The organism is Pandoraea anhela, from assembly GCF_902459655.1.
In the GTDB taxonomy this organism is placed as follows: domain Bacteria; phylum Pseudomonadota; class Gammaproteobacteria; order Burkholderiales; family Burkholderiaceae; genus Pandoraea; species Pandoraea anhela.
In genome coordinates, this window is the sequence record NZ_CABPSB010000011.1 from 57,513 (window position 1) to 115,183 (window position 57,671).

52 protein-coding genes (2 of these 52 cut by a window edge) are annotated in these 57,671 nt (G+C 62.1%); 25 read left to right on the forward strand and 27 right to left on the reverse strand.

The features are described from left to right. The 9 genes from PAN31108_RS15710 to PAN31108_RS15750 all read left to right on the forward strand — a co-directional run. A protein-coding gene (locus tag PAN31108_RS15710) for an SDR family NAD(P)-dependent oxidoreductase (protein ID WP_150669752.1) crosses the window boundary here: on the forward strand, window positions 1–652 show its 3' portion. Its footprint begins 107 nt before the window's first position; 652 of the gene's 759 nt are visible here — the last part of the coding sequence; its start codon lies beyond the left edge, outside the window; its stop codon occupies window positions 650–652. 66 nt (window positions 653–718) lie between these two features. After that, a complete protein-coding gene (locus PAN31108_RS15715) occupies window positions 719–1,495 on the forward strand; it encodes an HpcH/HpaI aldolase family protein (RefSeq protein WP_150669753.1) in 777 nt (258 codons plus the stop codon). 13 nt (window positions 1,496–1,508) lie between these two features. Continuing rightward, the gene (locus tag PAN31108_RS15720; RefSeq protein ID WP_150669754.1) at window positions 1,509–2,669 is read left to right on the forward strand and encodes an alginate lyase family protein; all 1,161 of its coding nucleotides are present in this window, start codon (window positions 1,509–1,511) and stop codon (window positions 2,667–2,669) included. Window positions 2,670–2,764: 95 nt separating this feature from the next. Beyond that, on the forward strand, window positions 2,765–4,033 hold the full coding sequence (locus PAN31108_RS15725; RefSeq protein WP_150669755.1) for a porin: 1,269 nt from the start codon (window positions 2,765–2,767) through the stop codon (window positions 4,031–4,033). Window positions 4,034–4,312: 279 nt separating this feature from the next. Next, the gene (locus PAN31108_RS26620; protein WP_217426316.1) at window positions 4,313–6,697 is read left to right on the forward strand and encodes an autotransporter domain-containing protein; all 2,385 of its coding nucleotides are present in this window, start codon (window positions 4,313–4,315) and stop codon (window positions 6,695–6,697) included. A 61-nt stretch (window positions 6,698–6,758) separates the two neighbouring features. Further along, window positions 6,759–8,030 carry an alginate lyase family protein gene (locus PAN31108_RS15735; protein WP_150669757.1) on the forward strand — a complete coding sequence of 424 codons (1,272 nt, stop codon included), beginning with the start codon at window positions 6,759–6,761 and terminating at the stop codon, window positions 8,028–8,030. Window positions 8,031–8,036: 6 nt separating this feature from the next. Continuing rightward, the gene (locus PAN31108_RS15740; protein ID WP_246183989.1) at window positions 8,037–9,299 is read left to right on the forward strand and encodes an autotransporter strand-loop-strand O-heptosyltransferase; all 1,263 of its coding nucleotides are present in this window, start codon (window positions 8,037–8,039) and stop codon (window positions 9,297–9,299) included. Window positions 9,300–9,315: 16 nt separating this feature from the next. Next, a complete protein-coding gene (locus tag PAN31108_RS15745) occupies window positions 9,316–10,611 on the forward strand; it encodes an MFS transporter (protein WP_150669759.1) in 1,296 nt (431 codons plus the stop codon). 94 nt (window positions 10,612–10,705) lie between these two features. Beyond that, a complete protein-coding gene (locus tag PAN31108_RS15750; protein WP_150669760.1) occupies window positions 10,706–11,047 on the forward strand; it encodes a MerR family transcriptional regulator in 342 nt (113 codons plus the stop codon). A gap of 242 nt (window positions 11,048–11,289) precedes the next feature. Here the strand turns inward: PAN31108_RS15750 and PAN31108_RS15755 are convergent, their stop codons facing one another. The 5 genes from PAN31108_RS15755 to PAN31108_RS15775 all read right to left on the reverse strand — a co-directional run bounded on the left by PAN31108_RS15755 (window position 11,290) and on the right by PAN31108_RS15775 (window position 16,958). Then, window positions 11,290–12,594, reverse strand: a complete 1,305-nt coding sequence (locus PAN31108_RS15755) for a ComEC/Rec2 family competence protein (RefSeq protein WP_150669761.1) — start codon at window positions 12,592–12,594, stop codon at window positions 11,290–11,292. Window positions 12,595–12,868: 274 nt separating this feature from the next. Beyond that, entirely contained in the window at window positions 12,869–13,975 is a 1,107-nt protein-coding gene (locus PAN31108_RS15760) for an alginate lyase family protein (protein ID WP_150669762.1), read from the reverse strand. An 83-nt stretch (window positions 13,976–14,058) separates the two neighbouring features. After that, a complete protein-coding gene (locus PAN31108_RS15765; RefSeq protein ID WP_150669866.1) occupies window positions 14,059–14,475 on the reverse strand; it encodes an ACT domain-containing protein in 417 nt (138 codons plus the stop codon). A 110-nt stretch (window positions 14,476–14,585) separates the two neighbouring features. Further along, window positions 14,586–15,662 carry a mannuronate-specific alginate lyase gene (locus tag PAN31108_RS15770; protein ID WP_246183990.1) on the reverse strand — a complete coding sequence of 359 codons (1,077 nt, stop codon included), beginning with the start codon at window positions 15,660–15,662 and terminating at the stop codon, window positions 14,586–14,588. 303 nt (window positions 15,663–15,965) lie between these two features. Next, complete coding sequence (locus tag PAN31108_RS15775) at window positions 15,966–16,958, reverse strand: LacI family DNA-binding transcriptional regulator (RefSeq protein ID WP_150669763.1); 993 nt, start codon at window positions 16,956–16,958, stop codon at window positions 15,966–15,968. A 463-nt stretch (window positions 16,959–17,421) separates the two neighbouring features. Here PAN31108_RS15775 and PAN31108_RS15780 point away from each other — a divergent pair, with 463 nt between their 5' ends. Continuing rightward, window positions 17,422–18,708 (forward strand): porin, encoded by a 1,287-nt coding sequence (locus PAN31108_RS15780; RefSeq protein WP_150669764.1) that lies wholly within the window; start codon window positions 17,422–17,424, stop codon window positions 18,706–18,708. A gap of 33 nt (window positions 18,709–18,741) precedes the next feature. Here the strand turns inward: PAN31108_RS15780 and PAN31108_RS15785 are convergent, their stop codons facing one another. Then, window positions 18,742–19,659 (reverse strand): LysR family transcriptional regulator, encoded by a 918-nt coding sequence (locus PAN31108_RS15785; protein ID WP_150669765.1) that lies wholly within the window; start codon window positions 19,657–19,659, stop codon window positions 18,742–18,744. 147 nt (window positions 19,660–19,806) lie between these two features. Between PAN31108_RS15785 and PAN31108_RS15790 the strand changes: the two genes are divergently transcribed. From PAN31108_RS15790 to PAN31108_RS15800, 3 genes are read left to right on the forward strand one after another with little or no spacing between them, the layout of a single operon-like run. Then, complete coding sequence (locus PAN31108_RS15790; RefSeq protein WP_150669766.1) at window positions 19,807–20,853, forward strand: threonine aldolase family protein; 1,047 nt, start codon at window positions 19,807–19,809, stop codon at window positions 20,851–20,853. Between the two features lie 51 nt (window positions 20,854–20,904). Further along, window positions 20,905–21,825, forward strand: a complete 921-nt coding sequence (locus PAN31108_RS15795) for an amino acid ABC transporter substrate-binding protein (protein ID WP_150669767.1) — start codon at window positions 20,905–20,907, stop codon at window positions 21,823–21,825. A gap of 43 nt (window positions 21,826–21,868) precedes the next feature. Next, the gene (locus PAN31108_RS15800) at window positions 21,869–22,444 is read left to right on the forward strand and encodes a hydrolase (protein WP_150669768.1); all 576 of its coding nucleotides are present in this window, start codon (window positions 21,869–21,871) and stop codon (window positions 22,442–22,444) included. A gap of 163 nt (window positions 22,445–22,607) precedes the next feature. On the opposite strand, the gene PAN31108_RS15805 is transcribed toward PAN31108_RS15800, so the two are convergent. From PAN31108_RS15805 to PAN31108_RS15835, 7 genes are all read right to left on the reverse strand, one after another. Further along, complete coding sequence (locus tag PAN31108_RS15805) at window positions 22,608–23,495, reverse strand: urea carboxylase-associated family protein (RefSeq protein ID WP_150669769.1); 888 nt, start codon at window positions 23,493–23,495, stop codon at window positions 22,608–22,610. Window positions 23,496–23,576: 81 nt separating this feature from the next. Then, window positions 23,577–24,269, reverse strand: a complete 693-nt coding sequence (locus PAN31108_RS15810) for a GntR family transcriptional regulator (RefSeq protein WP_246183991.1) — start codon at window positions 24,267–24,269, stop codon at window positions 23,577–23,579. Further along, window positions 24,253–25,776, reverse strand: coding sequence for an amino acid ABC transporter permease/ATP-binding protein (locus PAN31108_RS27025; protein WP_150669770.1), 1,524 nt, complete (start codon window positions 25,774–25,776; stop codon window positions 24,253–24,255). Before PAN31108_RS27025 ends, PAN31108_RS15810 begins: the two co-directional genes overlap by 17 nt. Window positions 25,777–25,840: 64 nt before the next feature. Then, window positions 25,841–26,689, reverse strand: a complete 849-nt coding sequence (locus tag PAN31108_RS15820) for an ABC transporter substrate-binding protein (protein WP_150669771.1) — start codon at window positions 26,687–26,689, stop codon at window positions 25,841–25,843. Window positions 26,690–26,966: 277 nt separating this feature from the next. Further along, window positions 26,967–27,761 carry an aldolase gene (locus tag PAN31108_RS15825; RefSeq protein WP_150669772.1) on the reverse strand — a complete coding sequence of 265 codons (795 nt, stop codon included), beginning with the start codon at window positions 27,759–27,761 and terminating at the stop codon, window positions 26,967–26,969. A 37-nt stretch (window positions 27,762–27,798) separates the two neighbouring features. Continuing rightward, complete coding sequence (locus tag PAN31108_RS15830) at window positions 27,799–28,701, reverse strand: transporter substrate-binding domain-containing protein (RefSeq protein WP_150669773.1); 903 nt, start codon at window positions 28,699–28,701, stop codon at window positions 27,799–27,801. 157 nt (window positions 28,702–28,858) lie between these two features. Further along, a complete protein-coding gene (locus tag PAN31108_RS15835) occupies window positions 28,859–29,728 on the reverse strand; it encodes a LysR family transcriptional regulator (protein ID WP_150669774.1) in 870 nt (289 codons plus the stop codon). Between the two features lie 206 nt (window positions 29,729–29,934). On the opposite strand from PAN31108_RS15835, the gene PAN31108_RS15840 reads away from it, so the two are divergent. Next, window positions 29,935–30,561 carry a helix-turn-helix transcriptional regulator gene (locus PAN31108_RS15840; protein WP_150669775.1) on the forward strand — a complete coding sequence of 209 codons (627 nt, stop codon included), beginning with the start codon at window positions 29,935–29,937 and terminating at the stop codon, window positions 30,559–30,561. A 208-nt stretch (window positions 30,562–30,769) separates the two neighbouring features. Here the strand turns inward: PAN31108_RS15840 and PAN31108_RS15845 are convergent, their stop codons facing one another. Together PAN31108_RS15845 and PAN31108_RS15850 are read right to left on the reverse strand one after the other, a co-directional pair. Continuing rightward, window positions 30,770–32,380: a methyl-accepting chemotaxis protein gene (locus PAN31108_RS15845; RefSeq protein ID WP_150669776.1), complete on the reverse strand. Its 1,611-nt coding sequence runs from the start codon at window positions 32,378–32,380 to the stop codon at window positions 30,770–30,772. Between the two features lie 268 nt (window positions 32,381–32,648). Beyond that, window positions 32,649–33,539, reverse strand: a complete 891-nt coding sequence (locus PAN31108_RS15850) for a LysR substrate-binding domain-containing protein (protein WP_150669777.1) — start codon at window positions 33,537–33,539, stop codon at window positions 32,649–32,651. Window positions 33,540–33,793: 254 nt separating this feature from the next. Here PAN31108_RS15850 and PAN31108_RS15855 point away from each other — a divergent pair, with 254 nt between their 5' ends. The 7 genes from PAN31108_RS15855 to PAN31108_RS15885 all read left to right on the forward strand — a co-directional run bounded on the left by PAN31108_RS15855 (window position 33,794) and on the right by PAN31108_RS15885 (window position 41,185). After that, window positions 33,794–35,116, forward strand: coding sequence for an aspartate aminotransferase family protein (locus PAN31108_RS15855; protein ID WP_150669778.1), 1,323 nt, complete (start codon window positions 33,794–33,796; stop codon window positions 35,114–35,116). Window positions 35,117–35,322: 206 nt separating this feature from the next. Beyond that, window positions 35,323–36,636 carry a histidinol dehydrogenase gene (gene hisD / locus PAN31108_RS15860; RefSeq protein WP_150669869.1) on the forward strand — a complete coding sequence of 438 codons (1,314 nt, stop codon included), beginning with the start codon at window positions 35,323–35,325 and terminating at the stop codon, window positions 36,634–36,636. 217 nt (window positions 36,637–36,853) lie between these two features. After that, window positions 36,854–37,618: an SDR family NAD(P)-dependent oxidoreductase gene (locus PAN31108_RS15865; RefSeq protein ID WP_150669870.1), complete on the forward strand. Its 765-nt coding sequence runs from the start codon at window positions 36,854–36,856 to the stop codon at window positions 37,616–37,618. A 360-nt stretch (window positions 37,619–37,978) separates the two neighbouring features. Next, window positions 37,979–38,884 (forward strand): amino acid ABC transporter substrate-binding protein, encoded by a 906-nt coding sequence (locus PAN31108_RS15870; RefSeq protein WP_150669779.1) that lies wholly within the window; start codon window positions 37,979–37,981, stop codon window positions 38,882–38,884. 36 nt (window positions 38,885–38,920) lie between these two features. Continuing rightward, window positions 38,921–39,649 (forward strand): amino acid ABC transporter permease, encoded by a 729-nt coding sequence (locus PAN31108_RS15875; protein WP_150669780.1) that lies wholly within the window; start codon window positions 38,921–38,923, stop codon window positions 39,647–39,649. A 4-nt stretch (window positions 39,650–39,653) separates the two neighbouring features. Beyond that, entirely contained in the window at window positions 39,654–40,394 is a 741-nt protein-coding gene (locus PAN31108_RS15880) for an amino acid ABC transporter permease (RefSeq protein WP_150669781.1), read from the forward strand. Between the two features lie 20 nt (window positions 40,395–40,414). After that, complete coding sequence (locus PAN31108_RS15885; protein ID WP_150669782.1) at window positions 40,415–41,185, forward strand: amino acid ABC transporter ATP-binding protein; 771 nt, start codon at window positions 40,415–40,417, stop codon at window positions 41,183–41,185. Window positions 41,186–41,270: 85 nt separating this feature from the next. Here the strand turns inward: PAN31108_RS15885 and PAN31108_RS15890 are convergent, their stop codons facing one another. Then, window positions 41,271–41,957: a class I SAM-dependent methyltransferase gene (locus PAN31108_RS15890; protein WP_246184003.1), complete on the reverse strand. Its 687-nt coding sequence runs from the start codon at window positions 41,955–41,957 to the stop codon at window positions 41,271–41,273. A gap of 625 nt (window positions 41,958–42,582) precedes the next feature. Between PAN31108_RS15890 and PAN31108_RS15895 the strand changes: the two genes are divergently transcribed. The 4 genes from PAN31108_RS15895 (at window position 42,583) to PAN31108_RS15910 (ending at window position 45,981) form a co-directional block, all read left to right on the forward strand. Then, window positions 42,583–43,572 (forward strand): helix-turn-helix transcriptional regulator, encoded by a 990-nt coding sequence (locus PAN31108_RS15895; protein ID WP_217426317.1) that lies wholly within the window; start codon window positions 42,583–42,585, stop codon window positions 43,570–43,572. Window positions 43,573–43,708: 136 nt separating this feature from the next. Further along, window positions 43,709–44,044: an ArsR/SmtB family transcription factor gene (locus tag PAN31108_RS15900; RefSeq protein WP_150669784.1), complete on the forward strand. Its 336-nt coding sequence runs from the start codon at window positions 43,709–43,711 to the stop codon at window positions 44,042–44,044. A gap of 135 nt (window positions 44,045–44,179) precedes the next feature. Next, window positions 44,180–44,692 carry an arsenate reductase ArsC gene (locus tag PAN31108_RS15905; RefSeq protein ID WP_150669785.1) on the forward strand — a complete coding sequence of 171 codons (513 nt, stop codon included), beginning with the start codon at window positions 44,180–44,182 and terminating at the stop codon, window positions 44,690–44,692. A gap of 44 nt (window positions 44,693–44,736) precedes the next feature. Continuing rightward, a complete protein-coding gene (locus PAN31108_RS15910) occupies window positions 44,737–45,981 on the forward strand; it encodes an MFS transporter (RefSeq protein ID WP_150669786.1) in 1,245 nt (414 codons plus the stop codon). Window positions 45,982–46,103: 122 nt separating this feature from the next. Here PAN31108_RS15910 and groL read toward each other — a convergent pair whose 3' ends face one another. From groL to PAN31108_RS15965, 11 genes are all read right to left on the reverse strand, one after another. Further along, a complete protein-coding gene (gene groL, locus PAN31108_RS15915) occupies window positions 46,104–47,744 on the reverse strand; it encodes a chaperonin GroEL (protein ID WP_150669787.1) in 1,641 nt (546 codons plus the stop codon). A 54-nt stretch (window positions 47,745–47,798) separates the two neighbouring features. Then, entirely contained in the window at window positions 47,799–48,086 is a 288-nt protein-coding gene (locus tag PAN31108_RS15920) for a co-chaperone GroES (protein WP_150669788.1), read from the reverse strand. 278 nt (window positions 48,087–48,364) lie between these two features. Beyond that, window positions 48,365–50,044: an amidohydrolase gene (locus PAN31108_RS15925; protein ID WP_174995013.1), complete on the reverse strand. Its 1,680-nt coding sequence runs from the start codon at window positions 50,042–50,044 to the stop codon at window positions 48,365–48,367. Further along, entirely contained in the window at window positions 50,041–51,006 is a 966-nt protein-coding gene (locus tag PAN31108_RS15930; RefSeq protein ID WP_246183992.1) for an ABC transporter permease, read from the reverse strand. The genes PAN31108_RS15925 and PAN31108_RS15930 overlap by 4 nt, the downstream gene beginning before the upstream one ends. Further along, entirely contained in the window at window positions 51,003–51,803 is an 801-nt protein-coding gene (locus PAN31108_RS15935; protein WP_246183993.1) for an ABC transporter ATP-binding protein, read from the reverse strand. Before PAN31108_RS15935 ends, PAN31108_RS15930 begins: the two co-directional genes overlap by 4 nt. Then, a complete protein-coding gene (locus tag PAN31108_RS26835) occupies window positions 51,800–52,786 on the reverse strand; it encodes an ABC transporter substrate-binding protein (protein WP_246183994.1) in 987 nt (328 codons plus the stop codon). Before PAN31108_RS26835 ends, PAN31108_RS15935 begins: the two co-directional genes overlap by 4 nt. 140 nt (window positions 52,787–52,926) lie before the next feature. Next, a complete protein-coding gene (locus tag PAN31108_RS15945; RefSeq protein WP_150669791.1) occupies window positions 52,927–54,126 on the reverse strand; it encodes an acyl-CoA dehydrogenase family protein in 1,200 nt (399 codons plus the stop codon). Window positions 54,127–54,272: 146 nt separating this feature from the next. Beyond that, a complete protein-coding gene (locus PAN31108_RS15950) occupies window positions 54,273–55,526 on the reverse strand; it encodes an aminotransferase class V-fold PLP-dependent enzyme (protein WP_150669792.1) in 1,254 nt (417 codons plus the stop codon). Between the two features lie 4 nt (window positions 55,527–55,530). Then, window positions 55,531–55,986 carry a RidA family protein gene (locus tag PAN31108_RS15955; protein ID WP_150669793.1) on the reverse strand — a complete coding sequence of 152 codons (456 nt, stop codon included), beginning with the start codon at window positions 55,984–55,986 and terminating at the stop codon, window positions 55,531–55,533. Next, window positions 55,983–56,927: a dihydrodipicolinate synthase family protein gene (locus PAN31108_RS15960; RefSeq protein WP_150669794.1), complete on the reverse strand. Its 945-nt coding sequence runs from the start codon at window positions 56,925–56,927 to the stop codon at window positions 55,983–55,985. Before PAN31108_RS15960 ends, PAN31108_RS15955 begins: the two co-directional genes overlap by 4 nt. Before the next feature lie 168 nt (window positions 56,928–57,095). After that, a protein-coding gene (locus tag PAN31108_RS15965; RefSeq protein WP_150669795.1) for a LysR family transcriptional regulator crosses the window boundary here: on the reverse strand, window positions 57,096–57,671 show its 3' portion. The gene runs 390 nt beyond the window's last position; the window shows 576 of its 966 coding nt (coding positions 391–966); its start codon lies off the right edge, out of view; its stop codon occupies window positions 57,096–57,098.

Consider the following 57,671-nt stretch of genomic DNA (forward strand, 5'->3'; position numbering starts at 1 on the left):
GATCGTCACAGGACGTAATGCACGGCGTCTGGAGGCGCTGGTGAGCGAGCTGGGCCCGACGCGCTGTCAGGCAGTGCCCGGCGATCTGGCCGACCCGGCGCACCGGGCGGAGATCACGGCAGTCGCCGCTGCCCATGGCGGCGCGACCATCCTCGTGAACAATGCGGGCGTGACCAAGAGTCGCAAGCCGACGGCGGAGACCACGCTCGCCGATTTCGATGACATCGTCGGCGTCAATTTGCGCGCCGTGTATGACCTGAGTCTCGCGATCGTGCGCGAATGGTTGGCGCAAGAGCGCCCGGGCGTCATCGTCAACGTGTCGTCGCCCGGTGCCCAGCGTGCGCACCGGAACAACGCGCTTTACGACATCAGCAAAGGCGGGATCGATGCTTTGACGCGTTGTCTGGCCGTCGACTTCGGAAGCCGTGGCGTGCGGGTCAATGCCGTGGCGCCGGCGCAAATTCCGCATTCCCATACGGAGTCGGTCGACCCGAGCGCAGCCTACGGGCTTCCCATGAGGCGTCATGCGACGCCGCGGGAAGCGGCGTTGCCTATCCTTTTCCTTAGCTCGGACTGCGCGTCGTTCATCACGGGGCAAGTGCTGCCGGTCGATGGCGGACTCATGGCGCAACTGCGTACGCCCATCGGCTGACGCGACCTTGGTTTCGCAACACTCATATAAATTACGCGCGGTTCACCGGGCGATGGAGGAGGCAGGATGCAACCCAATCGATTCAAGGCGGCTTTGCAGGCCGGCCGGCAGCAGATCGGTATCTGGAGCATGTTGGCGGACAGTAACGTAGTCGAAGTGCTGACCCAGTCCGACTTTGACTGGATTCTGATCGACACCGAGCATTCCCCGAACGAGTTGCCGATGGTGCAGGCGCAACTGCGCACCGCTGCCCAGAAGGGCGTGCCGGCGTTGGTTCGCGTGTCGTCCAACGATGCCGTCGTGCTCAAGCGCACATTGGATATCGGGGCGCAGACGGTGCTGGTGCCGATGATCGAAGACGCTGCGGCGGCCGCGCGGGCGGTGGCGGCGGTGCGTTATCCGCCCCACGGTATGCGCGGCGTTTCGCTCGCCACGCGTGCAAACCGTTACGGCACCGATATCGACTATCTGGCGCGCGCCAATGACGAGGTCTGCCTGCTGCTTCAGATCGAGACCGCAACGGCGCTGCGAAACCTGGACGCGATTGCGGCGGTCCCCGGTGTGGACGGCCTGTTCATCGGCCCGTCGGATCTGGCCGCATCCATGGGCTATCTCGGCAATTTCGCGCACGGCGCCGTGCAGGCCGCTATTCAGCATGCGCAGGACCGTTGTCACGCCGTCGGCATGCCGGTCGGCACGCTCATGACGGATCAGGCGCTCGCAGCAAGATATCTCCAGCTGGGTTTCGACTATGTAGCGGTGGCGACCGATATCGGCATTCTGCGCAGCGGCGCCGAGCAGCGTCTGGCGCAAGCGAAGGATTCGCTCTGCGAAGCGTCGTAATTCGGGAGGCGCAATGCGAGACACCCTGAATCCTCTCATCGACAGCGGGCTCAATGCCCGCCGTCGACGCCTTGTCGGGACCTGTGCGGCATGGGCGTTGACAGCGCCTTTCGGGGCGGTGCGTGCGGCCAGCCCGACGGAGCGTTCGTCGTCGGCCGACAGACCCCCGTTTGCCCTGACTTCGGATGTCGATGCACAGGCATTGCCAACCCGTGTGCCGGTCGAAATTGCGAAGGCCGTCGTCAGGTATGCGGGGCTCACGGTCTCGAGGGACACGCATGTCATGCCGGTGGTTCACACGGAAGGCACTTTGCCGCATCAGGCCAACCGCGACCAGAGCGTTCTCGCGCAGGGAGATTGGCGCGAGACGGCGTTGCAGGCGATGGCCTGGCGACTTTGCGCGCCCGGCGAGGGCGAGCCTCACCTCGCGCGTGCGACCGCGTATGTGACGCAATGGCTGGGCGCCTACCGTCCGTCATTCAATCCCATCGACGAGACCGAACTGGCGACATGGATCATCGGCTTCGATCTCATCCAGTCGCAATTGAGTTCGCAGACGATTGCCGCCATGCGCGCCTTTGGTGGCGAACTTGCGGACGGATACAGCCAAATACCTCACAAAGTGGGCGATCCGTCCACGGGGTTGAACAATTGGCACAGCCATCGCGTGAAGCTTGCGGTGGCGGGGGCGTTCGTGTCGGGAGATGCGTCGCGCATTGCGACCGCGCGCGAGCGCTTCTTTTCCCATGCGCAACAGAACATTCACGACGACGGCAGCACATACGATTTTCACCAGCGCGACGCGATGCACTACGTCGTCTACACGCTGGAGCCGATGCTCACGGCCGCCACGATGGCGGCGGCGCACGGCGAAGATTGGTATGGCGCTTCTCGCCTGAAAGGCCGGTTGGCCCACGCCCTCGCGTGGTTGTTGCCTTACGCCACGGGCGAGAAGGTGCACGAAGAGTTCGTTCACAGTTCCGTGCCGTTCGACGCGCGACGGGCTGCGGCGGGCGTGCCGGGTTACGCGGGAATGTGGAACCCTGCTGCCTCGGCAACGGTGTACACGATCGCGGCTCAACTCGATGACCGATTCCGGCCTGTGGCTGAGAAGCGGGCGGCACCTGCATTGGTACGCGCGATCTACTCGCGCAGCTTTGCTCGTTTGACTTGATGGCAAGAGACGTTCTGAACGTGCAGCACTGAAAACGATGGCGACCCGAAGAGGCCGCCACGCCACGCCAAGACGCGTGGGAATAAGGAGACAACATGGGATGGAGCATTTGGGCGATGGCCGGCCTGGCCGGCGCAGGGGTATTGTTTTCAGCAATGGCGAACGCACAGGAGAGCGGGGCTGCACCATCGTTTGCAGACGCCGAGATGTCGGATTTCAATCCGATGATCGGGTCCGTGCCCGGTGATGGATTCCGGGTGCCCGGCGGTGCGCTTCAGATTTATGGGTTGCTGAACCCGGGGATCTCGTACATCTCGGCCAGCGGTGCGCGCAAGGGGCCGAACGAACCGGCGTCGGCGGTCTTTGCGAGCAACGGCTCGTACTGGGGGCTGCGCGGGGGCGAGGATCTCGGCGCAGGCTGGCAAGTGATGTTTCAACTGGAGAACACGATCAACGTCGGGACGGGGACCAATACGAACAGCAGTGGGCAGTTCGCGGGGCGCAGCACCTTTATCGGGGTTCAGAGCGACGCGCTGGGTGTCCTGAAGTTCGGATATCTCACGTCGCCGTTGTACAACACCGTCGGGATCTACAAGTTCATCGGCGATCAGTTGCCGATCGCCAGCCCGACGACGTTGATGACGACCATCAATGGCACGTCGCTCCAGTTCAACAATCGCGTTGCCAATGCCGTTGCGTATTCGACATCGAAGGATTCGTCCGGCCTCGTCGGCCACTTTCTCTACTCGAACAGTCAGAGCGGCGACGTCAATCAGGGCAATCGGGACAACGTCTATTCGTTGTCGGCCAGCTATGGAGATGGGCCGATCTACTTGCAGTATGTCTACGAGGCGCGCAGTAACCAAGGGCGTCTGGCATCGGGCGAGAGCAACGACTGGTCGAATCGTGTGGTGGGGCGCTACGCCTTTAGCGATACCTTGAAGCTGGCCTTCGGCCTCGACTATTCGGGCTCGGACGGCACCTACGGGAAGAAGGCTGCCGCCGGGCGCGGCCGGGTGGCGCGTCAGGCGGCGACGGTCAGTCTGGCCAAAGCCGTCGGACGCCACGAGTTCATCGGCACCTACGCGTTCGCGCGCGGCATTCAGTGCTCGGGGGCGGCGATGACGGCGCAGGCGAATTGCGCGCCGGGGGTGTCCGGGAGCACCGGGGCTCAGCAGTTGTCGTTCGTCTACGAATACATCTTCAGCAAGCGAACGCTCGTGTCGGCGTTCGTGAGTCGAATCTGGAACCGTAGCAACGGGCTGTACGACTTCGATGCGGTGCCGGTGGTGCAGAGCGCGAGCGCACGCTCGGCAGGCGTCAATCCGACCGGCTACGGTTTCGCCATCATGCACATTTTTTGAAGGCAGGGTTGGGCTGGGTGAGAGAGGGGCGTCGCGCGTGAGTGCGGCGCTGGCGGAGACAGCCGTGCGGCAAAGTACCGAGCGGCCAGAAAACAAAGATCCATGCAAAAAATCAACATGGTTTGCCCATCTGGGGGCACAGGCGGCGCATTGGTGCTCAATGCGCTTTCGACGTGCGTGGCGCTGGCGCTTCCGGCTCTCGGAACCCCCGCGTTCGCGCAATGTAACAACCAGGTGCTAACGCGAAACGCGGGCTGCGCCGCCGACGTGTCCTCGGGCATGGTAGTCAACAACACCACGGTGAATGCGAATGGCGTGCAAACGGTACGGGCCGGGGGCGTGACGAACGCATCCATCATCAACTCGCGTGGTACCCAGAATGTCCTCTCCGGCGGTGTCGACAATTTGTCGGTGATCAATCGGGGCGGCGTTCAATCCGTCGCGTCCGGCGGCACCGCAAACAATACGACGATCAACAGCGGTGGCACGCAGAACGTTGCCGGCATTGCGGCGTGGACGAACATCAACCTGGGCGGCAGGCAAATTGTGTCGTCCGGCGGCATGACCAACAACGTCACCGTCAACTCGGGCGGCACCCAGACGATTCTCTCCGGCGCATCGGACAACCTGGCGGTGATCATGGGTGGTGCGACACAACAGGTCGCGGGTGTCGCCACGAACGCGACCCTGAACGGGGGGCGGCAGGTGGTGACCTCCGGGGGCACGGCGATCGGCACGCTCATCAACTCGGGAGGCGTCCAGTCGGTTTCCTCCGGGGGCAGCGCTGTGGGCGCGCTCGTCAACTCCGGAGGGACACAGACGGTATCCGGCGGTGGCGTTGCCACCAACGCCGTGGTCAACGGCGGGGGCGTGCAGGTCGTGGCCGGCGGGCAGGCTGTCGGCACTGTCGTCAATTCGGGCGGGAGTGCGTCGGTGACGAGCGGCGGCACCGCCACCGGGACGGTCGTCAATCCGTTCGGGCGCCAGAGCGTCGCCAACGGTGTCGCCATCGGCACGATCCTGGTCGGGAGCACGTCGTCGGGGGGAGCGCAGGCTGTTTCGTCGGGCGGCACCGCCATCGGCACTGTGATCGGACAAAAGGCGCGTCAGACCATTTCCCAGGGCGGCATGGCCGTTGCCGCACAAGTGATGTCCGGCGGCACGCAAACCGTATCGAGCGGCGGTGTGGCCAGCGGCGCTGTGGTGAACAACGGCGGATCGCAGCAAATCCTGGGCGGCGGCGTCGCCACCGGCACCGTGGTGAACAGCGGGGGCACCGCCACCTTGTTTGTCGGCGGCACGACATCGTCCGGAAGCCAGAGCGCACCGGTCTTCACGTCGGGGAGCGTGTCGGGCGTTCTTCAGATCGCCAACAACTCGTCGAGCGCCGTTACCGGTAACGCCAACGCCATCGCCAACGCGCTGGTGCTCAACGGCGGCACCGTCATGTTCACGCCGATGGACGCGGCAGGCTACAAGACGTTGACCATCAACGGACTGAGCGGCTCGGGCGTCTTCAACATGAACAGCAACATTGCGGCGGGGCAGTCGGACAAGCTCGTGATCAACGGCGCGACGGGGAACTACCTTCTGGCGTTGCAAGACAGCAGCAAGACGCCGGTGCCCGACGGCACGCGCGTGCTGCTCGTCGATGCATCGGCCAATGCCCCGGCAAACGCCGCCAAGTTCTCGTTACCGAACGATGCGGTGGACGTCGGCGCCAAAAAGTTCGCGCTTCAGAGCGACGGCGGGCAGATATTCCTGTTCGACACGGGCCGGTTGGGGGACGCCGCCTCGGTGGCGCAAGCGTTGCCGTCCATCGCCAACCTGCTGTGGAACGAGCAGGTCGATCAGACCTATGCGCACATGGCCGAGCTGCAAGGGGGTGTCAGTCAGCCTGGCGTCTGGGTCCGTGCGTTCGGTGAGCGGTTCACCACCGAGTCGGCAGGGGTGACGTCCACGGCGCAGGCGGGCGGCGTCCAGTTCGGGCGGGAAATGAGGGTCGGTGGCGGATTCGTGGGTATTTTCGGCGCTGTCGCCCAGGTCAAGACCAACGTCGGCACGAACGGCACCGCCAATAGCTATCCCTGGAGTGCGGGTCTTTACGGCGGACTGCCGGTGACTGGCCCATGGTACGCGCAAGGGACGTTGCGTTTTCTCAGCGCGTCGCACGACTTCTCGACGACCGGCGGCGCCAACACCGGGTCGTACCACAACGGCGGTTTTCTGGCGTCGGTCGGTGGCGGACGCCGTTTCTCGCTGCCCGGCGACTGGACGATCGAGCCGCGCCTCACGCTCACCTACCTGCATGCGAATTCGCTCAGCTACGCCTATGACGCGGGAATGCCCGTGCAACTCGGCGGGCAGGACATGACGCTCACAAGCGCCAGCATCACGGTGAGCAAGCCGCTGCTGCTGTGGGGAACGACGCTACGCCCCTATGTGAGCATCGGCGGCGTGAAAGCATTCGCAAACCGCCAGACGGTCACCGTGGCCGGCACGGATATCTCCGCCACCACCCCGGATTTCCTGATGTCGATCGCCGCCGGCACATTCTTGATTTTGGAGCGCGGGGTGCGGATATCGGCCGACATCTCTTACGCAAGAGGGCCCGCCTATTCGAAGCCGCTTGCGGTCAATGTCGGTCTTTCATATCAACGTTAGTCAGGGGGCGGCCAATCTCGGCCGCATGGTAAGCAGCAAGTGAGGCAAGTGAAGGGAAATCATGACGATTCGATTTGCAGGTTGGGCGAGTGCGGCATTCTGTGCGCTGCAATTGTCGATGGCGGCGCCGGTGCGGGCGCAGTCGCTACCCCAGGTTTATACGCTGGACCCCCAGGCGCTCGCCGCCGCGAAACAGGCGGTCGAGCATAAGGCGCCCACGGTAGTGCCGGCGTACCGCAAGCTGATGGCCGATGCGGACAAGGCGCTGTCTGTGGGACCGATGTCGGTGGTCGACAAGGGCCTCACGCCACCGAGCGGCGACAAGCACGATTACCTGAGCATGGGACCGTACTGGTGGCCGGATCCGAGCAAGCCCGACGGCAAACCTTACATTCGTCGAGACGGCCGCATCAATCCGTCGGCCAAGAATAACGACACCGATTCCCGTCGTATCGAAACGTTCTCCGATACGGTCGGTACGCTGGGTTTCGCCTATTACTTCTCCGGCGACAAGCGATATGCCGATCACGCAGCGTTGCTGCTGCGCACGTGGTTCCTCGCCCCCGCCACGCGAATGAATCCCAACCTGAATTACGCGCAAGCCGTCTTGGGCGTGAACAATGGTCGAGGCACCGGGATCATCGATACCCGACACTTCTGGGAGGTTATCGACACGATCGGACTGATTTCGCCGTCCGGCGCGTTGTCGGCCGACGAGCAGAGCGGCCTCAAGCGCTGGTTCGCCGAGTACACGAAGTGGATGATGACCAGCGCCAACGGGCACGACGAGGCAGACGCCACCAACAATCACGGCACATATTTCGACGAGCAGGTGGCCAATCAGGCCCGTTATGTCGGCGACGACGATCTGGCCCGCCAGATCGCGAACGAGGCGATGAAAAAGCGCATTGAAGTGCAGATTGCCGCGGATGGCCGTCAGCCGATGGAACTCGAACGCACCCGAGCCTTCCATTACAGCGTTTTCAACCTTCAGGCATTCATGCGGCTGGCGCACCATGCATCGGCAGTCGGTGTCGATCTGTGGCGATATCCGAACGCCGGCAGCCCGGCGCTCGGTCGGGCGGTGGGATATCTTTCGCCTTTCGTTCTGGCCCCCGCTTCGTGGCCGTACAAGGACATTCAGGGCATCGCCTACGCGGACTATTTGCCGGTCTACCTTCAGGCTCGCCTGATTTACGGCCCTTCATCGCAGGACGCCGACATCATCAACACGCTTCTCGAGAAGTTGCCGCGTGCGCGTGAGTGGTTGTACTGGCCTGTCGGAACCGCAGGCGCCGACGGCGCCGCGCCGGCCGCACGTGTTGCCGAGTAAATGTCCATGTCCGGCATGACTGATGCGGCGGCGCTCGCCGCGCCGCTCGACGCAAAGCAGGCGAGTTCAGGCGCCGGCGTCATGCCGTTCGTCGACCCGCCCGGTCCGCTGCTCGAAGGCCCTCCGGGCATTCGCTACGATTTCAACTACGGCGCACGCGTCAAGGTCGAGGGAGAGGGCTGGCGCGTGCGTCTGCTCGATCGCGACGCCGATGTCGTGTTGTTCGACGAGGCTGTCGATAACGCCACGGTCACGAGCACGCGGAAGTATTACGTGAACTTTCGCATCGAAATCGATCGGCACGGCGAGCGGGTCTTCGAACACGACTTCGACGCTCGCGGCAAGCGTGTGTATGCTCGCCTGCCGGTGGGAACGCTGGGCGACATCATCGCTTGGTTTCCCTATGTCGATGCGTTCCGGCAGCAGCACGGCTGCGAGATCGCGGTGTCGATGGGCGAACCGATATGGACGCTGTTTCGCGACGCCTATCCGGAACTGCACTACGTGCGCCCCGAGGACGAAGCGGCGCAACATGCGCAGTGTTATGCGAGCTATTACCTCGGGATCTTCTTTCCGTGCGATGACAGGACGCATCAGCCCACCGATTTTCGCGTCAGCGGGCTGCAACGCACGATTGCCTACTTGCTGGGGTTGCCCCCGGTGGAGCGTCGGCCCCGAATCGTCGTGGCCGATACAACGCGAAGGATTGCCGAGCCTTATGTGTGCATCGCCTCGCAGTCCTCGTCACAGTGCAAGTACTGGAACCATCCGACCGGGTGGATTGAAACGGTATCGTTCCTGAAAGAGGCGGGGTATCGCGTTTTGTGTATCGACCGGGAGATGGTCAACGGCCACGGCATCCATTGGAATCAGATTCCCTATGGGGCGGAGGATTTTACGGGCGATCTCCCGCTCCAGGAGCGAGCCGGCTTGTTGATGCATGCCGAGTTTTTCGTGGGGTTGTCGAGCGGACTCTCGTGGCTGGCATGGGCATTGCATGTCCCGGTCGTGATGATCAGTGGCTTCACGCATCCGCAAAACGAGTTCGAGACGCCATTTCGTGTGATCAACTTTCATGCCTGCAACAGTTGCTGGAACGACACGCATGTGGAGTTCGACCACAAGGACTTCCTGTGGTGTCCCCGGCATGCCGGCACGCCACGTCAATTTGAGTGTTCCCGACTGATCACCCCGCGACATGTGCAGCAGGTGATCCGTCGGTTGATGCAAGACCGTGCAAACGGTCGCCTGGCGCCCAAAGCGTCGTAGAGAGTGAATCAATATCATGGCAATTCGAGTCAAAGGGCTTCGCTGGTGGATCATGGGGCTGCTCACGATCGGCACCATCACCAACTACCTGGCACGTAGCTCGCTCGGCATCGCAGCGCCGACGGTGCTGTCGCAACTGGGCATCAGCACGCACGAATATGGATGGATTACGGGCGCGTTTCTCGTCATGTATCCCATCGGTGCACCGCTCACCGGCTACTTGATGGATCGCGTCGGCTTGCGTGTCGGCTTCCTGATCTGCGGCATCGCATGGTCGCTCATTTGCATGCTGCACGGGTTCGTGACCGGTTGGGTCGGCCTGTTCCTGCTCAGAGGCATGCTCGGACTCGCGGAAGCCGCGTTTATCCCGGCCGGAATGCGTGCTGTCGCGTATTGGTTTCCCTCGCACGAGCGAGGCATTGCCACAGGCGTCTTCAACCTGGGCACGTCGTTCGGCGCCATCCTCGCGCCGCCGCTCATTGGGTGGTCGATCCTGCATTACGACTGGCGAATCGCCTTCCTGATCGCCGGCGCATTGGGGTTGGGGTGGGCGGCGCTGTGGTGTGCCTTCTACCGACATCCGACCGAACACAAGGCGTTGTCTTCCGACGAGGCCGCCTACATCTGTAGCAGCCCCGAAGTGGGCCGGGGGAGCCATGCCGGCAACAAACCCTCGTTTCGCCAGATTCTGGCAACGCGCAATTTCTGGGGTATCGCGTTGCCGCGATTCTTCGCCGACCCCGTGTGGGGGACGCTGGTCTATTGGGTGCCGCTTTATCTCTATCAGGCGCGCGGTTTCGACCTGAAAACCATCGCCCTCACGGCCTGGCTGCCGTTTGTCGCCGCCGATTTCGGCAGTCTGTCCGGCGGCGCGCTGTCGATGTTCCTGCACAAGCGCTTCGGCACGCCTGTCATCGACGGCAAGCGGGCGGCCTTCACGATCGGCGCGCTGATGATGATCGGCATGGCCGGCGTCGGGTTGGTGCGCGATCCGGTCGTGGCGGTGCTGCTGCTTTGTCTGGGCGGCTTCGCCCATCAGATGCTGTCGGTGACGGTGATTTCCATGTCCGCAGACCTGTTTCCCCGTCAGGAAGTCGCGACCGTGACGGGGTCGGTGGGGCTTGTCGCCGGGATTGGAAATCTGGCGTTCACGCTCGCTATCGGATGGCTGGTGAATCGTGTCGGGTTCACGCCTTTTTTCGTCGTGCTCGGGTTCCTGGATCTGATCGGAGCGGCGATTCTGTGGACCGTGGTGCGCCCTCCGTGTACGAAGCCCGCCAACGTGGTGCCGGACGCCGTGGGCACGCCCTGAGCGCAGAGCGCGTCGCCGTTGCTATTGAGATTCCCGGGCTCGCAAGCCCGAGAATCGTCGTCGTTTGAGGTCCTTTGATTTGGCAGGAAGCGTCATGAACATTGGGCAGGCCGCGAAAGCATCCGGAGTGTCGACGAAGATGATTCGCTATTACGAGGCGTGTGGACTGCTGCGCGCGCCTAAGCGCACCCAGTCGAATTACCGCGTGTACAGCGACGATGACGTTGCCGTGCTTTGCTTTATTCGAAGCGCTCGATTGCTTGATTTTTCGACCAAGCAGATTACATCGTTGATCTCGCTGTGGGAAAGCCAGGACCGGGCCAGCAGCGAAGTGAGAGGTCTGGTCGTCGCGCACATTGGCGAGCTGGACAAGCGCATCGAAGATCTCGCAAAAGCCAGGGATATGCTGGCGCACCTCGTTGGCGTGGGCGACTGAAAACACATGGCCTGCGTCGCGTCACCCTTAGTTGTCGTCGGGCGCGATCGCGATCTTGCCCGACGCGGTTGAGTATCCGGAGCCGCGCTAATGGAGTCGTTACCGCCGGTCGGGCAGATATCGGGTGTCGACAGTCAAGCCGGTGATCCTGACGACTGGAGACGACACACGAGCCGGGTGCAAGGCCTTGACGATGCGATCCGCAAGCTCGAGAGGCTTGCGGATGCATGGCCTGCGCGACGCTATACCGATGGCAGTAGCGTGGCCAGTCGAATATCCCGGCACGACGGGTAGACGATGCTCTGATAGCCGGCTTCGGCGTGTGCTGCGAGGCTGCGCATCGAGGCGGCGATGCTTCCCTTGTGGCAGCCGGTGGAGAAGAACGCCTGAGGCGTGCCGCACGCGCTGGACGGCGGCACCGCAAAGGCGCTTGCGCCACTCCCATGGTCGGGGACGATGACGGCGTCGAAGGTCAGCCCGGAAAAGAACGTGCCCAGATCGCAATCGTTCTGAAGTCGCCCGTACGAGTAGTCCCCGGACACCAGCGCCACTTGATGCCGAACGCGGCAAAGCGTCACCAGGCACTCGCCGTTTTTGTCGCCTTTGCACTGCGGGTTGCTTCTCAGGGCGACAAGCCAGTCTTCGGCATCGCCGGCCTGACTCAGGCGAAACCGCACGGTGCCGGATACCGCATGCACGTTGGGCGTGAAGTTTCGGCTCTTGAACGGCAGATAGTCGACGCCCTCCGGGACAAAGATGTCCGAGATCCGCGAGACGAGGTCCGGGTCCCAGTCAAGTAGGCGCCAATGGTCGGAGTCCATGTGCGAGAGCACCAGCGAGACATGTGAAAGGCCCTGCAATTTTGGCGTCAGATCGTTTGCGATGGTGCCCCGGTGATAGTCCGGGCGTTTGATCGGTGTGCCGACCCCTGCATCGATCAGGATGCCGGTCGACCGATCGTGGAGCAGGGCGCACATGCCCTGGCCCACATGGAAGGCGCACAATTGCGAAGCGCCATGCGCGGGAATGCGGATGTCGTAGTTCGGCATCGACGCCGTTGCGTATTCCAGGGAGCGGCCGAGAATGATCTTTGCGGCCTTGAGCTCGATGAACTGTGGGGTGTCCGTCGTGAACGTCTGGTAGTAGTACCCATCGGACCGTGTGGATTGCGTCGCATACTCGAACTCGATGCGCAGCCATGCCTGACGCGGGAAGTCGATCTCTGCGCGCATGGCGTTGTCCGCCGTGTTCTGCCGGGCCGAGGAGGTCGCAGTTGCCGCTTCGAAGGCGTTGTGCCATTGCCGAGCGCACGGGGTCACGGTCGTCAGTACCCGTTTGAGCGCCGAGGCTTCGACGTCCACCGTGAAAACGCGACATTGGGTCTGGATTTGCTCGAAGTCGCGTGCATGGAAGGTTCGCGTGTCCACGCCGAACATCCGGATGCAGGGCTTGAGCGGCGGATAATCGCGGAATGCGGTCAGCGTATCGATCTTGCAGATCAGCGTCTTGCGAAGGACCTTGGCGCTTTGCCGGGGCCACAACATCATGTCTTGCCATCCTACTGTGCGGCGTCAACCGGCGGTGCGGTCGGACCTTCAAGGCAATCGGCGCTGCGCCCGGCAGCGCCGATGCACCGACAAATGCGGGCGCAAAGTCTGGGTGGACTTACGGGAGTCCGTTCCACCGCGACCAGCGCGAATCGGCAGGGGGGCAACGCCGTGGCGGCGTGCCGGATTCGGTTACGTGGCGGGGTGACGGCCGGGAAACGAGTTCGCCACCCCGGAGACCGCCACCCCGCCACGACTCAAGCAAGCGGTGGTGTCACCGAGCGGCCGCTTGAGCGCCGGCAGGACTGCTACCCGGCGCGATGCCGCGTTGCGCCATCATCGTCAGATTGCCGCCCATCCAGGTATCGATGTACGGGCCGCCGTTGTGCATGGCATCGAATGCTGCCGGATTCGTCGAGTGCTGCCGATAGAACTCCACCCATCCGCTGAACGTCGTCGGGGTCTTGTCCGTTTGCGGCGTTCCGGCGGCTGCGTCGAACCAACTGGAGTCGCGGTATCCGCTTGCGATGAGTTGCGTCAGACTCTCGAGCGAGCCCACATGATACGAGTACCAGTCGTAGCCCCACTCGTGCGCCATCTCAGCCATGAGCACCAGCGGCGCGGCGGCGAACGACGTGTAGTGCAGCGCCAGCCGGCCGCGCCTCAACTCGAACGGCAGCGAGCCATTCGACTGAATGTCGTCGATCCCCTCGCGGTAGATCGCTTGCGCCGCTGCCAGCAGATTGGCGTCGTTCGTCGCCAATGCCGTCGCCATCACGCCAACCCCAGTCCAATAAAAGTGGTTGTTGCGTTCGTTGTTCGGGTCTTGCCAGTACTGAAGCGTGTCGGCCGACAGCGTCTTGAGCCATCCCTCGATACGCTGGCGCTGGTCGGCGGTCGCGAGAGGGCGGGTCTTGAGATAGGCGATGGCGGCCGTGCCGTGTGTCCACTGCCGCATGAAGTCCGCCTGATGGTTGTTGATGTGCACCATCTTGCCGAGCATGGCGCCGTTCGATGCCCAATTGTCCAGCCACGACAGAATGCTATTGGCGTCCGCAGTATCTGCGGGATTGTTCAGATAGTGGTCAGACATTCTTGCCAGACAGTCCGTAAAAGTCGTGAGCGGCGCAATGTCTTCCTTGTTCTCTTCATACAGCACCGGGTCGATGATCGACTGCTGCGGATCGGTGTAGTACCCCACCGCCGTCACGTCCGGGTTGGCCGGCGGTATTGCCGCGCAGGTGGTGTCGTCGGCGAATGCGGGAGCGCTGGCGGTCGTCGCCGCAAGCGTGATACACGCGATGGTCATGGTCGTTTTTCCACGACTGGCGAGCGATTGGATCAGTTTGTCGATCTTCGGAGAAAGTGGCGAGTTGTTCATGTTGGTTTTTTCGATGCAACGAGAAGTCAGAGGTTGAGTCAGACGTTGAAAGGTGAAATTCGTCAAAGGAAGCGATCTCTCGATCAGGCCTCGCTGCCGCGCACGGCTTGTGACTGGATGGCTTGCAGCACGCGCATCGCTTGCGGGCCCTGATCCACGGGAACGAAAATATGATCGTGGTAGACACCCGCGATAACGTTGCAACTGACGCCTGCCGCCGCTAGGGCGTGCGCAAACGTCGCCGTCAGACCGACGGCCTCGAGGTCGGAATTCACCGTCAGCGTGATCCAGGCGCACAGGAAGACGATCTCCAGAGACGCGTTGCGGGCACTGGCCGCATCAATCACGAGCGTCGTGCCTTCGCGCTCCCGAAAGGTCGCCAACGGCGTGAGGTGCGCGAAATCAAAGGCGTGCGGCACCACAACGTAGGCATACTCGCCGTCGTTGAGTTCGGGTTCGAGAGATTTGAGAATGTCGTTCAGGTCGGAAACAGGCGTCATGTCGGTCAATCCCATCGATAGAGTGAGTTGGCAAGCGTTGACCGCCCCATGTCGTACCGGGGTCGGCGCCCCAGCCTGAGCCAGGGTATCGGGGCACCGGAGCGGGTATCTCAGCGCGCGGGGACGATGCCGTCCTTTGCCATGAGCGTCAGATTGCCCCCCATTCGCGGATCGATAAACGGCCCGGCCCGATGCATCGCTTCGAATAGTGCCGGATGCGGGGAGCGCAGTCGATAGAACTCCACCCATCCGCTCGATCCGTGCGGTTCGGCTTTCTCCTGTTTCGCACCGGCTTGCTCGTTGAACCAGGACGGATTCTCGTAGCCGGCGGCTACGCGGGCCGCCAGGCGCTCGATGGCCCAATCCCGGTACGAGTACCAGTCGCTACCGTCAAGACGAGCGAGTTCCGCCATCAGGACCAGCGGCGCCGTCGCATAGTCGTGGTAATGCAGCGCCCGTCGCTTGCGCGCCATCTCCATCGGCAGGCTGCCGTCCGGCTGAATATCGTCGATGCCCTTGCGATAGATGCTGCGTGCCGTGTCGAGCAGCGTCCGGTCGTGCGTGGCGACGGCGGTCGCCATGATGCCGACGCCCGTCCAGTAATAGTGGTTGTTTCGCTTATGCCTGGGATCGTCCCAGTACGCGAGATTCGCCGCCGACAACTTCTTCAGCCAGGATTCGATGGCATGGCGCTGACTCTCGCTGGCGAACGATTTGGTCTTCAGGTAAGCCAGCGCGGCGGCGCCATGCGTCCACTGGCGCATGTAGTCGGACTGATCGTTGTTCACGTGAACCATCTGGCCGAGCATGGCATCGCTGCGCGCCCAGTCGTCGAGCCACGACAATGCACAGTCGGCCGATGCTCTGTTGTGGTCGCGGATGAGCGCATCCGTCATGTCCGCCAGCTTCGTGGCAAAAGTATCGAGCGGTTTGACGGCCGCTTCGTTCTGCGCCTTTAGTTGGGGATCGATCTTGGAGTGTGCGGCATCCGTGTAATAGCCGTTGGCCCGAATGTCCGGCGTGCCCGGCGGCGGTGCGGGACAGTCGAGCGTGCTGGCGAATGATGTGGCGCTTAGCGCCATTGCGCAGGAGAACACTGCGAGCGCGGCGGCGCGCGGCGTGCGTGGCGCCGACTGACGGGGCGGGCGCTGAAGACGCGAAAGCAATGGGGTGATACGGGTCAGCATGAAATGGGCTCCGGCAAATGCCTGGACGAAATACGAAGGACCATGCGCCATGGACGCAAGGTCGGGCATACGGTGTCAGGTGAGGCGATGAAATCACTAGGGTGGGGCAGCAACCTTGTTTCGGGCCCGCTTTTGCAGGTCTCATCGGGCAACTGCGATTCCAACGTCGGACTCTCCTTCAGTAAGGCACATCGCAGCGGGCGTTTCCCCGTGAAAAGCCCGGTTGCGCTGAGCCATGAACATCTATGCAACACGTGATCGGGATGCAATCGGCCAGGATCGACGAAGATTCCGGCGTGTCACTCAATTTCTTCGCATCGTCGACGCTCGCAAAACCAGTTCCGGTTGAAGCATCGCAAACCCTTTGTCGGTGTGCCCGGCCAGACAGTCGAGCATCTTGAACATCGCGACTTCCCCCATGCGCTCGCTTTGCATGTCGACCGTTGTGAGCGCCGGATGCACATACTCGCCAAAGGGGATGTTATCCATGCCCACGACGGAAATATCCTTGGGAAGCTGGAATCCCAGCGCCTGCGCTTCCTTCATGAATCCGATGGCGATGAGGTCGTTGTAGCAAATGACGGCATCGGGGCGTTCGGCCACGAGCATGATGCGCGAGCAGGCGCGCTCGCCGCCATGCGCCGACGGCTGCTCCACGTCGAACACGGACAGCGATTTGCCATGGGAGGCGAGACAATCGTGAATGCCCCGGATGCGCTCGGCGTTCCAGCGCGCCCCCGGAAAACCGAGGAAAGCGATGCGCTTGTGCGCGAGCCCGACCAAATGCTGGGCGATGAGGTATGCGGCGCGATAGCCTTCTGCGCCGACGCTCGGCACGCTCGTGTCGGGTAATTTGCCGAAACAGACCGACGGTTTTGGTGATTGCCGCATCCATTCCAGTGCGTCATCCGGCATTCGAGAACTGACGATCAGGCCATCGACACGACGCGAGAGCATTTCGAGCAACTGTCGCTCGTTCTTCTGGCTCTCGCCGGTGGCGACGAACAGCAGCGAGTAATCGTGCTGAAGCGCGACCCGATTCGCGCCTTTGACGATGCCGGTGAAGTGGGGGTTGTGAATGTCGAGGATCGCCACGCCGATCGTCCTCGTTTTACCCGTCGCCACCGAGCGCGCGACCACATTCGGTCGGTAGCCCAGTCGATCGATGGTCTCCCGCAACCGGTTTTCCACTTCCGAGCTGAAGCGCTGCGTGCCGTTGACGAACTTCGACACAGTGCCAGGCGAAACATTGGCTTCGACAGCGACATCGCGAATGGTGGAAGGGTACTTTTTCATTACCAAAGGAAAACGTTTTCCAAAATCCTAGGTAATCGCGATGGAAAAGTAAACCCCCAGATGGGATTGTGTTGCACAGAGACGATCACCAAATCTTTCAGAACTCTGCCATTCGCCTTCGCGTTTTGGCGAACGTCATTCGGTATTTTTTGGCATTTCTCCGTTGAAATTCCTCATTTTTGTGCACCGCTGAGTGTCAATCCGGTTCTCGCTACGTTGGCGTGGCATGTCGGTGTCATGACGCTGAAGAAATCATTTGACAAGGTGTTTTGCGATCGCCTAAATTGCCGGAAAACGTTTTCCTATCGGGCGATCGTCATGCAACTTTCGACGGGATCGACCCAAACGATAAAAAGAGACCGTTTCCCCACCGGCGCGCGCCGAACGAGGCGTCGCGTTTGCGTTCCAGGGGAAATGCCGGCAGTTGGGGGCGCCTATCCAGTGGCGCCAGGAGGAGGGGCAGTTGAAACATCGCTTATTGTTGATTCTGATCGTTGCGGGTGTGGGCCTGACGCAGCGAGTGGCTTCGGCCGAACCGCTTGCGCCGTCGGCACAGGAAGCATCGGCCGGGGCTACGTTTGCTCAGGCGGAAACCGCTGACTTCAATCCGCTGCTGGGCGTCATTCCCGGCGACGGATTCAATGTGCGGGGTGACGTGCTCCAGCTTTACGGACTGTTCAACCCCGCCATCTCCTACTTGAGCGCGTCGGGTACCCCTCGGGGCGGCAACGCGCCGTCGCTGACCAGTTTCGCCAGCACGGGATCGTATTGGGGGTTGCGCGGGGCGGAGGACCTCGGTCGGGGCTGGCAGGTGCTGTTTCAACTGGAGAACACGTTCAACGTGGGCACTGGCACCAACACGAGCAGCAGTGGCGCATTCTCCGGGCGCGATACCTTTGTCGGCTTTCAGTCGGACGACTTCGGCGTGATCAAGCTCGGTTATCTGAGCACGCCACTGGGCAACACGTCGAGTATCTTCAAATTTATCGGCGACCAATTGCCCGTCGCAACGCCGACCACGTTGATGACGACGCTCAACGGCACGTCGCTGGACTTCTCGAGCCGGGTCGCAAATGCGGTGCTGTACGCCACCTCCAAGGGATCGGATGGCCTCGTCGGACATTTCCTGTACTCGAGAACACAAGCCGACGATGGAGGGCTTGGGGTCCGTACGGGGGTTTATTCTCTCGCCGGCAGTTACGGCGACGGCCCGTTGTATGTCGAGTTCGCCCACGAGTCGCGAGCGAATCAGGACAAACTGGCACAGGGGCAAAGCACTGACTGGGACAATCGCGTGGTGATGCGCTACGCCTTCACCAGCACGTTCAAGCTCGCGTTGGGGATCGACTATGCCGGATCGGAGGGGACCTACGGGAAAAAGGCCGCTTCGTCGCCTGGGCGAATCACCCGCTCCGCCGCTACCGCGAGCCTCGCAAAAGCGTTTGGCAATCAGGAAGTCATCGCCACCTACGCGTATGCCCATGCCCTGCAATGCTCGGGCGGGGCGGTGGCGGGCGCCGCCAACTGTAATCCGGGCGTTGTTGGCGGCACCGGCGCGCAGCAGGTTTCTCTGGTCTACGAGGTTTTCCTGAGCAAGCGAACGGCGCTCTCGTCATACATCAGTCGGATCTGGAACCATCGCGCCGGGCTGTACGACTTCGACGCCGTGCCGTTGGTCCAGAGCGTGAGCGCGCGTGCGCCCGGCGCGGACCCGATCGGCATCGGCGTCGGCATGACGCACATCTTCTAGTGTGTCGGCGCGCCGGAGCCGGCGAGTGTCACGTCAGGTAGCGCCGAGTTCGGCCGCAAGATAATCGATCAGCGCTCTCACCCGGATGGGGAGATGGCGGTTGGAGGGGAACAGCAACCAGACCGGGCCGGCATAGGCTTCGGGAACGAACGCCCAATCGGCCAGCACTTTCTGGAGTCGACCCTGATGCTCGGGGCCGTCCGAGATAAATTCCGGGAGTGCGGCGATGCCGATGCCTTGCAGGGCGGCGTCGAGTCGCGCCGCGGCGTGATTCGACGCGTAGCGTCCCCGCACCGGCAGCGTGATGCGCTCCTCGCCCCGTTGGAACGTCCATTGCTCGTGAGCCGTATGCCCCGGGTTGAAAAGACATTCGTGCGACGCCAGGCTTTCCGGGCGCAGGGGCATGCCTCGCGTTTTCAGATACGAAGGGGTCGCGAAGATGTGCCATTTGACGTCGTCGACACGCTTGGCCGATAAGGACTCCGGCGGCGTGTGCGTTACCTGAATCATCACGTCGACGTCGTCCCGAAAGGGATCCAGGCTGTCGTCCGTGTACAGCACGCGAATATCGACCTCGGGATAGCGTGACAAAAACTTCGGCAAGCGCGGATGAATTCTTGCGTATGCGTAAGCCCGTGGCGCGCTCAGGCTGACCAGACCTTTGGGGGTGGCGGACGCCTCGCTTGCCGAGTCGACGGCCCCGATCGCGGCTTCGAGCATGGTGCGGCTATACGTCACGACCGAGCGCCCCACTTCGGTCAGCCGGACTTCTCTTGTCGATCGTTCCAGCAATCGTGCCGCCAACGCCGCTTCGAGCCGCTTGATCTGGCGACTGACGGTCGACGGTGTGGTGTTCAGTTGACGCGCCGCTTCGGAGAAATTGCCCGCATCGACCACACACACAAATGTTGCGAGATCCGCAAGCAGAGGTAACAGACGTGTCGAATCCATGAAACCAGTCTCAAGAGGCCAATCTTTGCGCTGACCGCACAGGTCCTGTGCGGCCGAACCCCGTTATCGGTACGCGAAAAATAAATCAATACTTTGTACAAGCCGTGGCCGCATCCGCAAACACGGCAATTTCGTCAGATAACGCTCATGGACATTGTAGACCTCAGAAGTGACATCCTCGCCCGCCCGACCGAAGCCATGATCAGCGCGATGGCCGAAGCGGCTCGATTGCCGCGCCAATTGGGACACCGCGAAGGCCGTCAGATCGTGGCTTTCGAAAAGTTGGCCGCAGAGGTGCTCGGCAAGGAAGATGCGCTGTTTTTCCCCACGTGCACCATGGCGAATCAGGTCGCGCTCATGATCAATTGCCGCGCGGGCTCGACCGTCGTCGCCGACGCGAATGCGCATTTGCGTATCCAGGAGTCGACGTCCACCATCGGTGTCGCCGGGGTCATCATGCATCATCCCCCGACGTACCTGGGACACTGGGTTCCGGAAGACCTGGATGCGGCGCTCGCGTCGTGTCAGGCCGATCTCGTCTGGTTCGAAAACACGCATAACCGTGCCGGCGGAACGGTCATGCCGCCCGACGTGCTGCGAGCCACCGTGGACGTGTGCCGACGTCACGGCGTCGCAACGCATCTCGACGGCGCCCGGCTGTGGAATGCCGTGGTCGCGTCGAAGTGCCGCGTTACCGATTTGACCGATGCCGTCGATTCGGTTGCCGTGAGCATGAACAAGTGCCTTGGCACCCCGGTCGGCGCGGTACTGGCCGGAACGCGCGATTTCATCAAGGCGGCCGAGCATTTTCGCATCATGCTCGGGGGCGGATGGCGGCCGCTCGGTATGTTGGCTGCGGCCGGACAGGTCGCGCTCGAAAATCTTCCGTTCGATGACATTCAGGCGGATCACGATGCAGCAACGGCGCTGGCATCGGCCCTGGCGTCGTTCCCCAACATCGACATCAACCTGCGAAACGTTCACACGAACATTGTGATGGCGCGCATCGGCGACTCTCCGGCGCTGGCGCGCGCGATGGTCAACGCGATGGCCGAGCAGGGTGTGCGTGCGATGACGGCTGCGCCGGATACGATTCGCTTCGTGACCTATGGCGGTATCCGGTCCGACGCGATTGCGCGCACCGTCGACGCGTTCGAGCGCGCTTATGACAAGGTGATGCCACCTACCCTCTGATCGTCCGAGCCGCTGTTCACCCGAGCCATACCGCATTTCACGAGGTCCCCAATGAAACACACGTCTGCTGTCAATTCATATCGGCGCCACGGGCTTGCGATCGCCCTGTGCGGCGCGCTCGCTGCTGTCGGCCTGCCTGCGATGGCGTCGGATCAGGACAGCCCGACGCTCGACAAGATTCGGGCGAACGGCATTATCACCGTGGGTTATCGCGAGTCGTCGGTGCCGTTTTCCTACCTTGGCGCAAGCGGCAAGCCCGTCGGCTTTTCGCTCGCGCTATGCGAGCGTGTCATCGACCGCCTCAAGACGGAACTGCGAATGCCCGCGTTACGCACGACGTTCATGCCCGTCACCCCGGCGAATCGAACGGCACTGATTCAGAACGGCACGGTCGATCTCGAGTGCGGCAATACGTCAGTCACCGAGGAGCGGGCGCGTCAGGTCGGATTCTCCCTGCCCGTGTTCTTCAGTCAACTGACCTGGCTCATGCAACCTGACATTACCGATGTCGATCAGTTGAAGGGGAAAGTTGTCGTCGTCACGGCGGGGGCGTTGTCGCTGAGCGTGGTAACGCGCGTGAGTAACGAGCGCGGTCTCGATCTGAAAATCGTCCAGCCGAAGGACCATGCGGAGTCATTTCTGATGCTTCAGTCAGGGCGGGCGGCGGCGTGGCTGGACGATGACATCGTGGAGGCGGGACACACGGCGACGGCCAATCCGCGTAAAGCGTTTCGCCAACAGAAGGTGCCCAATGGCGCTTATCCGTACGCCTTCATGCTTCGCAAGGGGGATGAGCGCTTCAAGTCGTTCGTCGATGGTGTGATTGCCGACGACATGGCGTCCGGCGCCTTCGCGCAGTTGTACAGAACGTGGTTCGAGCAACCGATTGAACCCAAGGGCGTGAACCTCGCCCTTCCCATGAGCGATACGCTGAAAGCCCGGGTCAGTATGGTTCAGGCCAGAAAGCCGTAACGGGAGGGTATCGCGAATTGTTTTCCATTTCTCGGAGAATGCCATGTCGTTAAAACTCGACGCCCGTCAAACGGCCCTGATCGTGATCGATCCGCAGAACTGGACATTGGGCATGCCGCTTGCGCCCTGGACCGCGCAGGACGTCGTCGGCAACGTCGTCTCGCTGGCACGCGCGATCGGGCCTGTCGGTCATGTGATATTGACGCGCGCCGCATTTTCGGACGGTTATGCCGACGCGCTCAGGACACCTGTCGATCTGCCGCTGAGCTTGCCCGACGGCGGCATCCCGGAGGCGGCGCTGGCGTTCAACGCCGATGTTGCGGCCGTGGGATGCGACGTGACGATCACCAAGCGCCAGTGGAGTGCGTTCTACGGAACTGAGCTCGATCTGCAACTTCGTCGCCGGGGGATTACGACGATCGTGCTTGCCGGCGTCATGACCAATTTCGGCGTCGAATCGACCGCCCGCGACGCCTGGCAGCACAACTACGCCGTTGTGGTCGCCGAAGACGCATGTTCGAGTCTCGGGCCGGATCTGCACGCCTTCAGCATGACGCGGGTGATGCCGCGTATTTCACGGGTTCGCACGACGGCGGAAATCGTCGCGGCGTTGCAATAACGATCGCGAAGCCGTGCGGCGCGCCGTTGAGGGACCAGATAGACCGTCGACGGTGCGCTATCCAACGGCGGTGACTCGCTGAAGACGCTGTGGCCATGCCGGCCACAGCGTTGCCTGACGGTGCAGGCGCGATCGCGCGATCGCCCCGCATCCCCCTTGCGGTTCAGTCAGGGGAAGACGTCTTCTCGGCCGAAGGCGTCCCACAGCCGCAACCGGCGTGCCAATCGGGCTGTTCCAGACGCATGCCATGGTTGCCTCGATAGGCGGGCAGCGGTGGCGATTGCCAGCCCTCGAGCAACGCGGGTGCGAGTCGATAGACCTCCACGCCGAGCGGGCGGCAGACGTCGATCGGATCGCGCGCATCGGGGCCCCACATCGGTACGGAAAGATCGCCGCCGGGGCAGGTCGACACCGCGCAAAGCAAGTCGATTTCCGCGAAAAACTCGAGAAAGTCTCCGACTTTCGCCGGGCATGCCTTCATGAAGTATTTGTCGTCCAGATTCAGACCGGTGCACTGGAAGACATTCAGTACGTCGTGGACGTCGAATTCCGTCAGCCCATACGGCGCTACGGCGCGTGTGAGGTTCGAGTGGCAGTGGAAGTCGAAATCCTCACCACTGAGCATGCGGTTGACGTACGGGTCGCAGCGGGTGCCGAGCAAGTCGTGAACCCGGCCGCCATGTTCGTCGACGCCATAGTCCGCGAGGGTGTCGTGGGTGATGGTGGCGAGCGGGCGAAGATACGGCAGCGTTGACCAGAGACGGTCGTACGTACTCACGTGTGCAGCTTGCAACTGGCGTGTGCGCGAGGCCCACATGCGCTCGCGAGGGTTATGCAGGTTCCATATGTTGAGGTCGGCGACTTGCGGGCCTTCGATGGTGACGATGCGAAACACATGGCCTGCGGGCACCGTCCAGGCGCGCCCGGATCGAATCGGAATCACGAACTTGTCGACGAGTTCGCGTGTGTCGGTGCGTTCGGCGATGCGTGCATAGAACGACTTGTCGATCGAGAGTGCGTCGCCCTGATAGGCGGATGGATAGTTCTTCATGTTCGGTTGGGTCGAGGGTGTGCCGGCGATGTCCGCCGGCCTTGGGGAAACGTTGGATGCGTGGGCAAGCGCAGGCGCTCGTCAGAGATAATCGAGCAGCGCGTGCTCCGACTGGCTGAGATACTCGGTGAGCTTGCGGGTGGCGTCATCGAAGCGCGCTGCCTTGAGCAATTCGTATAACGCTCTGTCTTTCGGCACCCAGGGTTTTTGGATCACGCGCTCTTCGAGCGCCGAGAGGAACAGCAGGCGTAGCTGCGCCATCAGATTGCGAAAAAAGTCGTCGAGCAGGGCGCTTCCGTGCATCCGCACGAGATCCTGATGAAAGAGCAAGCTGGCCGTGCCGACATCTCGCCATCGATCGGCGGCTGCCGCGACCTCTTGCGCGACAATGCGCTGCTCCATGGCGGCGAGGCGCTCGGTATCGATCGGTTCGGTGCGCGCGAGCGCCGATAGCTCCAGCGTGCGGCGCGCCCGGAAGATGTCTCGCACGTCGGCCCGCGTGAGGGTCCGCACCGTCACGCCGCGATGGCGTTGGTGAACGGCCAGACCGTCTCGGCACAGCAGACGGAACGCCTCGCGCAGGCTATTGCGAGACACGCCGAATCGAGTGGCCAGATCGACTTCGATCAGCGGGGTGCCCGGGACCAGTTCGCCCGCGATGATGTCATCGCGAATGGCGGACTGAATGCGCTCGGCAATCGACGCCTCCGACATCGCATCCTGGGCGTCGGCTTGGGGGGCAGCTTTGCTGCTGGCTTTACGAGGTGTGGGCAAAATGGACATCCTTGAGGAAAGTGCTGACGCGGCTGTGCGCTCCCATGGCCGCCAGTTCGGCCGGTGTGCCGCTCACGGCAATCTGGCCGCCCTCCATGAAGACGATGCGATCGGAGATGCGCATGGCGAAGTTGATTTCATGCGTGACAATGATCATCGTCATTCCCTCCCGGGCGAGCGCTTCGATCACTCGCAGCACGTCGCCGACCAACTCCGGATCGAGCGCCGACGTGGGTTCGTCGAACAGTACGATCTTCGGCGACATCGCCAGTGCGCGTGCAATCGCGACGCGCTGTTGCTGACCGCCGGAGAGTTGGTGCGGGTATTTGCCGGCGTGCTGCGCCAGGCCGACTTTGTCGAGCAGTTGCATGGCGCGCCGGCGCGCCGAGGCCGAATCGCACAGACGATGATAGCGGGGGGCCAACGTGACGTTGTCCAGCACGGTGCGATGCGGAAAAAGATTGAAGCTTTGGAACACCATGCCCACGTCGAGAATACGCTGGCGGAACTCCGCGCCGGGCACCCGACCGCCCGCCTGTGCGGTCGGCCACAGAAACGCCTTGCCGTGCAGGCGAATCTCGCCGTCGTCGATCGTCTCGAGTCCGTTGAGCGTGCGGATGAGCGACGTCTTGCCGGATCCCGACGGGCCGATGATCGACACCACTTCACCCGCGTGCACGGCCAGATCCACGCCCTTGAGCACATGATGCGCGCCGTAGGACTTGTGCACGTTGATCGCCTCGATCGCGCGCGCGCCGGACACCGCGCGTGACGCCGGCAGGGGCGTGTCATGCGCCGGCGACAGAGCGGCCGTATCGATCAGCTCGCCCTTGCGGCGGGTGATGTCCAGACGCCGCTCGACCCATTTGAGGACTTCGCCCGACGCCGTCACGATCATCAGGTAATAGAACGCCACCGCGAGCATCGTCTCCAGCACTTTGAAGTTCTGCGTATAGAGCCGTTCGCCGACGAGAAGGATTTCCGTTAGCGAGATCACGGAGACCAGCGACGTCAGTTTGACGATCACGATGTACTCGTTGATCAACGACGGCAGCGCGACACGAAACGCCTGCGGCAGCACGATGAGCCGTTGCAGGCCAAGGTACGGAATGCCGAGCGCGCGTCCGGCTTCGCGTTGCCCACGGCCGACCGCGAGCAGCCCTCCGCGATGAATTTCGGCGATATAGGCCGATTCGGACAACGTCATCGCGATCAAACCGGCCCAGAATGGCTCCGAGAGCAATCCGCCGGTCCATGGCACGACCTGCGGCAAGTTGTAGACGAATATCAGCAGCACCAGCAGCGGCAGGCTTCGGAACAGCCAGATATAAGCCGCGGCGCCCCAGCGCACGGCTTGCCAGGTTGACTGCTTTGCCAGCGCCAAAGCGAAGCCAGCCACGATGCCGATGCTCCACGTCAGGACGCTGAGCCACACGACACGCCAACTGGCTTGCCAGAAATCGGCGTCGGCGAGCAGCGACAGGGCGTAATGCCAATCGAAGACCATGAAAACTCCATACGGACGCGGGCCAATGTCGGCCCGCGCCGGGTTAGGTCACTTGCGCGTCGGCTTACTTCGCCACGGCAAGCGCTTGCGTGACTTCCGACGCCGTCGGCTCCGCGACGTTGTACTTGCGTAGCAGCGCCGCGTATTCGCCGTTGCGCTTCATCACGTCGAATGCCTGCTTGAGCGCGTCGAGCATGGGCCCGTTGCCCTTCTTGACGGCGAGGCCCACGACCACGGGATAAAGCGGCTCGTTCGACGTGATGGCGACACGTCCGCCCAGCTTGTTGGTGATCGATTTGGCGACGGCGGCATCGTCGTATTGCGCATCGACGGCGCGGGCGATGAGTGCCTGTGCCGCCTCGGGCGACGACTCGAATTCGCGTACGTCGATCGCGCCTTTGCCGCTCGGCACGCAGACCTTCGTCGACACATCGCGCAGCTTGGGAATCCATGCGGCGCCCTTGATCGAACCGATGCGCTTGCCGCAAAGATCTTCCGGCGTCTTCGGCTTGAAGTCGCCGTCGGCACGCGCAAGGAGGGATCCGCCGGTTTTGAAGTAGGGGATGAAGTCGACCTGCCTGGCGCGCTCCGGCGTGACGTACAGTGCCGAGCTGATCACGTCGAACTTCTGTGCGGTGATGCCGAGAATCAGGTTCGCGAAACGGGTATCGACGAATTTCGGCGTGAGCTTCAGGTGCGCCGCCAGACGCGTCATGAACTCCGGATCGAAGCCGGCGGGCTCGTTTTTCTCGAGGAAGTCGTATGGCGGGTAGGTCAAGTCCGACCCGATGGTCAGGGTGCCGGTTGCGATCGTGGGCGGCGTTTGCGCCCACGCATGCCCGGTTGCGAACCCAAGGGTAACGGCGACGATACCTGCCGATTTCACAGCGCTTACAAGTTTCTGGCGATTCATCAGATCCCTCGTCAATTGTTGAACAATGCAAATCACATTGTTCAACAAGTTAAGCAAGGGGTATGCCAACGCAGCGCAGAGGTACGTGGGGCGAGCGGTGGTATGGGGCGGCGAGAGAATCGCCGTGCGCCGCGCGAGGCGACGCACGCGGGTGCCGGCACGGCATTGGTGCGCCCACGCCCGATATTCGGGCGAGGCGCACCGCTTAAGTCGATTGGCGGGTGCCGGGGAAGGGGTGTGGGGTGGGTGTGGGGGGGCAGACGATGCGCCGAGGCGCTCAGCAGCGGTATCCGGGATCTGTGCGGTCCAGAATTCGCTTGACGCTCTCCAGATGCTGTCGCGCGCTTTCGCCGTCGCCGACACGCATTTGCCGATAGGTGGCCGCAGCCAGTTCGGGGTCGATGATTTGCAGCGGTTTTCCGGTAGAGAGGGCCAGGCGCTGAACTTCGCAAGCGCGCTCGAGATAGTACAAATCGTCCCAAGCTTCCGCGATGCTGCGCCCCAGCACCAGAATGCCGTGATTCTTCATGAATACGACGTCCGCATCGCCGATCGAATCCGCAATGCGATCGCCTTCGCGTTCGTTCAATGCCAACCCGTTGAACTTGGGGTCCACTGCCGTGCGGCCGTAGAACTTCAACGACGTTTGCCCCGCCCAAAGCAGCGGAGGGCCTTCGAGCATGGCCATTGCCGTCGCGTTGGGCATGTGCGTATGGAACGCAACCTTCACCCGGGGCTTTTGAAGATGGATGCGGGCATGAATGAAAAACGCCGTCACCTCCGGAATGCCCTCGCCATCGATCACGTTTCCGTGAAAATCACAGATCAGCAGATTGGACGCCGTCACTTCCTCGAACGCATAACCGAAGGCGTTGACAAGGAAAAGATCATCCCGCCCCGGCACGACTGCGGAAAGGTGGTTGCAGATGCCTTCCTGCATGCCCAGTTTGGCGGCCATGCGAAAACATGCGGCAAGATCCACTCTCGCCTGCCAAACCTCGGGATTGTTTATCTCTTGTTCCGTGACCTGGGCGCGCAATCCCGGGTTCTTGGGCTTCAGGCTGTACGCCATCGTTGAATCCTTTGAAATGTCGGGTGTGTGAAAAAGATCAATATGCCGGAGTGTCGGTGGGATTCTTGTAGATATCCATAAGTTCTTTCGACATCGGGAAATTGAAGTTGATATTTTTGGGCGGAACCGGATGTTCGAACCATTTCTTGTAGAGCGAATTGATATCGCCGGATTGCATCATCTGAATAAGCGTTGTGTCGACGATCTTTTTGAATTTCGGATCGTCTTTTCGCATCATGAATGCGTAGGGCTCTTTGGATTGCGGCGTTCCTGTCACGATCCAGTCGGCGGGATTTTTTGCCATGGTGGCCGCGCCCGATAGCAGTACGTCATCCAGCATGAAAGCCTTGGCTCGGCCACTTTGCAGGGCGAGGAAAGACTCTGCGTAATCCTTGCTGGAAATGATATTAAATTTAAGATTTCGATCGATGTTCAGTTTTCTAAGCATCGCCTCGGCAGTCGTGCCAGAGTTGGTCACGACATTTTGGCCGGAAAGATCCCCGAAATCCTTCACTCCCGAGTCCTTCTTCACCAGCAGTCGGGTCAGGGCGAGGAAATAGGTGGTCGAAAACGCCACTTGGGAATGACGCGCCTGCGTATTCGTGGTGGTCCCGCATTCGAGATCGATCGTGCCATTTTGGACGAGCGCGATTCTGTTCTGCGAATTCACCGGGATCATTTTCACCGCGAGATTTTTGCTATTGATTGCGGTCTTTACTGAGTCGATGACCCTATCGCAAATGTCTTGCGCAAAACCGATAACTTTATGGTTTTCATCGTAATAAGAGAACGGTATCGACGATTCGCGGTGGCCGATGGAGATGATGTTGGTGGACTTGATTTTTTCCAGGGTCGGCCCGAGATCTTCCGAGAACGATGGGGAGGAAAAAATGATCGCGGAGAAAAGAATTGCGAGGTTGGCAGTTAAATGATTCTTCATGATGCGTCGCACGAGTTGAGGTTGAATTGTTATAGTTGTTCGTTCTCAGATTACTTCGAAGTCAGGCGGGTAAAAAAATATTCGCCATGATTTTTGTTTATAACGAAATGAGAAATACGCATCTCGTGGACGACCATTCAATCGATGGCTCGTGAGACTAAAGAGGGAGTGCGCTGTTCTTGTAAATGCGCACATCGAGTGGCAGCGTGAGCGTCTCGTCGCACGTCCTCACAAGGGTTCCCTGTGCCAAATGCTGGAGGACCATCGACTGCGGTAGCCAGGCGACGCCATGACCCGCGATGGCGGCCGCTCGCAACACCATTGCCATATGGGATTCGTGAGATCGGCGCAGCCCGTCGAGGCGCCCTGCAGGATGTGCGTTGAGAAGATACGCCTGCGCCCGCCCGAGGTATGTCCGCTCGGCGTAGGTGAGCACGGGGGCGGCAAGGGTCTGGTTGTCCCCGGACGCGAATATCGGTACGCCGGCATGCAAGGGCGCGCACACCGGGACAAGTCGATCCGTCCCGACATAGGTCCATGGATAACGTGTGAGGTCCGAGGGCAGGGGAAGCGCAGGGTGGTGATAGCAAAGCAAAAAATCGCTGCGCCCCGAAAGAAATGTCTGTACGGCGTCGTCGATGCCCGACGCCAGGACTTTGATGCGGACCCGTTTGTCCAGCAGACCGCACGTTTCGGTCATCCATGTCGCGAGCACGCTTTCGCAGAGGGCGAATCCGGACGAGATTTTCAGCGTGTGACACGCGGAACCGAGTCCCTCTCTGACTTGATCCCGAAGTTCGTACGCGGTGGTGACGCTCGGCGAGGCTTCGGCGAGTACAAGTCTACCGATGTCGGTCAGGGCGGCCGGCTGCCTGGAGCGATCGATGACCTCTCCCCCCAGCCACTCCTCAAGCGCCTGAATGCGCCGGCTGAATGCGGATTGCGTGACATGGCGACTGGCTGCGGCAAGTGAAAAACTGCCGTAATGGGAAAAGGCTAGCAGGTCTTCGATCCACTTCAGTTCCATCGCTCTGCACTCACATTCAGTGACTCACGGTTGATGACTCACGTTGGGTACGGGGACCACAGTCCGGGGGAGACGGGTGATCTGATGTACATAATGTCCAGATATAGATGATTTGTGCATAAGGGTAAACGTGATCGCCTTGTGCCCTTCGCAGTCAGGACGGTTTTTTGTATATTCAGTCCAACATTGGATGATATGAACAAGTGATGCCCAAAAAGAAGAGTGAGCAGGATTCGATCATCGAGCAGGTGCTTTGCCTCGCGGAAGGGCTCGGCGCCACTTTTTCTCCCTTCGCCGAGGTTGTGGTGCACGATCTGCGAGACCCGGACCACGCGATTCTGGCGATTTTCAACAATCTGTCCGGACGGAAGACGGGGGATCCCGCGACAGAACTGGGGCTCGCTCGTATTCTGGATAGTCAATTTCCCCAGATCATCTCCAACTATCAGAACCATTTTTCGGACGGGCGTCCTGTCAAAAGCACGTCTATCGGGATCAAGGATGCTTCCGGGCGTTATGTGGCGGCGCTGTGCATGAACGTGGATGTCACGCTTTTCCGGGGCGTTCAGGGCATGCTCGAGCAGTTTTGCAAGACGGCGGCGTCGCCGGTGCGGGAGTCTCTCGATCCTGCCAACGCAGAAGCGATTCGCACGCGTATCGACCGCTTCGCGCTGTCGCTGGCCACAACGGCGCAATCGCTGAAGAGCGACCAACGTCGCCAACTGCTGCGCGACCTGCGCGAAGAGGGATTTCTCGAGGTGCGCCGTTCGATGGAGATCGTGGCCAAGCACCTGGGCGTCTCGCGTGCGACGGTGTACAACGACGCGAGATAACGCCAGGCAAATGGCGTGTTTGTCGCCCCGATGCCGGGCCGCATGCATTCGGGGCCGCTTGGACGAGCGGTGGCGGACAGTGGCGGAAGTTGGCGGACGGTGACGTATCCGCCTATTGCCGGTGGGGCACGTCACCGTTGTATCGATGGGGAAGCCGTGTTTTTCTCGCGACCGCAGCGAAAGAGGGCGCTTCCGGGGCAACGATGCGCTATGCGCTGCGGAGCAACGCGGGGAATGCCACCGGCGTGAGCGACCGCTCCTGCACCGTACGCCGGTCGGCCCGCAAGCGGAACGACGCGGCGGTATGGGCGAGTGTGGTTGCCTGATCTCGCAGCGATTGCGCCGCAGCGACCGACTCTTCGACGAGCGCCGCGTTTTGCTGGAGCGCCTGATCCATCTCGTTGACCGCAGAACTGATCTGTCCCACCCCCTGGCTTTGTTCCCGCGACGCGGCTGCGATTTCATCCATGATGGCATTGACGCGGCCGACAGCGTCGATCATCTCGTTCATGGTCTTGCCCGCCTGCTGAACTTGTTCCGCCCCGGCATTCACGCGCGTGCGCGACGCATCGATGAGTTCCTTGATTTCCTTGGCGGCTGCGGAAGAACGCTGGGCGAGCGTGCGCACCTCTCCTGCGACGACGGCGAATCCACGTCCTTGCTCGCCGGCACGCGCGGCTTCGACGGCGGCGTTGAGCGCAAGAATGTTCGTTTGGAATGCGATGCCGTCGATCATCGACGTGATTTCCGCAATTGCCGACGAGTCGTCGCTGATGCCCGTCATGGTGGCGACGACCGAGGACACGGCTTCGTGGCCCTTGCGCGCGATGGTCGTTGCGGAGGCTGAGAGCGTACTCGCCTGTGCGGCGCTCTGCGCGTTCTGGCGTACTGTACTCGCCAGCTCTTCGGCACTTGAGGCCGTTTGCTCGACCGATGCGGCCTGCGCCTCGGTGCGCGCAGAGAGATCGGCGTTGCCTGCTGCAATCTGACGCGTCGCGGTGGCGATGGTGGCGCTGCCGTCACGAATCGATTCGACGGTGCGCGTCAGACTCGTTTGCATTTCGACAAGCCCTTGCATCATGCGCCCCATCTCGTCCTTCGAGTGAATCTCGATGTCGTGCGACAGGTCGCCTTGCGCGATGGCGTTGAAATGATGGATGGCTTCGTTCACGGGCCGAAGAATGGCCCGACGCAGCGTCATCCAACTCCACAGGGCAGCGCAAATGCCGAGGCCGATGGCAAGCAGGCTTCCCATACTGAACTGTTCGAAGCGATGCTCCGCCAGATCGTATTGCGTTTTCGCTTCCTGAACCTGATACGACGACAGGGCTTCGGCGGCGCTTTGCATGCGGGTGTAGACGTTGCCGACGTTGAGCATCAACTTGAGGCTTTCGTCATGATCGCCTTTGACGGTAGCGTCGCGAAACGCGTCGAGGATTTTTTCCGTTTCGTTGTACTCGCGTGTGACCTCTTTGGCCAGTTTGTCCTCGTCCGCGCTACGCGGCAGCGACAGATAACGTTGCCATGACGCATCGGCAGCGGTGGCGACTTCGCGCTCCTTCGCATACATGGTTTTGGCGTCGTTCGAGCCGGGGTTCATCGCGGCGCGATCGAGTGATGTGCGCTGACGCCCGACCAGGATCGTCAATTCACTGACGGCATTCGACTTGGGTAGCTGTTGCGAGTACGTGCGACGGTTTGCTTCGTTGCTGGTTCGCATACCGAAAATGCCGATGATGCCGATGGCGATAGACAACGTACCGAGAAAAGCCATCACGACGCCGATGCGGGCGCTGATGGATAAGCGGGAAAACAACATGAGGAAACCCCTTGCCTAAGGCGAATGCTTGGCGACATTCGGTATTGAATGAATGACGTGATCTGCGGTATTCCGCTCGGCACACGCCTGCGAGGGTTTACGGCGAGGGATAAAGAATATTAAGAATGCGCGGCGCGCAAATTTTTTGTTTTCGCGCTTTTGCACTGCGACCGGGCACGATGCTGCGTCGTGGGGCGCTACGTTCTGGCGGATTGCGGGTTTCGGTGCATCGTCGACGCCGCAACGGGACCGGTGATCGACTCACCCATCACGCGGAACCCGCCGTGAGTTTGGCGAGCGCGATCTCATTGCGAAGCCATTTTTCGAAATAGCTCACGTACGTGTTGTTGCCGAGATTGCTCGACTTCACCAGATAGTACGTGGTGGTCAGAACGCTGAATTGCTCCGCGTCGAACGGCGCCACGAGTCGGCCGTCGTTCAGTTCCTCGGCGGCCAGGACTTCGCTCTCGAGTACGACACCGAGACCGCGCACGGCGGCGTCGATCGCCATCGACGACCTGTCGAGCCACAACTCGTTCGCGGGTTTGAGCGACGGTACGCCGACACGCCGAAGGTAATCCGCCCACGTCAGCGCGTTCGATGAATGAATGAGCGTCACGCGTTTGAGATCTTCGGGGGTGCTGAGCTGCATGGATGCCTGAAGCGCCGGGCTACAGAGTGGGCGCAGGTGCTCCAGCAGCAGCGGAGCCACTTCACGCTGCCCGGCGGGCGAGCGCCCATAGCAGATGCCCACGTCGAAGCGATTCGCTTCCACGTCTTCCGCCGTGGACAGCGTGGAGAGTCGCACTCTGACTTCGGGGTAGGCGCTCAGAAATCCGGACAGGCGAGGCTGGAGCCATTTGGCCGCGAAGCTGGGACTCGACGCAATGACCAGATGACCGCGCTGCGATTGCGGCGCGACGAGCGCCGTGGCATCGGAAATAAGCGTGAAGGCATGTTTGATCTCGCGCGCATACGCCATGCCCGCAGCGCTCAGGACGGCGCGGCCCGCATGGCGCTGGAACAACTGTACGCCGAGAAACTCCTCGAGCTGCTGGATATGGTGACTGATCGCAGACGGCGACACGGAGAGTTCTTCGGCGCCCTGCGCAAAACTGCCCGTTCGAGAGGCGGCCTCGAATGCGATCAGCGCCTTCATCGGTGGAAGACGGGACTTGGTTCCGGTCGTTGATGAACTCATTTGGATGGATGCTGAATTTTTTGCGTTGGCACCTGAGAACCCAGCTAATTATGCTCCACTTGTCCAACGAAGAAAGCAATTGTTGAGGCACCGGATGCGTGGCCGGCCTCGTGCGTAAGCGGTGTGCCGTTACGACGAGTCGCGTTCGCCACGTTGCAACTTAACGGCCGTCCCAGGCAACCGGGGCGTCGAAAAAAATGGAGAAATGATCGATGAGCGAAGCACTCTTGCGGGCGTCCAAGGAGTTTCTGGTGCGCTACGGCGGGGATAGTTTCCCGAACCTGTTCCGGTCGGCCCGGGGCACCACCGTCAAGGACAGCCATGGCCGCGAGTACCTCGACTTCACCTCGGGGCAGATGTGCGCGACGATCGGCCATAACCATCCGGCGATCGTCCAGGCGGTTCATCGGGCGGGCGAAAAGGCTTTCCACATGTTCAGCGGGATGATTCCCGAGGTGGTGGCCGAGTTGGCGCAGACGCTCGCACGTGACTGGCTGCCGGGCGATCTGAAGAAAACGATCTTCATCAACACCGGCTCCGAAGCGACGGAAGTGGCGTTGCGCATGGCCAAGATGTACACCGACGGTTACGAAGTGCTGGTGCTGGGCGGCTCATGGCACGGCATTACCGGCGGCGCCAGCACCGTGTCGATGGCCAGCGATCGAAAGGGATACGGCGTGCCCCCGCCGGGCGTGTTCGTGATTCCCGAGCCGAATGCCTATCGTCCGTACATTCAGGCCGAGAATCCGGAAGCGGCAGCGCTGGCGAATCTGGAGCTTGCGCTGAAGATGTTCGACATGCAGTCGGCAGGACGCGGCGCCGCGATCATTGCCGAGCCGGTGATCAGCGCCGGGGGCGTGCTGGTTCCGCCGCCCGCGTTCATGCGCGCCCTTCGCAAGGCTGCCGACGATCGCGGCATGCTGCTCATTTTCGACGAAGCGCAGACGGCATTCGGCCGCATCGGCACCAAGACCGGTTCCGAGTATTTCGATGTGGTTCCCGACATCATGACGATGTCCAAAACGCTGGGCGGCGGGTTGCCGCTGGCAGCCGTGGCCACGACCGAGAAGATCGAGCAGGCGCTGTACGAGAAGCACTTCACCTTCTACACGAGTCACGTCTCGGACCCCTTGACGGCGGAAGTCGGCCTGGCCGTCTTGCAGGTCATCACCGAGGGCAATCTCGTGGCGCGTGCCAATGAGATGGGCGGCTATTTGCGCCATCGGCTTGAGGAGTTGCAGAGTCGTTACGACGTGATCGGTGACGTGCGAGGCCTTGGCCTGCTGCTGGGGGTGGAGTTGGTGACGGATCGCGCCTCGCGCACGCCCGCGCATCAGTTGGGGGCATTGACGACGGCCAAGTGTTTCGAGAACGGTCTGAGCATGAACATCCGCCGCCGTCCGGAGCGCGGCTCGGTGTGGCGCATCGCGCCGCCGTTGACGGTGTCCACCGACGAGATCGATCAGGCGGTCGACATTCTCGAGAAGTCGCTGCGCGACAGTCTCGATCAGATGGCGCTGAGCAAGGCGGCCTGAAAGTCGCCATAGCGTCGCCTGAGCGCAGAGATGTGACGCGCACCGACATCAGAAGCCTGTCGCGTGCATCTCTGCGCCACTGCATTTCATCACCACCACACGAACGACGTTCGGGGGCCCATCCTGGCCGTCGTTCGTCAATCGTTCATCAATCGATTTCGAAAGTGTCCCCGGTCGTCGGCGACCAACAAGACAGAGGAGAGAACATGGGCATCAGCGTGCTGAAAAGCGGTCGAAACGCCGATCAAATCACGGTCGATTCGGAAGGGGTTCGCGCGGTCGTCGTCGGTATTCTGGCCGACATCGAAAAGCGCGGAGATGTCGCCGTGCGCGAATACTCGCAAAAATTCGACACATGGGCGCCCGAGAGTTTCCGACTCACGCATGACGAGATCGCGACGTGCGTGAGGTCGCTGTCTGCCGGGCAACTGGACGACATTCGATTCGCCCAGGCGCAGGTCCGGAACTTTGCTCAGGCGCAGCGTGAGGCGTTGGTCGATATCGAGGTCGAGACGATGCCGGGGGTGATCCTGGGGCATAAGAACCTTCCGGTCGACAGCGTAGGGTGTTACGTACCCGGCGGAAAGTTTCCGTTGGTGGCCTCCGCCCATATGGGCGTCGTCACGGCCAAGGTCGCCGGCGTTTCCCGAATCCTCGCCGCGTCGCCGCCGGTGCAGGGGCGTCCGAATCCGGCCGTCGTTGCGGCCATGCATCTTGGCGGTGCGGACGAGATCTACAGCTTCGGGGGCGTGCAGGCGGTGGCCGCCATGGCCCTGGGCACGCAGACGATAGATCCGGTATCGATGCTCGTCGGGCCCGGCAACGCCTTCGTCGCCGAAGCGAAGCGACAACTTTTCGGCAAGGTCGGCATCGATCTCATCGCCGGGCCTTCCGAGACGCTCGTTATCGCCGATGACAGTGTCGACGGTGAGTTGTGCGCCACCGATTTGCTCGGGCAAGCCGAGCACGGATTCAACACGCCGGCGATCCTCTTGACGAATTCGATGCAACTCGCCGTGGACACCATGCGTGAGATCGAGCGCCTGCTGGAAATTCTGCCGACGGCGAACACGGCCGGCGTGTCCTGGCGCGACTACGGTCAGGTCATCGTGACCGACACTATCGACGAGATGGTGAGCGAGGCCGACCGCATCGCCTCGGAACATGTTCAGGTGATGACGCGCGATCCGGACTACTTTCTCCGGCACATGAAGCACTACGGGGCGCTCTTCCTCGGGCCGAGAACCAACGTCGCATACGGCGACAAGGTCATCGGCACCAATCACACCCTGCCTACGGGCAAGGCTGCCCGATACACCGGCGGGTTGTGGGTCGGCAAATTCATTAAAACCTGTACCTACCAAAAAGTGCTGACCGACGAAGCGAGCGCCGCGATCGGCGCGTATTGCTCACGGCTTTGCGACCTGGAGGGCATGGTCGCGCACGGGGAGCAGGCCAATATTCGCGTACGGCGGTACGGCCATCGCGAGGTCGCGTACGGCACCCCGGTCGCGCGCTGACACACAAGCCAGGGCGCGTCACACCAACGCCGCCCGATGCCCTCCGACGTCACCCAACGTCACCCAACGTCACCCAACGTCACCCAACGTCCCCCGTCGCCGCCCGCGCATTGTCGTGCCGGCGGCGCGCGGCGCGTGCCTGCGCCGAAGGATCCCTGCCCACGGGCGATTCTCATTCTCATGGCAACTTTCAATGATGATTTCGAATGACGGGAAAATGAAACTGCCGGCGCTTCCCAGTTTCCGCCTGGATCATAAGACCGCCCTCGTGACCGGCGCGAGCCGGGGCATCGGGCTGGCGGCGGCGGTTGCGTTGGCCCGGTCGGGCGCGCGCGTCACGCTCGCGGCCCGCTCCGCGAAGGAACTCGACGAGGCCTGTCGCGCAATTCGGGAGTCGGGCGGCGTGGCGGAGCCGCTGGTCCTGGACGTGACGGATTCGGCAAGCGTCGACGACGCGGTGCAACGCCTCGGGCCGTTCAATATTCTGGTCAATTGTGCCGGGATGAATCGCCCGAAAGCGCTGGTGTCCGTGACGGACGACGACCTGCACGAGGTGTTCGACCTGAACGTCAAGGCCGCGTTTTACACCGCCCGTGCGGTGGCGAGAGGCCTGCTGGCGGCAGGGCAGCCCGGCTCGCTCATCAACATCTCGTCGCAAATGGGGCAGGTAGGGAGTCCCCGAAGAACGGTCTATTGCGCGAGCAAACATGCGATCGAGGGCATGACGAAGGCGCTTGCCTGGGAGCTGGGAATACATGGCGTCAGGGTGAATTCCATATGCCCGACGTTTATCGAAACGGCGCTCACGGCCCATATGTTCGACGACCCGGGGTTTCGCGAATGGGTCGTGTCACGCATCGCATTGGGGCGCGTCGGGAAAGTCGAGGAAATCATGGGGGCTGTCGTTTTTCTCGCGAGCGACGCGTCGTCCCTCATTACCGGAAGCGCGCTGATGGTCGATGGCGGATGGACGGCCGCATAAGTCGCAACGCCCGCCGCTTGCCGACAAGCGGCGTGAATTTACTTGAGGGGATGCTGAGTTTTTTGCGTTGGAGTCGGATTTTTCTCGTTTGTACTCTCCAAAGTACCGACAACACAGTTGCCTGAATGCGGTGTCAATACCGAGTCAATACGGTGTGAATACGGTGTGCGTTGTGCATGCGACGACGTCACCTCGGGCGGCTGACCCACCATACGGAGATGTCATCGATGAGCGATAGAGGGTTTGCAACAGACGGCCGGCGTTCGCGAGACCTCTCCCGACGACCGCCTCGCTCGAATGGCCACCGTCAACACGATCTGTCCCGGTTCTGTTCCGAACTCGCACGCTACTGAGGTCATCATGAAACTGAACACACGCATTCTGGCTGGCATTCTATGCTTTGTGTCGTCGTTTGGCGCGCTGGGTACCGCCCACGCAAAAAGCGCGACGCTCGAAAAGATCCGCGACACGGGCACCTTGACGCTCGGATACCGGGAATCGTCCGTTCCGTTTTCCTATCTCGGCACGGGGCAGAAACCCGTCGGCTTCTCCATGGATTTGTGTGCCGCCGTGGCGGACCACGTGAAGAAGGCCCTGAACCTGCCGAATCTGAAAGTGGCCACGATTCCGGTGAGCCCGGCGAATCGGATCCCATTGCTTCAGAACGGGACGATCGACATCGAATGCGGAAGCACGACCAATACCGCCGATCGTCAGAAGCAAGTCGCGTTTTCCGTGGCGATCTTCGCGGGCGCACCTACGTGGGTGACACTGGCGTCGAGCAACATTCGAGCGCAAAGCGACCTTCGCGGAAAGACCGTAGTCCTGACCCAGGGATCGCTTAACCAGGGGATCGCCGCCCAGACGAATGTCGACGACAAACTGGGGCTGACCATTCTCCAGACGAAAGATCATGCGGAGTCGCTTCTGATGCTTCGCACCGGCCGCGCCACCGCCTGGTTCGAGGACAACATTCTGGAAGCCGGCCTTGTCTCGAGCGCGCCCGATCCGAAGGCGTTCCGATACGTGGAAAATCCTCGCGTCCCCATCTACTACTACGGACTCATGCTCGCCAAAGGCGACCCGGAATTCAAGGCGCTGGTCGACGACACCTTGAAGTCGCTGATGAGTTCGGGCGAGTTCAAGCAACGCTATCTCAAGTGGTTCACGCAGCCGATTCCTCCCAACGGGCAGAACCTCGCCCTTCCGATGGGCGCGGCCCTTGAAAAGCGCGTCGCTTCGCCGAGCGACAGTCTCGACCCCTGAGTCGCCGACCGACCAACGCTTCAAGGGAAGTTCGCCATGCATATGCTTTTCGAGCGCTCCATTGACGGGAGTACCTATTTTTCCTGGCTGATGTCCGGGGTGGGCTGGACGCTGTCGTTGTGGATCTCATCCGGGGTCATTGCCTTTCTGATCGGTATTCCGGTGGGGGCTGCGCGCACTTCGCGATCGCCCGCACTCCGTGTGCTGGGACGTCTTTACGTGCAGGTATTTCGCAACATACCGCTGCTCGTGCAGGCGTTCCTCTGGTATTTCGTCCTGCCCGACGTGCTGCCGAGCGGTTTGGGGGCAATCGTGAAGCAGATCCCGCCGCCGTGGGGAAGCTTCATCCCGGCCCTGGCGGCGCTGAGTCTCTACACGGCGTCGCGTATCGCGGAGCAGGTGCGCTCGGGCATCACGGCCTTGCCCGCGGGGCAACGTCAGGGGGCGGATGCGCTCGGCTTGTCGCCGATTCAGACGTATATGCGCATTCTCATACCCCAGGCGCTCCGGATTACGGTCCCTACGCTGACCAGCGAAGTGCTCGCCTTGCTGAAGAACACATCGATTGCCCTGACCATCGGTCTGCTCGAGTTGACCGCGCAGGCGCAGCAGATCAATGAGTTCACATTCGAGACGTTCCAGGCATTTGCGGCGGCGACCGTCATGTATCTCGTGATTGCCTTGCTCATTCATCTCGCCGCCAACGTGATCGAGCGGGCTGTCGAAACACCGGGCACGGTGCAACTTCCTCCGACAAAAAGGTAATCGCATGAATTTCGACTATCTCGCCATTGTTCGTGCGACGCCCTACTTGCTGGAGGGAATGGCGTTCACCATCGAGTTGACGCTTGTCGCGCTATGCGGTGGATTGATCATCGGCACGCTCATGGCGATCATTCGCCAAACGAAGGTGCCGGTGCTCAGTCAGGTGGTGCGGGCCTATATCACGATCACCAGATCGATTCCCTTGATCATGGTGCTGTTCTGGTTCTTCTTTCTTGTGCCGTTGCTGCTTCAGAAGATATCGGAGAGCGGGCATCCGATGCCTCTTGGACCCAAATTTACGGCGTTCCTGACCTTCACGCTTTTCGAGTCTGCGTTTTACGCCGAGATCGTACGGGCGGGGCTTCGGTCGATAGACAAAGGCCAGTACGAGGCGGCAAAAGCGCTTGGGCTCTCGCTGCCGGTGACCTATGCCTTCGTGGTGATTCCGCAGGTCCTGAGAGCGACTGCGCCCATTATCGTGACGCAAACCATCATCCTGTTTCAGGACACATCGTTGGTATACGTTCTGTCGCTCACCGATTTTCTGGGGGCCGCGGCAAAGATCGCACAGCGCGACGGCAAACTGGTCGAGTTCTATACCACCGTCGCCATCGTCTACTTCGTGCTTTGCTCGATCGGCTCTGAAATCGCGGAGCGACTTCGTGCCGGCAATGGTCAACGCCGAGTCCGCAGTAACGCCTCCGGCAAGCGCTCGCGTCGCGCCGTCAGCTTTTCTCGCATGTAGAGTCCTTCATCGGAGCGAAGATGGGAAACGTCAAATTGAACACGGAAGTGCTGTCGATCCGACAGCTCGAAAAGCACTACGGCGACCATGCGGTGCTCAAGGGAATCGACCTGAGCGTTCATCGGGGGGAGCGAATTGTGATTTGTGGGCCGTCCGGATCGGGCAAGTCCACGCTGATTCGCTGCATCAACGGACTCGAGACCTATGAATCCGGCGTCATCACCGTGACCGATGCCGCGACGGGGTCCGGCATGAGCCAAATGAAAGACATTCGGCGCGAGGTCGGCATGGTCTTTCAGAGTTTCAACCTCTTCCCGCACATGTCCGTGCTGGCGAACTGCCTGATCGGTCCCATGAGCGTGAGGGGGGAGTCGCGGGAAACCGCCACGCAACGGGCGATGCATTATCTGAGCAAGGTGCGCGTGGCCGATCAGGCGAAGAAATACCCGGCGCAGTTGTCCGGCGGGCAACAGCAGCGCGTCGCGATTGCACGGGCATTGTGCATGCAACCCTCGATCATGCTGTTCGACGAACCGACATCCGCGCTGGATCCGGAGGTGGTGCAGGAAGTTCTCGACACCATGGTCAAGCTCGCCGAGGAAGGGATGACGATGCTTTGCGTCACGCACGAAATGGGATTTGCGCGCGACGTGGCCGACCGGGTCATCTTTATCGACGACGGGAAAATCATCGAAGACGCCAAGCCCGCAGAGTTCTTCGATGCGCCCACGCACGATCGAACCAAGATGTTCCTGGCGAGAGTGCTGCGTTCTCATTCCCCGGTTGTCTGACGCACAAGCGTCTTTCGCCTGACGCCACGGGGAACGAAACCGTGGCGTGATGGCGCCATGTCGTTGGTATCTCGGGCGCTTTGCGTTATGCGTCGGCGCCCGACGCGTGAGTCCATGTCGCGACATGACTCTTGGGCAGAAGCAGCCATTCGGACCGGATATCGGTTTCGGGGAACAAGTGACCGAGTTGCGAGCGCGTCAGCGGGCGGGTATGGAAGACGGCCATGAACATGTCGTCACTCAGCGGCCCTCTGAATTCCTTGTGAAGACGGCGGAGCAGCCAAATCTGCAAGGTATCGGCCAGCCAGTGGATGAAGGGCAACAGAAAGTGCTGCTCGATCGGAAATTCAAACGCGGGGACCTGAATCCATCCATGTTGTCCGACCCGGCGCGCTTCTTTGGCGGCCGTGCGCATATCGATCCAGGACCCAACGTGTTCGATCACTGAATTGCAGACGACCAGATCAAACGATTGATCGGCAAAGCGGCTCAGGTCTCTGGCGTCACCAATCAGGAGCGAAAAACTGCCACGCAGCCGCGCCTCGTTGGGAGGCAGGCCTTCATACGCGCCCGGGAGATTGATGAGACTGATGTCGCATTTCTGTCGTGCCGACTCGGGAATGGACAACCAGAATACGAGCGAGCCGCCCACGTCCAATACGCTCACGGGGCGTTCGTTATCGCGCCAAAGCCGCTCGATCATGGCAACGAGCCGTCGGTTGCGACGCTTCCGAAAAAGCAGGCTCACGGGTTTCAGGTAGGTGGGAAACATGGCCGGCACCCTCTCACCGACCGGCGATGGATTCGGCCGGGCGCGCAGGGCGCGATGCGGCCGTCGCCGGCTTCCCGATGATCGCGTTTTCCTCGCGGCCAGGCGGGCCGACCGGTGTCGTCGCACGTGCGCTGTTCATTGGACGTGCAGCGCCGAGGGGGCGAGCAAAGCGTTCGCCGCGTGATCGGATCGCGTGCTGACGCATGGCGGCATCGTGCCCATTCGTGACATTCTCATTGCCGGTGATGTTTCACGCCTCGGTATGTGCGAAACCGTCGAAATGGACGGGATCGTCGTTCGGCGACTCGATTGCGCAAGACCGGGGCGCGGGGCCGGTTGCCGGCGCGTTTTTGCGTGCCGGCGCGCGTCGAACAAACAAGGATTGAGTGTAGGCAAGCTATGCGCTTGAGGTTTCTCAAATAGTGCAGCGTGGTGTCAGACCCGTTGAGTATTCGGGACGACCTGGCTTCGGGGGGCGTTGTTGGCGTTGCGCAATCGCCAGTGCGACCAGTTGTTCGCCACGGGATTCTCCCGATAATATTCAGCGATATGCGCGCCGCTTTTTACGGCACTCCATCGCGACTATCTCGGCACCGGTCGCCGGACTTCCCTCCATGGTTTAACGATGATGATTCGCTTTACCACCGACGACATCGCGCCAAAGGATCGCTTCGATCACTGGCGCGAAACGCGTGCCAAGAACCTGTTCGGCGTCACTATCGAAATGCCGGCAGAACGCCGTTCGCGATTTTTTGGCGCGTTCAGCGCCCACACGGTGGGTAATGCGGTGGCGTCGGAGATGCGCGCATCGGCGTACCACGTCAGTCGTCGGCCCGCGGACATTGCCCGGGCCGCCGCTAATAGTCTATGTATCGGCTTCCAGGTGCACGGGCCGGGCATGTTCGATACGGGGCATGGCCGCTCCCATTTCGTGGGTAACGGCGACATGGTGATCAATTTTTCCGATCTGCCTTTTTACGCAACGCCGGGCACGCAGGACGATTTTCATTTCCAGCTGCTCAAAATTCCCGTCGAAGATTCGCTCATGCTCGGTCAGCCGGTGGACGATCTGTTCGCCGCCCGGTTCGTCGGTGACGCCGCTTGCTCGCGAGCGTTCAGAGCGCTATTTCGCGCGTTGATGTCGGAGCGCGGGCTCGTGGGCGATGCGCATGCGGATGTGGCGCACATTGCGCGGCTGGCGTTGCTGGCGCGAGGGCGTCTCAAGGAGGGGATGCCGGAAGTGCGTGCGGCGCTCCGGGCTGGGCAGCGTTATGCCGCGAGAGAAATCATGTTCCGCCGCAAGCACGAGCAAAAACTCACCCCGGCAATGGTCGCGGCCGAATTGGGCATGTCGGCGCGGCAGTTGTTCATCGTGTTCGAAAGTGCGGAGCAGTCCTACCTTCAGACGCTGACATCCCTGCGACTTGCCGAGGCGCAACGGTTGCTTGCCTGCGCCGATCGGCTTCCTATCGCCCAAATCGTCTACGCGAGCGGCTTCGACAGCGTCGCCACGTTCTATCGCCACTTCAAACGTTTGTGCGGCATGGCGCCTGGCGAGTTCCGGGAGCACAACCACCTCCTGAGGCAGACGCATTGGGAGAGGCCCGCCTTTTGAGGGAAGGGGGCATGTCTTCCATTGCGTACGTGAACGCCCGCCGGATTGTCGCATCCTCGCCGCACGGGTGCCTTGGCGGAGAGCTGTCTTAAAAAATTCATTTGTGTAATTTCCATATTTCGACTAAATTGGAAATATGGAAACTAATAACGTACTCGACGCCCTTGCGGCGCTCGCCCATGGCGTTCGTCTGACGGTCTTCCGCTTGTTGGTCCAGGCGGGCCCCGAGGGGCTACCTGCGGGTCGAATTGCGGAACTCATGGAAATGCCTGCGTCGTCCTTGTCGTTCCACCTCAAGGAACTGCATCGTGCCGACTTGGTGACGAGCCGCCAGGAAGGCAGGTCGATCATTTACATGGCTCGCTTCGAGACCATGACGGCATTGCTCGGCTACCTCACGGAGAACTGTTGCGGCGGTGTTCCGTGCATGCCGGCGTCCGTCTGCCCCCCTGTTACGGGGGCTGGATCGTGAAGCATTTCGTGAAGCATTTCGTGGCGTGTTTTCACGGACGAGTCTGCGTCGCTGATCTGCTCGCTGCTTAACCGCATCTCCCTCAACAGTTGCCATCGCTCACGGCGAGGCGACGGCATTTATCCGGATATCGATATGACCGAAAAGCATTTCAACGTCTTGGTGCTGTGCACGGGCAATTCAGCGCGCAGCGTGATGGCGGAGGCGTTGTTCAACGTGCTAGGTAAAGGCAAATTTCACGCCTACAGCGCTGGCAGTCGCCCCACGGGTTCGGTCAATCCGTTCGCCGTCGAACGATGCCGGTCGATCGGCTACGACACGTCGGGCTTGCGCAGCAAAAGCTGGGACGAGTTCGCGCTGCCGGACGCGCCGCCAATGGATTTCGTCATCACCGTTTGCGATCAGGCGGCGGGAGAAGTGTGCCCGATTTGGCCCGGCACACCGATCACCGCGCACTGGGGATTCGTCGATCCTGCGGCGTTTCAAGGCAGTGACGAAGAAAAGCGCAAGGTCTTCGATCAGGTGTTTCGACAGATCCTCAATCGTGTAAATCAATTCGTGAATCTGCCGCTGCATATTCTCGATCGAAACACGATTCAGAAGGAAATGCGCGCCATCGGAGCGCGTCCGGCAGAATCGGGGCAATGAGCGGCGCCCGTCAGAGTGGGGAAGTTGAGTAAGGATGTCCGTTCATGGAACCGAGTCGCGGTGTGATCGCGAGATTGGGGATTGCGCAAACGCTGGCGTGGGGGTCTACGTACTATTTACCCGCGGTGCTGGCAACGCCAATCGCAAAGGACCTGGGCGTCGGTGCGCCGAGCGTCTTCGCGGCGTTCAGCGTCGCGCTTGTCGTTTCCGCATTGCTGGGGCCGTATGCAGGTCGGTTGATCGATCGGAACGGCGGTCGCACCGTGCTTGCGGCGACGAGTCTGATTCTTGCTGCGGGACTCGGGAGTTTGGCCGCAGCACAGAATGTCGTGTGGCTTTTCGCCGCGTGGACGGTGCTGGGCGTGGGCATGGGCGCGGGCCTTTACGAAGCGGCGTTTGCGAGCCTGGTCGCGCTGTATGGCAGCCGTTCTCGCGGGGCGATCACCGGTATCACGTTGATTGCAGGCTTCGCCAGTACTGTCGGATGGCCGCTCTCAACCTTTATGGAAGCGCACATCGGCTGGCGCGGCGCTTGTCTGGTGTGGGCTGCACTACATGCCACGTTGGGATTGGCGTTGAATCTGAGCATTCCCCGTCCTGAGCGCGCGTCGACGACCGTCGTTGATGAGGTGAGTGTGACGGCTGTCCAATCGCCCATATTGCCCATATTGCCCATATTGCCAGTATTGCCGCCGGTCGACAGCCGGGCGCAGCGCCTCGCGTCTTATGGGTTGGCGTTTGTCTTTGCGGCAACGTGGTTCACGAGTACGGCGATGGCCGCGCATTTGCCGGTGTTGCTTCGCGCCGGCGGAGCGACTGCCGCGACGGCCGTCATGGTCGGCGCCTTGATCGGACCGGCGCAGGTCGGCGCGCGTGTTCTCGAGTTCGGATTGCTGCGCAACGTCCATCCGCTACTTTCGGCGCGTATCGCTTCGGCATTGCACCCCGTCGGGGCCATGGCATTCGGTTTCATCGGCGCACCCGCAGCAGCGTTTTTCGGTGTGCTTCATGGTGCCGGCAACGGGATATTGACCATCGCGAAAGGAACGCTTCCTCTGGCGCTTTTCGGGCCGGCGGGGTATGGGTATCGGCAGGGGGTGTTGATGGCGCCTGCGCGCGTTGCCCAGGCCATCGCACCCTGGCTCTTCGGCGTTTGGCTCAGCGATTTCGGGATCAAGTCGCTATGGATTTCGTCCGGGCTCGGTATCGCGTCGATTGTCGTTCTGCATGTCTTGCGCGACGTGGCGTATTCGCCTGAAGCCACGCCGGTGTCTTTCTCGTCCGAATGAGACGTTGACCGGTCGAATCGATCGTCGGCGGCGGCCCAACCCCTGAATAAATCGCGCTGCCGATGCGTCGAGCGAGCCCGGGTGAACGGGCTCGCGGGAACGCCGCTCACGCAGCGCGGTTTTCAGAAGTCGAATCCGGGCCCGCCCGCGCCGCCTGCTGCGCCACCCGGCGCGGGCGCGACGGCCTTGGCGCTTTCGACAACGGTTGCATCCGTGGTGAGCAGCAGGCCTGCCACCGACGCCGCGTTCTGCAACGCCGTACGGGTGACTTTTGTCGGATCGAGCACGCCCAGTTCAACCAGATCGCCATACTCGCCGATGGCTGCGTTGTAGCCGAAGTTGCCCGTGCCTTGTGCGACCTTGTTCACGACGACGCTCGGCTCGTCGCCCGCGTTCGCGACAATCTGACGCAGCGGCTCTTCGAGTGCGCGCAGCACGATTTTGACACCGGCGTCCTGATCGGCGTTGTCCCCGCGTACCTCGCGCACGCTTTCCCGTACGCGAATCAACGCCACACCCCCGCCCGGCACGATCCCCTCTTCGACGGCTGCCCGTGTGGCATGGAGTGCATCGTCGACCCGATCCTTTTTCTCCTTCACTTCAATCTCGGTCGCACCGCCGACCTTGATGACGGCGACGCCGCCGGCGAGCTTCGCCACGCGCTCCTGAAGCTTCTCGCGATCGTAATCGGAGCTCGCCTCTTCGATCTGCACGCGAATTTGCTTCACGCGCGACTGGATATTGGCCGCATCGCCCGCCCCGTCGATCACCGTCGTGTTTTCCTTGCCGACTTCGATACGCTTGGCCTGGCCCAACTCGGCCAGCGTCGCTTTCTCGAGCGAAAGCCCGGTTTCTTCGGCGATGACCTGGCCGCCCGTGAGAATGGCGATGTCTTCGAGCAATGCGCGTCGGCGATCGCCGAACCCGGGGGCCTTGACGGCGACCGTCTTGAGAATGCCGCGAATGTTGTTGACGACCAGCGTGGCGAGCGCCTCGCCTTCGACATCTTCCGCAATGATGAGCAACGGTCGGCCGGCCTTGGCCACCTGTTCGAGCAGGGGCAGCAGGTCGCGAATATTGCTGATCTTCTTGTCATGCAGCAGCACGTAAGGAGATTCGAGCACGGCGATCTGCTTTTCCGCGTCGTTGACGAAGTAGGGCGAGAGATAGCCGCGATCGAACTGTAGCCCCTCCACGACGTCGAGTTCGTCGGCGAGCGACTTGCCGTCCTCGACCGTGATGACGCCTTCCTTGCCCACGCGATCGATCGCTTCGGCGATACGCTGACCGATCGACGCTTCGCCGTTCGCCGAAATGGTGGCGACTTGCGCGATTTCCTTGCTGGTGGTGGTCGGCTTGCTGATGTTTCGCAGTGCTTCGACCGCCACCCCGACGGCGCGGTCGATGCCGCGCTTCAGATCCAGCGGATTGAGGCCCGCCGCCACGTATTTCTGGCCCTCGCGCACGATTGCCTGCGCCAGCACGGTCGCCGTCGTCGTGCCGTCGCCGGCCACATCGCTGGTCTTCGAGGCGACTTCTTTGACGAGTTGTGCGCCGATGTTCTGGAGTTTGTCGGCAAGCTCGATTTCCTTGGCTACCGATACGCCGTCCTTGGTTACGACGGGCGCACCGAAGCTGCGCTCGATCACGACGTTGCGCCCCTTCGGGCCGAGCGTCACTTTCACTGCATCGGCAAGAATATTGACGCCCTCTACGAGTTTGGTACGTGCGGCGTCGCGCAATACGATGTCTTTGGCTGCCATGGTGTTTCCTAGCCTGGATGATTGGATTAGGGGATTGCGTATTGAGAGATGGCCTTAGCCGAGCACCGCGACGATGTCGTCTTCGCGGAGCACCAGAAGCTCATGACTGTCCACTTTGACTGCCTGACCACTGTATTTGCCGAACAGCACACGGTCGCCGACCTTGACGTCGAGTTCGATATGGCGACCGTCCTTGTCTCGCCGACCCGGGCCGACGGCGACGACCTCGCCCTGATCGGGCTTCTCTGCTGCGCTGCCGGGCAGCACGATCCCGGAGGCGGTTTGGGTTGCCTCATCGACACGTTTGACGATGACGCGATCCTGAAGGGGACGAAGGCTCATGACATTTCCTTGGGAGTCTGATTGCGGTCTCGATCCTGGCACTCTCCGTTATCGAGTGCCAGATTGATGGTCAGTATAAAAACGCTGTCGCGGAGCAATCCAATAACCGATTCTTGAATCGATATGTGCGAAAGTCGTTCGCTTCTCATAGGGCGACCGGTGCTTTCAAAAGCCGATTTGCTTCGTTGACGCGGTTGGGGGTACCCGCTGATTTGCGCCCGGGCAGACGTGTGGGCGTCGAACGTCATCACGGACAGACGCCCGGCGCATCACATCGCTCAGTATGTGGCCGAGCGATGCACTTCGCGACCGCCTACCAGCGTCAGACTCGCTTGCAGTGTCAGCAGATCGGCGTCGGGAACCTCGAGCGGATTCGCGCTCAACACCGCCAGGTCCGCCCATTTGCCGGGCGCGAGCGTGCCCTTGTATGCCTCTTCGAAGCTCAGGAAGGCACCGTTGCGCGTGACCGTTTCGATGGCCTGAAGGCGCGTGAGCCGCTGATCCGGGCCGATGACTTTCCCGGTGGTGCGCTCGGCACGCACCACACTCGCCCAGACGGCGCTGAACGGGCTGACGGGAATGTTGTCGCTTCCCGACGCGACATCGATGCCGGCTTCCATCAACGTGCGCTGCGCGACGAACCGGTTGCCGTCGTGGGGTTCTTCGAGGCGAGACGCGCCGTTTTTCCAGAGCATGTAGAACGGGATCGTCGTGACACGCAGGCCGAGGCGCCGGATGCGCGGCAGGTCGTTCGGGTCGAGCCGCCCCAGATGCTCCACCACCCAGCGGCGGCCGGCAATCGGGAACCGTCGGTCGATGGCTTCGAAGACATCCAGCACTTCGCTCAGGCGATCGATCACCACGCTATGCACGCGCAGATCGAACTCGGCTGCCAGCCACGCGTAATCGCGAAAATCCTCGATACGATTGGCCCACTCGACGAAGCCCGACCATCCGGTGTTGGGCAGTGCTTTGCGCACCGCGCGGGCGGTCGCGTTGGCGCCGCCGAGGCCGATGAATACCCCGGAGACGGCGAACCACGGATCACCGAGTCCGCTGCCTCGCGCAAACGACAGCCAGTCGCGCATGGCCAGGCGTGCCTCCACCGCGTTGTTCCATGTCGGACTGACGCAAAGACGGGTACGCATCGTCAGCTCGCCGGCCTCCCACAGCGCACGATAGACCGCGATGGTCTCGGGCGCGGAGCCATGGCCTTCATAGACGCTTGTCGTGCCGAACTGGTGATATCGCGGCAAGGAGCGGCGCAACCCTTCGATCCGGTCGTGATAGTCGAAGGGCGGAACTTGCGTGAGTACGGCGAACTCGATGAGCGGACGCTTGTTGGTCTCCACGATGACGCCCGTCGGCTGGCCATCGGCGCCGAGCTCGATGTCGATGCCCTCACAGTCAGGGCAAGTGCCGGCGTGGATGCCGTTGCGCGTGAGCGCGAGCGAGTTGAGCGCACTGTGGCCGGGCGGGACGCCCCAGTTGCCGAAGAGTCCGGGAATATAGACCGGATGATCCGGCGCGACGGCATCCAGTTCGTGACGATCCGGCATGCGCTTTTCCGCCAGTGTCAGCGGGCCATCGAAATAGAACGGCGGCTGGCCGACCGGCATGGTGACAATCCATTCGCCCTTGGGCGTGCGCTCGACTTCCCGTCGAATGACGTCGAGCACGTCCGAGATCTGCCGCGCGTGCGCAAGCGACGGGCGCAGCGTCTTCAGGCCCTCCCGCTCCATGTGCGCATGCGCGTCGACGACGCCCGGGATGACCGAGCGCCCCGCAAGGTCGACCACCTTCGTGTTCGACGATTGCGATTGGGAGAGTACCTCGGCGTCGCGGCCGACGGCCAAAATGCGCTCGCCCGCGATGGCGATCGCCTGCGCAGGCGCCGCGCCGGGCTCCATCGTGAGAATGTGCCCGCCGTGCAGAATCAGATCGGCTTTGACGCTCATCGCTTCGCCTCCGCGCCGTACCACGGAAACACGCGGTGCAACAGCCACGCAAAGAGCTGGTCGGCGACGAAGCCGAGCGCACCGAGATAGATGAGGCCGACGAACATGATGTCGACGCGAAAGACCAGATGCGCGAACGAAATGAGGTAGCCCAGCCCCTTTTCCGAACCGACCAGCTCGGCGGCCACGAGCACCACGAACGACACCGATGTCGCTTGCCGCAAGCCTGCGAAAACGAAAGGCAGCGCGGCGGGAAGTGCGACTTGAAGCGCGATGGCGGCGCGTCGCGCACCGAGCGATGCCGCCGAGCGCAGATAAGCGGGCGAAATGTCGCGCACACCGAAGAACGTGTTGATCCACACTGGGAAGAAGGCGCCCCAGGCGATCAGCATGACCTTGGACAGATCTCCCAGGCCGAACCATACGATCGCGAGCGGCACGATGGCGATGGAGGGAATGGCGCGCAGGGCATGCAGCACCGGATCACTCAGATGACGCAGCGCAGTGAAGTGTCCGGTCAGCACGCCGGCGATGACGCCCAGCGTCGAGCCGAGCAGAAAACCCGCGAGTGCGCGCTGAAGACTGGCGCCCACATGCGGCCATATCTCGCCGGTTCCCCACGTCATCTCGGCAAACACGCCAGCCACCCGCGATGGCGGCGGGAACATGTTCAGATTGATCCCCGGAATGAGGCGGGGAACGATTTCCCACACCGCCAGAAACAGCAGACATCCCAGCACGCCCAGCAGCCACTGCTTGCCGAGCGCACTCCATTGCCGGGTGCGCCGGGCCTGTCGTACGGCATCTTCGATGGCCTGGCGACGCGCGATGTCCTGTCGGTCGGACGCGCGAGAGGGCAGCGCCGTCGTACTCCCGGACGGCGAGCGGGACGACGGCGGATTGGCCGGCGCGTCGGGGCTGTCGGATAAGAGGCGCAGGCCTCCTTGCGGACTCGTACTCACGCCACACGCTCCGTGGTATTTAGCGTTTCGAAAACTTTGCTGATGCGCTCGTAGATCTGGCCGAAGGCGGGATCGCCGCGTTCGCGCGGGTAGGGCAGGGGCACATCCACGATGTCGTGGATGCGTCCCGGATGCGGGCTCATGACGACGACGCGCTGCGCGAGGAACACGGCTTCCTCGATGTTGTGCGTGATAAAGAAGATCGAGAGCTTGAGTTCGCGCCATACGCGCAGTAACTCGTCCTGAAGCAGCGATCGAGTGAGCGCATCGATGGCCGCGAACGGTTCATCCATGAGCAGAACCTGGGGCCGGGTCGCCAGCGCACGCGCGACGGCCACGCGCTGACGCATGCCGCCCGACAGCTCGAACGGATACCGGTCGCCCGCGTGCGCGAGGCCGACAAGCGCAAGCAAGTCGTCGGCTCGCCTGCGTCGCTCCGCGCGCGGGACCCCTTGCTGTTTCAGTCCGAACTCCACGTTTCGTCGCGTGGAGAGCCACGGGAACAGCGCGTATTCCTGAAAGATGACGCCACGCTCGGGCCCCGGCCCCTGCACCGGCGTGCCGTGCACCGACACCGTGCCGAGCGTCGGCTTGAGAAACCCGGCGATCAAATTAAGCAGCGTGGTCTTGCCGCATCCGCTGGGCCCGATCGCGCACACGAATTCGTGATCGCCGATCTCCAGATCGACGTCGGTAAGGGCCCAGTTCAGGTCGCCGGAGCGTGTGGTGTAGAGCTGCGACACGCCCTGTATCGAGACGGCGGGCGACGAGTGGACGATATGGGGCAGGGCGTTCACGAGAGGGTGACCCGATGCGGGGCGACCGCCTTGAGGGCGTCGGTGTAGACAAGCTTGCGGTACAGCGAGCGCAAGTCTTCCTTGGGACGTTGGGCCAGCCCTGCGTTGATCGCCCATTCGCCGTTGAGCACGAGATCGTCGAGCAGACGGTTGTCGAGGCGCACGCCGACTTGCATCGTGCCGAAGCCCGCCTGCGTTGCCGCCAGCGATGCCTTCGTACGTTCGGCCACGAGCGCGGCGGCGTCCTGTGGATGCTCGAGATAGAACTGCTCGGCGGTGAGCAGCGCGCGCACGGCGCCTTCCACGAGTTTCGGCTGTTGCCGCACGACCGCTTCGGGCGCTGTCAACACGTAATGGCTGACAAAGACCTTCTCGAGACCGGTGTCCGGCAGCAGGCGGACCAGTCCCGGGTAGTCCGCGACGGCTCTTTGCCCGGAATCGAACCCCCAGGCGAATGCATCCACGCCGTTTTTCCCGATGGCGGAGACGACATCGCCACCGCCCACGTTGACCAGCGTCACGTCTTTCAGGCTCAAGCCCCAGAGCGAGAGGTAGCGCGAGAGAAAATAATGGCCACTGGTTCCCAGCGGGGTGGCGATGCGCTTGCCTTTGAGTTGCGCCGGGGTATCGATGCCGCGGTCGGTGCGGGCGGCAACGACCATGCCGCTCGACAAGCGTGTGAATTCCGCCACGATCACCGTATTGACACCGTTCGCCCCTGCCAGCCCGATCACGCTGTCGGTGGTGGTGGCGAATTGGGCTTTTCCGGCCTGAACCGCGTCGAACGCCAGCCGCCCGGAGGTGAAGGCGAGCGTCGTGGCCTCGATACCTTGCGCGCGCCAATAGTCTTTGCTCGACACCAGATACGGAACTGCCCAGCTGAAGCCCTGACTTTCGGCGACCACGATTTTCTGCGCCGCGCGGGCATCCGGTATCCGATGGACACCGATACCCAGCATGCTCAGCGCGCTCAACGTTTTCACAAACCCCCGACGATCCATACCGCACCCCTCATTCATGTTCAGATTGCATTGACGTATGACTGGCCACCTATCGCGATCCTCGCGGGACCGCCTTCAACTATGGTTCACTACGGTTCACTATCGTTCGGTAACGGGCACGCCTAGGCGTACGGATCGGGTAGCGCGTCCGTCAGCATCCACTGGCCAAGGGCTTTCTGCCGATAGTCCAGCGGATCGTGCAGCGTGTGCACGCGCACGTTGCGCCAGTACCGGTCGAACCCGTCGCGGCGCGTGGTCGCGCTCGCGCCCATCAGCTCGAAAATGTCGGACGTGATGCGCAACGCGGTGCGCCCGGCATGAAGTCTTGCCGCCGCGATCTGCAAGGCCAGCTTGCCGCGCGCTTGTGCGCTCAGCTCGAGACCGAGATTCCAGGCGTGTTCAAACGCATGCAGTGCGTCGTCAGCGAGCAGGAGTGAGGCTTTCAGATCGGGCCACATGCCGCCGATTCGCAGTTGAATCAGTCCGTCGTCGCGCGCCTGTTCCACGCCGGCGACCGCCCAGGGGCGGGCGCTTTGCTTCACGTAGCCGATGGCGTCCCGGAGCGCGCCCAGCGCGTTGCCGAGATAGATCTCGGTGAGAATCAGTTGACCGATGAGGTTGCGCAGCGTGGCGCGCGGGCTGCTTGCCACGCCGGGCGGGCCGAGCGATTCCGTGGCGTCTACGGCCACACGCGCGAACGAGATCGTGCCGCTGTCGGTCTGGCGTTGTCCGACGTTATCCCAGTCGTCATTGACGGTGACGCCATGCCGGGAGGCCGGAATCGCGAGGAAGCGCCGGTCGGCGGGCTCGCTACCCAATGTCACGGAGATCATGAGCATGTCGGCGCCTCGCGAACCAGAGCAGAAACTCTTGACACCGTTGAGTTCGAAACCCGTCGGCGTTCGCGTGACGCTCAGCCGCGTGTCGCGGGCATTGACGGCGTTGCCCCAGAACCACCGCCGGCTCACGGTGTTTTCCAGGTAGTACGATTGCTGTTCCGGCGAAGCGAACAGGCGTACGGAGGCCACCTGAAGATGCTGAAAGCCGAAGAGATGAGCAAGCGAACTGTCCTCTACGGCGAGGCGGCGAACGATTTGCAGAATGGTCGTCCACGCGGCGCCGAGTCCACCGAACTCATGGGGAATCGCCAAGGACAGCAAGCCGCTCTCGCGAAGCCGTTCGCGCTCGTGCCATGCCGTACCGCCTTCCCGGTCGCGTTGCGCCGCCGTTGCGCGCAGTACTTCGGCGACGCGTATCACCGCTGCCGCATGTTCCCCGAAATGGTGCGATGGCAACCATTCCTGCATAAAAAGCTCGTCCATACGCCGACTACCCGCTGTTTCGTCTTCCGAGAGTGCTGCCAGACGGAGCAGGCATCCGGGCGACTATAGGGATGGACGACCACGAATCCAACCAATATTGGCGAATATGCTTAGCAAGCCTTTCGCGGGATGGATATGTCGAGCGGTCACGTCGCAGCCAGCGGCGAGGTGACGATGCGTTCGAGTGCATCGACCGCGACGTCGATCTCACGGGGCTCTGTCACGATATGGGCGCTGAGGCGAAGCACGTCGCCGAGCCGGTCGCCGTGCGGGCTCAATGGCGAATAGCGGCGTCCTATCGATGCGACGTTGATGCCCTGCGTCCACAGACGATGCGCGATATCGCGGCAAAGGCGGTTGTCGAACACCACGCCGAGAAGGCCGGTGTCGGGGCGATCGATCCACGAGACGCCCGCAATGCGCTGGAGCCTTTCGTGGAGTTTCGCGCTCAAGGCGCAGGTATGGGCGTGGATGGTGTCGATACCCGTGCGCTGTGCGACGCGCACGGCCGCGAGTGCCCCGAGGCGTAAGCCGGGGTTGTGCTCATACAGTTGAAACCGCCGCGCGCCGGCGTCGAGTTTCAGCGCCATGCCGTGGTCGTTCAGGCCCCGGTGGGCCGTTGGCTCGGCGCAACTGCCGAAAACGTCGATCAAGGCCGGCGTCTCGAATTGTGCGAGTGCCCGCATCGAGAGGCACAGTACGGCAATGCCACGCGGGCCGCGCAGCCACTTGCGCATCGGAAACACCAAAACGTCGGCGCCCAGCGCGTTCGCATCGACATGCACTTGTCCCACAGCCTGACTCGCATCCACGAATAGCCAGCCGCCCGCGTCGCGCACGGCCGTGGCCACGCCGGACAACGCATTCAGCGCTCCCGATGCGCAGCCGATCAGCGGCAGCGATACCACCGGAACGGCGTCGCGCTCGCGTCTATCGAGCGCTTCGCGCACAACGCAGCGCCAGGTCTCGCCGGGGGCGCGACGAAGAACCGTCAGGCTTGCGCGTGGGGTGGCGAGCACGCTGCACAGATTTCCTCCCCACTCGTGCTCGCCGACAAACACCTGCAGGCGCCGGGCGGGGTGCAGGGCGCTGAGGGCCAGCGCCCAGCCGCGGGAGGCGGATTCCGTCAGCGCTATCTGCTCGGGGTGCGCACCCAGCAATGCGCCCAGCGCCGCGGGCAACTCGTCGAGCTCGTTCGACAATTGCTCGACTGCGCGATGGGGGCCGTATCGCGCTTCCGCATCGAGGTATCGGCGCTGCGCATCGAACACGCTCTGATCGGCCAGACTCGCCGACGCGTGATTGAGATGAATCGCCGCCGCCGACCCCGGCGCGGTCTGGCGGCGCTCGAACGGCTTCGCTGATCCGGCGCATATTTCGTTATCGTGTGGAGCGCGCATGGGATTACCGCTTGATGGAGACGATCATGTCGAGTTCGACGGGCGCCCGGCGTGGCAGCGACGCCACGCCGATCGACGTGCGGCTGTGTCGTCCTCGATCCCCCAGCCGATCGACGAGGACTGCCGACGCCGCGTCGATCACGTCGGCGTGCGCATCAAAATCGCTGGTACACGCGACGTATCCCGAAACGCGACAGATCTGCGCCACGTTGTCCAGTCCGCCCAGGGCGCGCTCGATGGCCGCCAGGCAGTTCAGCGCGCAGAGCCGGGCAGCACTTTTTGCCGCTTCCGGCGTGACATCGTCACCCACTCTGCCACGTACGGCGAGTGTGCCGTCTTTGCGTGGAAGTTGCCCGGAGACAAAAGCGAAGTCGCCCTGAACGATCACCGACGCATAGCAGCCCGTCGGCGTGTGGGGAGGCGGCAGTGAGGCAGACGAAAGCTGAAGTGGATCGGTCATATCGCCTCCCGAAGGGCTTCGCGCAGGACTGGGGGCTGGAAATCGAGCGAGATCAGCGCCGACACGAGCTGCTCACGTTGGGCTTGCGACAGCGCCATCAGGGGCGGGCGAACGCGCAGCAGATTGTCGTCCTGGAACGCCCATGCCAGCGCGGCTTTGAGCGCCGGAATCATCGGGTGCTTTGCGAACGCTGCCCGAATGGCGTCGGCACGGGCCTGCATTTGCCCGGCCTCCGGGGAGCCCAGGCTTCGATAGAGCGCAACCAGTCCCTTGGGATTGACGTTGGCTGTAGCGCTGATGCAGCCTGCCGCCCCCGCTTCCATGAACTTCACGAGGTCGGACTCATTGCCGGGGAATACGGCGAAATCCTCCGACGCGAAGCTTGCCAGCAAGTCACGCGTTTGGGACGGGTCGCCGCCGGTGTCCTTGATTCCCCGAATGACGCCGGGGTACTGCCCGATCAGGCGAGCGATGAGCTCGTGCGAGAACCCGATGTTTGCAACGCCGGGGATGTGATACAGATACACGGCAGGTTGCCCGCGCTTCACGCCGGCCAGCACTTCTGCGTAGAACGCGAAGAGTCCGTCGTCGCTCACCGTCTTGTAGTAGAAGGGCGGCAGCATGAGCACGCCCGCGCAACCCAGCGCCGTTGCAACGTTCGTCAGCGTGACGGCGTCGCTAAGCGAGCATGCGCCGGTGCCGGCAAGCACACGGGACATGGGAATGCCGGCATCGGCCATGGCATGGAGAAGGCCGATGCGCTCCTGTACGGAAAGCGAGTTCCCTTCGGAATTCGTGCCGAACACCGCGAGACCGACATCGTTCTCGAGCAGCCAGCGGCACTGTCTGAGAAAACGGGGCGTGTCCGGTACCAATGTCTCGGTAAACGGGGTGATCACCGGGCAGAGTACGCCGGCAAGGGGACGATGGGCAGCGCTCATACTTCACCTGAATCCGTGTTGACGAGTGCTCAGTATGCGAGTGCGGGGGGACTTGCGGGTTGCGGGAATGCCGGCTGTCGATGAGCAATTCGCAACATCGTCGGCGGGATCTTGCGCGGGCGCGAGCCGCCTCGACCGTGCGTCAGGCGGCGCGGGCGGCGGAGAAAGTCAGGCGGCGGAGACAGTCGGGCGGGGCGCGACGGATTGCGCGGCGTTCGTGCGCAAAAGATACTCCCACAAGCGTTCTGCGCTGTCGCTCAGCGCTCCGGTGCGTCTCGCGATGGTGACGTCCATCGAAATATCGAGCTGTCTCGAACTTGCCGCGACCAGCCGACCGGCTTGCAGATCGGCCTCCACCATTCTTTTCGGCAGCCAGGCAACGCCGAGTCCCGCGAGCGCCATCGACCTCACACCGTCGGCCACGGAGTTCTCATGGCGACGCCTGAACATCGGCAGTCCTGTCGTGTTGACGAGATTGGCGTCCAGTGCCCAGGACAGTGAACAAGCCTCGTCGTATCCGAGCAGCGACACCGATGTCGTGGTGCCGACATCCAGGCTGTGCAACGGCATGCCACGGGCGTCCGGTGCGCTCACCGGAGTGAGACGCTCCGTGCCGAGGGTGAGCATCGTGTACGCGGTGCGGTCGAGCGATGCCTGCACTTTACCGAGCACGCCGCGCGCTTCGTCGCAGAGAAACACGAGGAAGTCGTCTTCGCCGGCGTCCAGCCCGGCGATGCAGGCGCC

Coding starts and splice junctions, on each gene's coding strand:
- PAN31108_RS15760 (WP_150669762.1), bottom strand. CDS start 13,975: ATGAACAACTCGCCACTTTCTCCGAAGATCGACAAACTGATCCAATCG.
- PAN31108_RS15905 (WP_150669785.1), top strand. CDS start 44,180: ATGACCGAAAAGCATTTCAACGTCTTGGTGCTGTGCACGGGCAATTCA.
- PAN31108_RS15925 (WP_174995013.1), bottom strand. CDS start 50,044: ATGAGCGTCAAAGCCGATCTGATTCTGCACGGCGGGCACATTCTCACG.
- PAN31108_RS15765 (WP_150669866.1), bottom strand. CDS start 14,475: ATGACGCCTGTTTCCGACCTGAACGACATTCTCAAATCTCTCGAACCC.
- groL (WP_150669787.1), bottom strand. CDS start 47,744: ATGGCAGCCAAAGACATCGTATTGCGCGACGCCGCACGTACCAAACTC.
- PAN31108_RS15845 (WP_150669776.1), bottom strand. CDS start 32,380: ATGTTGTTTTCCCGCTTATCCATCAGCGCCCGCATCGGCGTCGTGATG.
- PAN31108_RS15955 (WP_150669793.1), bottom strand. CDS start 55,986: ATGACCGATCCACTTCAGCTTTCGTCTGCCTCACTGCCGCCTCCCCAC.
- PAN31108_RS15865 (WP_150669870.1), top strand. CDS start 36,854: ATGAAACTGCCGGCGCTTCCCAGTTTCCGCCTGGATCATAAGACCGCC.
- PAN31108_RS15725 (WP_150669755.1), top strand. CDS start 2,765: ATGGGATGGAGCATTTGGGCGATGGCCGGCCTGGCCGGCGCAGGGGTA.
- PAN31108_RS26620 (WP_217426316.1), top strand. CDS start 4,313: ATGGTAGTCAACAACACCACGGTGAATGCGAATGGCGTGCAAACGGTA.
- PAN31108_RS15885 (WP_150669782.1), top strand. CDS start 40,415: ATGGGAAACGTCAAATTGAACACGGAAGTGCTGTCGATCCGACAGCTC.
- PAN31108_RS15890 (WP_246184003.1), bottom strand. CDS start 41,957: ATGTTTCCCACCTACCTGAAACCCGTGAGCCTGCTTTTTCGGAAGCGT.
- PAN31108_RS15870 (WP_150669779.1), top strand. CDS start 37,979: ATGAAACTGAACACACGCATTCTGGCTGGCATTCTATGCTTTGTGTCG.
- PAN31108_RS15820 (WP_150669771.1), bottom strand. CDS start 26,689: ATGAATCGCCAGAAACTTGTAAGCGCTGTGAAATCGGCAGGTATCGTC.
- PAN31108_RS15880 (WP_150669781.1), top strand. CDS start 39,654: ATGAATTTCGACTATCTCGCCATTGTTCGTGCGACGCCCTACTTGCTG.
- PAN31108_RS15830 (WP_150669773.1), bottom strand. CDS start 28,701: ATGAAGAATCATTTAACTGCCAACCTCGCAATTCTTTTCTCCGCGATC.
- PAN31108_RS15795 (WP_150669767.1), top strand. CDS start 20,905: ATGAAACACACGTCTGCTGTCAATTCATATCGGCGCCACGGGCTTGCG.
- PAN31108_RS15855 (WP_150669778.1), top strand. CDS start 33,794: ATGAGCGAAGCACTCTTGCGGGCGTCCAAGGAGTTTCTGGTGCGCTAC.
- PAN31108_RS15805 (WP_150669769.1), bottom strand. CDS start 23,495: ATGAAGAACTATCCATCCGCCTATCAGGGCGACGCACTCTCGATCGAC.
- PAN31108_RS15720 (WP_150669754.1), top strand. CDS start 1,509: ATGCGAGACACCCTGAATCCTCTCATCGACAGCGGGCTCAATGCCCGC.
- PAN31108_RS15770 (WP_246183990.1), bottom strand. CDS start 15,662: ATGCTGACCCGTATCACCCCATTGCTTTCGCGTCTTCAGCGCCCGCCC.
- PAN31108_RS15910 (WP_150669786.1), top strand. CDS start 44,737: ATGGAACCGAGTCGCGGTGTGATCGCGAGATTGGGGATTGCGCAAACG.
- PAN31108_RS15920 (WP_150669788.1), bottom strand. CDS start 48,086: ATGAGCCTTCGTCCCCTTCAGGATCGCGTCATCGTCAAACGTGTCGAT.
- PAN31108_RS15755 (WP_150669761.1), bottom strand. CDS start 12,594: ATGATGTTGTGGCCCCGGCAAAGCGCCAAGGTCCTTCGCAAGACGCTG.
- PAN31108_RS15875 (WP_150669780.1), top strand. CDS start 38,921: ATGCATATGCTTTTCGAGCGCTCCATTGACGGGAGTACCTATTTTTCC.
- PAN31108_RS15735 (WP_150669757.1), top strand. CDS start 6,759: ATGACGATTCGATTTGCAGGTTGGGCGAGTGCGGCATTCTGTGCGCTG.
- PAN31108_RS15900 (WP_150669784.1), top strand. CDS start 43,709: ATGGAAACTAATAACGTACTCGACGCCCTTGCGGCGCTCGCCCATGGC.
- PAN31108_RS15840 (WP_150669775.1), top strand. CDS start 29,935: ATGCCCAAAAAGAAGAGTGAGCAGGATTCGATCATCGAGCAGGTGCTT.
- PAN31108_RS15825 (WP_150669772.1), bottom strand. CDS start 27,761: ATGGCGTACAGCCTGAAGCCCAAGAACCCGGGATTGCGCGCCCAGGTC.
- PAN31108_RS15740 (WP_246183989.1), top strand. CDS start 8,037: ATGTCCGGCATGACTGATGCGGCGGCGCTCGCCGCGCCGCTCGACGCA.
- PAN31108_RS15790 (WP_150669766.1), top strand. CDS start 19,807: ATGGACATTGTAGACCTCAGAAGTGACATCCTCGCCCGCCCGACCGAA.
- PAN31108_RS15785 (WP_150669765.1), bottom strand. CDS start 19,659: ATGGATTCGACACGTCTGTTACCTCTGCTTGCGGATCTCGCAACATTT.
- hisD (WP_150669869.1), top strand. CDS start 35,323: ATGGGCATCAGCGTGCTGAAAAGCGGTCGAAACGCCGATCAAATCACG.
- PAN31108_RS15775 (WP_150669763.1), bottom strand. CDS start 16,958: ATGAAAAAGTACCCTTCCACCATTCGCGATGTCGCTGTCGAAGCCAAT.
- PAN31108_RS15750 (WP_150669760.1), top strand. CDS start 10,706: ATGAACATTGGGCAGGCCGCGAAAGCATCCGGAGTGTCGACGAAGATG.
- PAN31108_RS15850 (WP_150669777.1), bottom strand. CDS start 33,539: ATGAAGGCGCTGATCGCATTCGAGGCCGCCTCTCGAACGGGCAGTTTT.
- PAN31108_RS15715 (WP_150669753.1), top strand. CDS start 719: ATGCAACCCAATCGATTCAAGGCGGCTTTGCAGGCCGGCCGGCAGCAG.
- PAN31108_RS27025 (WP_150669770.1), bottom strand. CDS start 25,776: ATGGTCTTCGATTGGCATTACGCCCTGTCGCTGCTCGCCGACGCCGAT.
- PAN31108_RS15835 (WP_150669774.1), bottom strand. CDS start 29,728: ATGGAACTGAAGTGGATCGAAGACCTGCTAGCCTTTTCCCATTACGGC.
- PAN31108_RS15800 (WP_150669768.1), top strand. CDS start 21,869: ATGTCGTTAAAACTCGACGCCCGTCAAACGGCCCTGATCGTGATCGAT.
- PAN31108_RS15960 (WP_150669794.1), bottom strand. CDS start 56,927: ATGAGCGCTGCCCATCGTCCCCTTGCCGGCGTACTCTGCCCGGTGATC.
- PAN31108_RS15945 (WP_150669791.1), bottom strand. CDS start 54,126: ATGGACGAGCTTTTTATGCAGGAATGGTTGCCATCGCACCATTTCGGG.
- PAN31108_RS15745 (WP_150669759.1), top strand. CDS start 9,316: ATGGCAATTCGAGTCAAAGGGCTTCGCTGGTGGATCATGGGGCTGCTC.
- PAN31108_RS15950 (WP_150669792.1), bottom strand. CDS start 55,526: ATGCGCGCTCCACACGATAACGAAATATGCGCCGGATCAGCGAAGCCG.
- PAN31108_RS15895 (WP_217426317.1), top strand. CDS start 42,583: ATGATGATTCGCTTTACCACCGACGACATCGCGCCAAAGGATCGCTTC.